The organism is Burkholderia sp. 22088, assembly GCF_052045915.1.
GTDB classification, from domain to species: domain Bacteria; phylum Pseudomonadota; class Gammaproteobacteria; order Burkholderiales; family Burkholderiaceae; genus Burkholderia; species Burkholderia cepacia.
In genome coordinates this window covers 393751-449981 of sequence record NZ_JBQEPY010000001.1, presented here as the reverse complement: position 1 = coordinate 449981, position 56231 = coordinate 393751, and the positions used below count along the sequence as shown (strand labels likewise).

Below are 56231 nucleotides of genomic sequence, written 5' to 3'. Positions count from 1 at the left end.
TACGTGCTGTTCGTCCAGCACCGGCTGCCGGAAAGCCCGCGCTGGCTGCTCGCGCAGGGTCGCACCGCCGATGCATACGCGGCATTGCGGCGCTTCGCGGAGGGCACCGGCGTGCGCGTGCCCGAGCAATTCGCGGAACCGGTCGAGCCGCAACGGCCGCTCGGGCTCGGCGAGCGTATCGCGCTGCTGCGGCGCGAACCGTACGGCGCGCGCTACCTGATGCTCGCGATCTTTCATCTGTTCCAGGGCTTCGGTTATTACGGCTTCGGCACGCTGGCCGGCACGGTCGTGAAGAGCCGCGGCTTCGACGTGACGGACAGTACGCTGTTCATCGCGCTGTCGTTCATCGGCTATCCGGTCGGCTCGCTGCTGTCGATTCCGCTGCTCAACTGGATCGAGCGCCGCACGCTCGTGATTGCGTCGATCCTGTCGATCGCGGCGTTCGGGCTGTGCTTCGCGTACTCGGGCCAAACCGTGCTGATCGTCGGCTTCGGGTTCCTGACGACCTGCGCGTCGAACGTGTTCAGCAACGCGTATCACGTGTACCAGGCGGAGATCTTTCCGGCGCACGTACGCTCGACGGCGATCGGCAGTACCTATGCGCTGTCGCGCATCGTCAGCGGTGCGCTGCCGTTCGTGTTGCTGCCGGTGCTCGGCGGTTACGGCGCGGGCGCGATGTTCGGCGTGATCTCGGTTGCGCTCGGCATGGTCGCCATCACGCTGCGCGTGCTCGGGCCGCTGACGACGCGGCGCAGCCAGGACGAGATCAATCCGGTTTGAGCGTGTGTCGATGCGGGGCGCGGGAACGCGCTCACGCATCGTTCCTGATGCTTCGCGGATGGCCGGGCTATCGGTCGCCCGGCGGCCCACGGCAGACGGTCGCATCTTCCGCGCACGGTCACGGTTACGGCCGCGGTCACGCAACGCCCGCGTGCGCCGACCGCTGGCGGGCGAAATCCGAAGCGGGATGCCCGGCGATCGACGGTTGCGCCCTTCACTGCGCGCCGTCGCGGCAAGGGCCCTGCGACGCCATGTCCGCGCGAGAAACGACGACCGTGAATTCGATCCCGGATTCAAAATCCAGTGTCATGGTCGAGAAGCGCGGATCGTCATCGAGATAGTGCTTGTACGGTCGAACGGCGTCCTCGGCCGTGTACATGTTATCGGCCAGAACGATCGACCCCGGGCGCAGCAAGCGCTCGATCTGCCTGAACAACTTCAGGTAGGCGTCGGCCCAGACGTCGATGAATACCATGTCGAAGTGCCCGTCCAGTTCGGCAACGGTCTCGAATACGTCGCCTTCCCGGATGTCGACATGGGCGTCCAGGCCCGCCGTGCCGACGTGATCGCGCAATCGGGCGCACTTGAGCGGGTCGCGTTCGGTCGCGACGACCACGCCACGGCCCAACGTGCGCAGTGCCTCGGCGAAATACAGCGTGGACACGCCGCACGAGCTGCCGAGTTCGAGGATGCGGGCCGGCCGTTGCGAGAGCACCATGTTGCGCAAGAACCCGCCCGTTTCCGGCGACACGGCCAACGATAGCCGGCTGCCTTCCGGGGATTCGAAGTCGTCGGTGAACAGCCCGAACGTTTCGAGAAACCGCCCCCGCAGACGGGGGGCGATCGCTTCGTATTCCTCTGCTAACGACAGAAGCTCCTCGTTCGATCCCAGGAACTGCGCGCGGGCGCGGGCGATGATTTCGGTCCGGCTCTCTTCGTGGAGCCGTCGCAGAAGAACGGCGGTGGGTGAAGCCATGTGCGTTCCTTGACGAGATTGATCACGTCGACGATGTATTCGGCGGCGCCTCTCCCGCCAGGGTTTCGGCGCGGTCGCTCGATATCGGCGACATGCGGAGGTTGTCATGCGATTCGGGCGAGCGTGATGGCGCGCTCGGGGCACGCGGTCACACACAGTCCGCATGACCGGCACGCATGCGCGTTCGGCGTGTAGGCGACTTCCATGCCGTGCACGCGCAGCTTCAGGCGATGCATCAGGCCGAGGCCGACGTAATCGGCCGGGTCGATGCGTCTGACCTCGAACACGTTTTCAGGGCAAACCGCGACGCAATCCCCTTTGCCTTCGCAACGCTTCAGATCGACGACCGGCGCGATCACGCCGGGTTGCTGTTTGCAGTCGCCCGTGGATTTTTCGCGCACGTTCACGCTCCCGATGGCCGGTCGTCGCCGGAGCGCCACGCGTTGCGGAAATGCTCGCGTTCCTCGGGCGTCATCGATTCCCACTTGCGCCAGTGGCGCCGGCCGCGCCAGCCGTGGTGTCCGCGGAATCCGCCGAACAGGATGCGGCTCAACACGAGCAGGCCCAGCGCCCGGGCGAAATCGATCGTACGGGCCCCGACGAACAGCGCCGGCATCACCCAGTTCCACAACATCATGACGACCCATCCGAGCACGCCTATGGCAATCAACGCGAGCACCGCCTTGCCCGCGCATCTGATTCGAAAATTCATTTGTCGACTCCTCTAGGGTCTGTTTACATATGGAACGCACATGCGTTGCCACGAGAACGGCCGCTCGCGAGGCGCGTGACGCCGCGAATACTGACGTATTCGCAAGGAGCGCAACGCGGCGAGCGGCCGTTCTCGTGGCAACCCCTAATTAAAAAATTCATTCCACGGGAATGCCCGAAATCGCCCGTATGGCGGCGTCGCTCGTCGCTTGTCCCCCAAGGGGACTTCCTGCGGGGCGTTTGGCTCGGCCAAACGGCGCTCCTCACTTCTTGCCCTACGCCCCGGAGGAAGTCCCCTTGGGGGACGAGCGATTTCGGGCATTCGCATGTGCGTTCCATATGTAAACAGACCCTAGATATTGTCCAGTTCGTCATGAATGAGCTGCAGTCGTGCACGCAGATGCAAGACCGCATAGCGTTTGCGCGCGAGCAGCGTATTGAGCGCAACGCCGCTTTGCGTGGCCATCTCCTTGAAGGAACGGCCCTCCAGTTCGTGCGCGATAAATACCTCGCGCTGATTCGCCGGCAGCTCGTCGAGCGCATCCTGCAAGGCTTCGAGCAGGAGCGTGCGCGCGTAGACTGCTTCGGGGCCGGCATCGTGCGCCGGCAGCACGAGATCCAGCCGGTACTCGCTGTCCGCGTCGTCGTCGGCCTCGGACAGATCCGTCAGCGGCTGCTCCTTCTTCTTGCGAAAGCGGTCGACGATACGGTTGCGCGCGGCGCGGAACAGCCACGCGCTCACCTGTTCGATGGGCGCCGGAAGCCGGTAAGCCTGGACGAATTCGTGAAACACGTCCTGAAGGATGTCCTCGGCATCGTCCGGGTCGCGAATCCGACGCCGGATGAAGCTCACCAGCCTCGTTCGTTCACGCATCACTATCGCGGTGATGTCGCGGTCTGGGTCGGTCATGTGCGTGAAGTGGGTGGCGATTCCATGCACCTGAAGACGTTTCAGGCGCGGGAATATTGTGTCGAGTGCGAAAAATGACTGCTCAACCCGGCGGCTTCAAGGGAGAGATCGGTTACACCGCCCATCCAGCGGGCAGCAATTGGGCCGGCCCGACGGTCATCGCCGACACGAGCGGGAACGGTGTAACGATAGTGCAAGGAACGAACCCGCGACGACAAGGCGAAGTGTGCGGGCGGCGGCACGGGCGTTGCTGGGGCCCGACAGGAAAGTACGTGCCGTGCTCGCGACTGTCGGCTGCATCCGGGTTGTACTACTCGCCGGCTGTTCGCGGTCGTCCGCCGGTCGGTCTGACGCGGCTGCTACGAATCGGCTTCCCGCAACGGCATCGGCTTCCCGCCGCGGCGAGCCGAACGCGCCCCGACGATCGCCCTTCCCCGAAGCCGCACCGCGACAATTCCCGCCAGCTCGCAGGCCGGCCTCAACGCGCCGACATGAAATCGAACAGCTTCGCGATATCGGTCGTCAGCACCGTTCCGGCCTTCACGCCGACCCAAAGCGTGCGCGTCGCCCACGCATCGTCGAGCCTCACGACTCCGAGCCGCGCCGCGCGCTCGCCGGTCACCGCGTCGCGCGGCAGGATGCCGATCCCGAGCCCCGCCTCGATCATCCGGCTCACGCCGTCGAAATTCGATACCTGGATCCGCAGCTTCAGCGAACGCTCGACCGCGAACGCGGCGTCGGTCATGCGCGCGAGCAGCGAACTGCCGTCGCTGAGCCCGACGTAGTCCTCGTCGAGCGTGTCCGCGAAGCGGAGGCTGTCGCGCGCGGCGAACCGGTGCGTGCGCGGCACGAGCAGCACGAGTTCGTCGCGGCGGTACAGCCGCCGTTCGATACCGGGGGCCGGCACGTTGTCGGCGAACACGCCGAGATCGGCCTTGCCGGACGCGAGCGCGTCGACGATCTCGTGGCTCAAACGCTCCTCGAGGCTGACCTTGATACCCGGATTGTCGGTGAGGAACGCCGCGAGATCGGCGGGCAGGAACTGGACGATCGCGGACGTGTTGGTCCACACATGGATGTGGCCACGCACGCCGGCGACGTAGTCGCTCATCTCGTGCGCCATCCGGTTGATCTGCTCGATCACCTTCGCCGCATGGTCGAGCAGCGCGCGGCCCGCGGGCGTCAGCTCGACACCGCGCGCATGCCGGACGAACAGCGCGCTGCCCGTCACGCTTTCGAGCTCGGCGATGCGCTTGCTGACCGCGGACAGCGTGAGCTGGCCGTGCTCGGCCGCTTTCGTCAGGCTGCCGTGCTCGGCGACGAGCGCGAACACGCGCAGCGATTGCAGATCGAAATGAAGCGGGTTCACCATGTCGTGGGTCCTGGGTAGGCCGGCCGGCGCTTGCGGTCAGCGCGGCGGCCTGACGCCGATCATACGCCCGGCCGACCCCGCGCGATACGGCGCAAAACGGCGCCTAGCGCGGCGCGATCGACTGCAACGCGGCGAGCATCGCACCGTCCGGCTTCGCGAGATCGTCGAGCACGTCGAAGTGCCGCATGCCGGGGAGCCCGACGTGGACGATCCGTTCGCCGGCCGCTTCGCACGCCGTCGCATAGTCGCGTGCCTGCCGGACGAGTTCGGGCAGCTCGGCATCGCCGACCGCAACGACCGTCGGTGCGCCGGGCCCGACATGGCGCAACGGGCTGTACGCGTCGACTTCGCGCGCGCTGAGCTGCAGCTTGTCGTTCAGGACGCACAGCGAGATCGGTTCGAGATCGACGAGCGGGCTGATCGCGAGTGCCGACACGACGGCCGGATGCGCGCGGTACACGGCCGTCAGGTGGCCGCCCGCCGAATGGCCGCTCAGGTGAATCGGCCGCCCGGCGGTACCGATTGCGTCGGGGTCGTTCGCCAGGTAGTCGAGCAGCGCGCCGATCTCGCCGACGATGTCGGTCATCGTCGCGACCGGCGCCAGCGTGTATTCGGCGAGTATCACGTCGAAACCGCGCGCGAGCGGCCCGCTCGCCGCGTACGCGAAATCCTCTTTCGCGCAGTGCTGCCAGTAGCCGCCATGAATGAACACGAACAGCGGCGCATCGGGCCGACCGCACGACAGCCAGTCGAATCGCTGCGCGGGCTGCGCACCGTAACGCAGGTCGCGCCGGCCGCGCGTCGTGTCGTAGAGCGCCGCGCTGCGCGCCTGCATCGACGCCAGCAGCGCAGGGAAATCGGGTACCACCTTCGTGTTCAGATAGGCGGCGTCGAGTGCCGCGCGGTCCATGCCGCGATAGAGGATCGTCATCGGAATCGTTTGGGTCGGGTTGCGGAAGCGCGGACGCAGGCGTCGCGTCCGGTGCGAAGGCGGCTTCTCAGTCGCCGAAGCACGCATTATCCGCAGCGCGGCATGGGCCGGCTATCCGGAATCGGCGAGCGCGGAAACCGGCTGTCCGTTTTCGGCGGCAGATCGACGCGGCATGCGTTCGCACCGGTACGATCCGGGCCGCATGCGCGATGGCACGAGATGCCCGCCGGCGCGCCCGGCGGTCGGCTCGAGTCAGATCAGTTCGGAGATCTCGATCAGGTTCAGGTCGGGATCGCGCACGTAGACCGACCGGATCTTCCGCGTCGCGCCCGTGCGTTCGACGGGCCCTTCGACGATCGGCCATTCGACGCGCTTCAGGTGCGCGATCACGTCGTCGAGCGGCACCGACGCGATGAAGCACAGGTCGAGCGCGCCGGGCACCGGCACATGCGCTTTCGGTTCGAACTCCGCGCCGCGCACGTGCAGGTTGATCTTCTGGTTGCCGAAGCGGAACGCGATCCGGCCGGCTCCGAAGGTTTCGAGCTGCATCTGCAGCACCTCGGTGTAGAAATGCGTCGTCCGGTCGGGATCGACGCAGGTCAGCACGAGATGGTCGAGGTGGTCAATCAGTGCCATGAGGTTCGCTCCGGTTGGTCGTTCACGAGAAAGCGCGTTGCGCGGGCATGTCGCCGGCGTCCGCGCGCGGTGGCGGATGAAGGTCCGAGCGGCGCCCGGCCTTCAGGATCTGGCTCGGCACGTCATGGCCGATCAGCGCGGGCAGCCGCGCCGACGCGGCCAGCACGGCCGCGAGATCGACGCCCGTATCGTAGCCGTCGAGTTCGAGCATGTGCACGAGTTCCTCGGTGCACGCGTTGCCGGTCGCGCCCGGCGCGTACGGGCAGCCGCCGAGGCCGCCGAGCGATGCGTCGAAGCGGTCGATCCCGGCGTCGAGTGCCGCGAGCGTGTTCGCGAGCGCCATCCCGCGTGTGTTGTGGAAGTGCAGCGTGAGCTGCAGCGCGCCGAAGCGCTCGCGTGCACGTGCCGACAGTTCGCGCACTTGCGACGGAAACGCCATGCCCGTCGTATCGCACAGCGTGAAGCCGTGCACGCCGAGATCCGCGAAGCGCTGCATCCATGCGAGCACGCCCTCGGCCGCGACGTCCCCTTCCATCGGGCAGCCCATCGCGGTCGACAGCGAGACGTTGATGGTGACACCCGTGCCGCGTACCGCGTCGATCACGTCGCGCAGCTGTGCGAACGATTGCTCGCGCGTCATCCGCAGGTTCGCGCGGTTGTGGCTTTCGCTCGTCGACATCACGAGGTTCACTTCGTCGACGCCGCACGACAGCGCGCGCTCGGCACCACGCACGTTCGGCACGAGCACCGTGTAGACGACACCCGGTGCGCGCGCGATGCCGTGCATCACGGCCTCGGCGTCGCGCAACGCGGGGATCGCCCTCGGCGACGTGAACGACGTGACCTCGATCTTCGCGTAGCCGCAGGCGCTCAGCGCATCGACGAGCGCGATCTTGTCGTCGGTGTCGACGAATGCCGCTTCGTTCTGGAAACCGTCGCGCGTCGCGACTTCGTGGATGTAGAGCCGTGTGCGTTGCCCGCTCATGTCGCCGTCTCCTGGTTCGGGTTCAGATCACGCCGCGCGTGCGCCAGTCGCCGCGTGTCGCCGCATCGATGCCGAGCGCTTCGAGTGCCGCGTCGGTGTCCGCGCCCAGCGCGGGCGCCGGGCGCTCGATGCGCCCGGGCGTCGCACCGAGCTTCGGCACGATGCCGGGCACGAGCACGGGCGTGCCGTCGGGCAGCGCGGCATCGACGAGCATGTCGCGCGCGCGGTAATGCGGATCGGCGGCGATGTCGGCCACGTCGTAGATGCGCCCGGACGGGATGCGTGCGTCGTTCAAGGCGGCCAGCACGGCGTCGAGATCGTGCCGTGCGCTCCACGCGCCGATCGCCGCGTCGATGCGTTCGACCTGCGCGACGCGCCCGTCGTTGTGCGCGAGCGCGGGATCGTTGCCGAGATCGGGCCGGCCGATCAGCTCCATCAGGCGCCGGAAGATGCTGTCGCCGTTCCCGGCGATCAGTGCGTACCGGCCGTCGCGACAGCGATACGCGTTGGTCGGTGCGATGCCGGGCAGGCTGCTGCCGGCCGCCTCGCGTACGGTACCGAACGCCGAGTATTCGGGCAGCAGGCTTTCCATCATGTTGAATACCGACTCGTACAGCGCGACATCGACGACCTGCCCCTTGCCGCCCTGCTGCTCGCGATGCCGCAGCGCGAGCAGCACGCCGATCACGCCGTGCAGCGCCGACAGCGAATCGCCGAGCGAGACGCCGACGCGCACCGGCGTGCGGCCCGGCTCGCCGGTCAGGTGCCGCAGGCCGCCCATCGCCTCGGCGATCACGCCGAAGCCGGGACGGTCGCGGTACGGGCCCGTCTGGCCGAAGCCCGACACGCGCAGCATCACGAGCCCCGGGTTGATCGCGGACAGCGCGTCCCAGCCGAGCCCCCAGCCTTCGAGCGTGCCGGGCCGGAAGTTCTCGATCAGCACGTCGGTTTCCGCGACGAGGCGGCGCACGACGTCCTGCCCTTCGGGCGTGCGCAGGTCGAGCGTCAGCGAGCGCTTGTTGCGCGACTGCGCGGCCCACCAGACCGACGTGCCGTCGTGCAGCAGCCGCCATTTGCGCAGCGGGTCGCCGAGCGCGGGCGGCTCGACCTTGAGCACGTCCGCACCGAATTCGGCGAGCATCCGGCCCGCGAACGGGCCGGCGATCAGTTGTCCGAGTTCCAGCACGCGGATGCCGTCGAGGGGGCGTGTCATGGTTGTCTCCGATGAAAGCGTGTTGTCGATGACGGCGATCATGACGGCGTTCCCGCCCGGCGAAAATCGATCGATGCTCAACCAGGCTTTCCGAAACGGAAAGGCGTGCGCCGCGTCCGTTCACATATGCGGTGCGCCAGCCTTTCCATCCGGGAAAGCGCACTCGCGCAACGGTCAAACGACGGCCCGCGCGCCGCCGGCAGAATCGAACCCGTTCCGCGCCCGCCCCGGGCGCCTGCCAGCGAGGCCCGCCATGTTTTCCGTTTCCTCTCCCGCGAAGATCGTGTTCCTCGACCGCGCGACGCTGTCGCCGCAAACCGTGCTGAAGCCGTTCCCGTTTCCGCACGCGTTGCGCACGTTCGAGCGGACGGCCGCGCACGAGGTCGCTTCACGCATCGGCGACGCGGACATCGTCGTGACCAACAAGGTGCGCCTCGACGCGGCGGCGCTTGCCGACGCGCGGCGCCTGCGGATGATCGCGATCGCCGCGACGGGCACCGACATCGTCGATCTCGACGCGTGTGCCGCGCACGGCATCGTCGTGAGCAACATTCGCGGGTATGCGGCCCGCACGGTGCCCGAGCACACGTTCGCGCTGATCTTCGCGCTGCGCCGCAGCCTCGTCGCGTACCGCGACGCGGTGCGCGCGGGGCGCTGGCTCGACAGCGGGCAGTTCTGCTTCTTCGATCATCCGATTCGCGACCTGGCCGGCTCGACGCTCGGGATCGTCGGCGACGGCGTGCTCGGGCGCGCGGTGGCCGGCATCGCGCGCGCGCTCGACATGCGGGTACGGTTCGCCGCGCACGGCGATGCGTCGGGGGACGACTACGCGCCGCTCGACACGCTGCTCCGGGACAGCGACGTGATCACGCTGCACTGTCCGCTCACGCCCGCGACGCGACACCTGATCGACGCGGCCGCGTTCGCGCGGATGGCGCGCCGGCCGCTGCTGATCAATACCGCGCGCGGCGGGCTCGTGGATGAAAACGCGCTCGTCGACGCATTGCAGTCGGGGCAGATCGCGGGCGCGGGGTTCGACGTGGTCACGCAGGAGCCGCTGCCGGCCGCGCATCCGTTCCACGCGATCCTGTCGCATCCGGCCTTCATCCTGACGCCGCACGTCGCGTGGGCGAGCGACGAGGCGATGCAGGCGCTCGCCGATCAGCTCGTCGACAATGTCGCCGCGTTCGTCGACGGCGCTCCGACGCATGTGGTGTGATGCGCAGCCGCGGAGATCGTTTCGACGGCCCTACGAGAAAAGCCCCGCTCGACTGCTCGAAGCGGGGCTTTGGATTGGGAGTTGCTTACGCCGGCGACCCGGCACGTAGCGGGTTTGTGCATCCACCCTGTCCTGCAGCGGGTTTCTGAATGCGTGACGAGCGCTACGTCAGGGAACTCGGGCCGCCGATGCGGCAGGGCCGGTCTGGCGCTGGTCGGGCCTCGCACTGGAACTCACCGGCTTTGGCTGCGGCGCACCACCCGGCGCGCTGATCCCGCCCCGAATGCGCGCGTTTCAGTAAGCGGACATCTCGACGCAAGGATCGACCTTGGACGGCGAGCAGATGACCGAATACTTGGCGCTCTCGCGCATCAGCGCTTCGCCTTCGTGCAGCGCGATCTTGATCTCGGGGTGACGCTCGTACGCGAGGAATGCCGAGCACACGACCGCGGACATCACGACGAGGGAAAACACAAATTTTTCAAGGGTTTGGAAACGTTCAGGCATGGTTCGACCTATCACTTAGGCCGTGATTATATCTCGAAATAAGGGTTTTCCCTATAAGTCGGCCCGCATACCGAGGATGCATTCGGTCGCGCGCGGACGCGATGCTCGCGCCCTTTTTCCCTGCCGTCCGCGCCTGAGTGTCGATCGAACAGGATGGGGCGACCGGTTGCGGGGTTCGCGCCGTACCGGCGCCGCCCCGCCGCTGCGCCAGCCCCGGTGCATCCGGCGATGCGCTCGCGGGCAATCGGTCGGTGGCGTGAAGTTGGCGGAAGGCGCGGCGCGGCGTTCGGGCGCGACAGGCCGCGTATTACCGGAGGAAAACGCCCCGCCCGTCGCCCTCGCAGGTCACCGCGTCACTGCGGCGCCGACGCGCCGCTTGCCGCATTGCCGGGCCATGCCTTGCCGATCTGGTCGACCAGCGATTTCGCGGTGCCCGTCACGATCGCCGCGTCGACGCCGGACGTCTGCCACGAGCCGTCGGCGGCCTTCACGAAGGTCAGGTTCGCGCGCGACGGCTTGTAGTCGGTATTGCGCCACGTGACCACGACGTCGCACGAGTAGGTGCGATCGCCGACCTTCTTGCAGTCGCCGTCGGGCTTCGCCGACACGACATCGGCCGAGACGGGCAGCGGCTGGCCGAACAGCGCGTTCAGCCCGCCGTGGTTTTCCGCCTCGAGCGCGCGGCGCACGGCGGCATCGACGTCGCCCGATCCGGGGCCGTCGTGGAGCAGGTTGCAGGCGGCCAGGAGGGTCGATGCACCGGCGAGTGTCAGCAGCGTCTGGAACTTCATGGATATCCGTTATCGGGGGAACGCCGCGTAGTCTGCAACGTCCGCGTATCGTGCGCGGTATCCATTTGTAACCAATTGCACGGGCGCGATCGCCCCTCCGCTTCTCCCTCGCCTACTGCCGCTCCTGCTTCACGCGGCTCACGAGCTGCGTCGGGCTCACGAACTGCAGCGCGATGACCACCCATACGAGCGTGATGGCCATGTAGATCATCGCCATCGCGTCGATCGACTGCGGCGCGCGCACGCCGGTCGAGAACACCGCGTAATACAGCGCGACGACGAGCGTCTGCGTGCTCGGCCCCGCGGTGAAGAAGGTCAGCTCGAACATCCCGATCGTGCGCACCAGCACGAGCAGCCCCGCCGCGAGCATGCCGGGCACGAGCAGCGGCAGCAGCACATGGCGGAAATAGCGCCACGTGTTCGCGCCGAAGATGCGCGCGGCGGCTTCGAGATTCGGATCGATCTGCTCGATGAACGGCGTCATCACGAGGATCACGAACGGCAGCGCCGGCACGAGGTTCGCGAGGATCACGCCGGGCAGCGTGCCCGCGAGCCCGACCTTGTACATCACGGTGGCCATCGGGATCCCGTACGTGACGGGCGGCACCATCAGCGGCAGCAGGAACACCAGCAGCGCGAAGCGCTTGCCGCGAAACTGCACGCGCGCGAGCGCATAGGCGGCCGGCACGCCGAGCGCGATCGACAGCAGCACGACCGCGCCGACGACCTCGACGGTCACCCACAGCACGCTCGCGAGCTGGAAGTCCGCCCACGCCTTCGCGTACCAGTGCAGCGTGAAGCCCTGCGGCAGCGGCGTGCCGAACCAGCGTGTCGCGATCGAGTTCACCGCGACGGTCGCGATCAGCAGCATCACGTTCAGCAGGAAGAACGCCATCAGCCCCCAGACGAGCGCGTGCCACGCACGGCCGGCGAGATGGCCTGCCATCTTCCGCGGTTTCCTCGCGTCGGCGGGCCGCACGTCGGGCGGGTCGGGTGCGTCGTGCTTCGGCGGCCACGCGCGGGCGGCATGATTGTCGGTCGCCATCAGCCCTTGCCCCCCGTCACCGCGCCGGTATAGAAGAAGCGGCGCGCGCCGAGCATCGACGCGACCACCAGCAGCTGCACGAAACCCATCACGATCGCGATCGCCGACGCGAGCGAATAGTCGTAGCTCTCGAACGCCGCTTCCGCCGCCGCGATCGAGATCACGCGCGTGGGCCCGGCCGGCGCGCCGAGCAGCACGGCCGACGGGAACACCGAGAACGCCTGCACGAACGACAGGCACGCGGCCATCGTGAGCCCCGGCACGAGCAGCGGCAGGTAGATCCGCCGGAACTGCTGCCACGGGTTCGCGCCGAGCGTCGCCGCCGCGCGCGCGAGTGTCGGGTCGATGCCGCTGATGTACGAGAGCATCAGCAGGAACGCGAACGGAAAGCCCGACACGATCAGCGACAGCAGCACGCCCCAGTAGTTGTGCGTGAGACGAACTTCGTCGGTGTACAGGTGCAGCCCCTGCAACGCCTGCGGGAACCAGCCGTTCGGCCCGAAATACGTGAGCATCCCGTCGGCGACGAGCACCGTGCCGAGCGTGACGGGAATCACGAGCAGCGTCGTGACGAACTTCTGGTAAGGCGAATTACGGCGCAGCGCGAACGCGACGGGCACCGCGACGCCGACGTTGAGCAGTGTCGCCGGCACCGCCAGCTTCAGCGTGACGAGCACCGTGGGCCACATCGCGGTGTCGGTGAAGAACTGCACGTAGTTCGCGAGCGCGCCGCCGCCGTTCATCGGCTGGAACGACAGCACGAGACCGTATGCGAACGGATAGATGAACAGCGCGACGATGAACGCGAGTGCGGGTGTGACGAGCCAGGCTTTCGCGTCGCGCGGTGTGCCGCCGGCCGGGAGCGTGCTCACGCGGCCTCCCGGTGGCGCGTTGCAGCGCACGCGATGCGGCGGCCGTTCATCGCGCGTCTCCCGCGTAGACGAGCGTGCGCGACGGCGCAACACATAGCCGCAAATGCTCGCCTTCCGAGAATTCGCCGGCCACGCGCGCCCAGATCGGGCCGAACGGCGTGGCCGCACGGATCAGCGAATCGCGGCCGCCGTATTCGACCGTTTCGACGGTCGCGTCGAACGCGTTGCCGGCGCCGTCTGCCGCGCGCTCGATATCGTCGGGGCGCAGCGCGACCGCGACGTCCTTCGCGTCGAAGCCGGCCATCGGCACGCCCGTGAGCCGCACGCCTGCGGCGCTGACGTTGACGTGGCCGCCTGCCATCCCGTCGAGCGTGAACGGCAGCACGTTGCGATAGCCCATGAAACGCGCGACGTGCAGGTTGTGCGGGCGCGTGTAGACGTCCTTCGGCGTCGCGACCTGCTGTACGACACCCTCCTTCATCACGACGATGCGGTCGGCCATCGACAGCGCCTCGTCCTGGTCGTGCGTCACGTAGATCGTCGCGCGTTCGAGCTGCGTGTGGATGCGGCGGATCTCGGCGCGCATCTCGATGCGCAGCTTCGTGTCGAGGTTCGACAGCGGTTCGTCCATCAGCACGAGCGGCGGCTCGATGACGATCGCGCGTGCGATCGCGACGCGCTGCTGCTGCCCGCCCGACAACTGCCCGGGCAGCTTGCCCTCGTGCCCGACGAGCTGCACGAGTTCGAGCGCCTGCTGCGCGCGCCGCCGCGTTTCCTGCTTCGGCACGCCGCGCATCTTGAGGCCGAAGCCGACGTTGTCGAGCACCGACAGGTGCGGAAACAGCGCGTAGTTCTGGAACACCATCCCGAAGCCGCGGCGCTCGGGCGGCAGCACGTCGATGCGCGTGTCGTCGAGCCAGATGCCGCCGCTCGTGAGCGGCTGCAGCCCGGCGATGCAGTTCAGTGCGGTCGACTTGCCGCAGCCCGACGGGCCGAGCAGCGCGATGAACTCGCCGCGCCGGATCTCGAGGTCGAGCCCGTTCAGCGCGGCGACCTGCGCACCTTCCGCATTGGTGAAGCTGCGGCTGACGCCATCGAGCCGCAGCCGTTGGAAACTCTGCTTCATTGCGCGAACTCCATCGACGCGGGCGCCGCGGCGCCCGCCGGCCCATGCGTCACTTCGACTTCTGCGAACCGATCTCGCGATCCCACTTCTGGAATGCGGCGACCATCGCCTGCGCGCTGAGCGGCTGCACGTGCGGGCGATCCGCCAGCAGCTTCGCGTATTCGGGGCGGCCGAACTTGCGGATCACTTCCTGGCTGTGCGCGGGCGCCATCTCGAGCGTCACGCCCTTCACCGCCGGGCCCGGATAGAAGTAACCGTCGTCGTAGGTCATCGCCTGCTGCGCCGGTTCGAGCAGGAAGTTCATCAGCTTGAACAGCACGTCGAGCTTGTCCTTCGGCACGCCCTTCGGGATCACCATGTAGTGCGCATCGTTGACCCACGTCATGTTGTCGAACGCCTGGACCCGGAACTCGGCCGGCACGATGCCGAGCGCACGCGGGTTGAGGTCCCAGCCGGTGACGGTCACGGTCATGTCGCGCGTGCCTTCGCCGAGCTCCTTCATCACCGCCGACGTGCCGCCCGGGTAGTACGGGACGCAGTCGTTGAGCTGCTTCAGGAACGCCCAGGTCTTGTCCCAGCCGTTGATCGGGTCCTGCGGGTTCTTGTCGCCGAGCACGTACGGCAGCCCCATCAGGAACGTGCGGCCGGGGCCCGAGTTCGCCGGGCGCGCGTAGATCAGCTTGTTCGGGTGCGCCTTGCACCACGCGAGCAACTGATCGGGTGTTTTCGGCGGGTCGCTGACCTTCGCCGGGTTGTATTCGAGCAGCGGGCCGGCCGGCATGTAGGTGACTTCGAGGCCGAAGCCCTGTGCGAGGTCCTGCATCTTGCGCGGGCCGGGTGCGTACCTGTCGAGCACGCCGGGGAATGCGCCCGCGTTGTCGGGCAGCACCTTCAGCCACAGGTTCTGCTCGATGCCGGCGGCCAGCGCGTCGGTGCCCGTCAGCACGAGGTCGATGTCGGCGCGCCCCGCCGCCTGCATCGCCTTGATCTTGCCCGGCAGCTGCGGCGCCGGCGCGTTCGTGAACGTGACGCTCGACACGAGGGTCGGGTTCTTGTCCCTGAAGGCTTCGATGGCCTTCTGCGTGAGTTGCAGGTTGCCCGCGACATCGACGATGTTCAGCGATACGGGGGCAGCAACGGCTGCCGAGGCCGACAGCGTGAAGCCCACGGCGAGTGCGATCCGGCGGACACGGCGAGCGATCGTGGTGGCGTTCATGTCTCCTCACTTCGGTCGGTGGATGGGACCTTTCTTTTCAGGAAATCATGACGGCGTTATACGATGTCGGTCAACAAAAAACCGATCGGCGTGGGGCGGGACTTTCCCTGACAAACACCTTCCGGTGAGTGCCAATTTGGTTACCGGGCAAGATGGGCCGGGGATCGCGGCTGGACGCCAAGTCGTCCTGCGACGTCATATCTCTGCGGGGGCAATCCCGGCGAAGTGGTTTCAACGGGCTCGGACTGGATCGGTGCCGTCGGCGTTCGGCAGGCCCGGCAAATCAGCGGTTCTTCAGCGCGATCAACACGTCCCGGTGTCCGGAAATGACTTTTCGCGCCGCGCGCAGCACGTCACCCTCCTCGGCTTCGGTCGAAGCCTTGGCCTCGTGGGTGGGACGGATGATCGTGCGGGGTTTCAACGCGACGCCGTACAGCACCTTTCGTTTGGGATCCGTGACGGCATTCCGCTAAAACAATGACAGCGATCGGCCGCTTGTCCGCCAATCGGATGGAGCGGTCGCGTCGCTGTCAGTCATGGCGCCCGATGAATGGACGAAAAAGGCCGCAAGGCCGGCAAACAATGCCCGAATATCAATTCCTCAAGCCTGAATCGCCTTCGCCCAACGCCCTCACCTCTTCGATCAACCGTTCCGCATCACGCCACTCGCCATATCCCGACGCCGGATTCAGGTGCCCCACCTCGCCGAGATCGACGAGCCTGCTGCCCCACCCTGCCGCCAGCGTTTCGACACGCTCGAAGCGCGCGAGCGGATCGTTGCGGCTCGCGGCGACGATGCTCGGAAACGGCAGCCGCCCGGTCGGTACCGGCGTCCAGCCGTTCGCGTCGATTGCGTCGGGCGCCGGATAACCGGCGGGCATCGGCGTATCGAGATCGGCCGGCGCCGCGAGCAGCGCGCCGTGGATCTTGCGCGTGGCCTGCCGCGCCCAGTGCACGGCAATCATCACCCCCGCGCTGTGCGCGACGAGGATCACGGGGCCGTCGATCGCGGCCAGCGCCGCATCGAGCGCCGCGACGCGTGCCGCGCGGCTCAGCTTGTCGGCTTCGAGCGGCGCGACGGATCGTGCGTTCGGCAGGCGCCGTTCGAGGTGCGTCTGCCAGTGGTCTTCGACGTGATCGCGCAAGCCGGGCACGATCAGGATGGTGGGTGCGGTCGTCAGGGTCATGCAGCCTCCGAAGCGTTCAGGAAAGTCTGGACGCGCGCCGTTCGCGTTCGACGCGCGCGAGGTCGGCCACATAGCTCGCGCGTCCGATCGCGAACAGCACGGCGGCCATGAGCGGCACGACGGGAATCCATTGGAGTGCGCCGACGAGGCCGGCGCGATCGGCGGCCCACCCCGTCAGCAGCGGGCCCGGCGCCATGCCGAGCAGGTTGTTGGCGAGCGTGAGCGTCGCGAACGCCGATGCGTGGATCGCGGCCGGCGTCAGGTTCGCGACCATCGCGCCCGACGCACCGGACGCGCCCGCGCCGACCAGCATCCCCGCGCAGATCAGCGCGAGCTGCAGCGGCCCGGGCGGCAGCCGGAACGCGACCGCGAGGCAGACGCCGGTCAGCACACAATATGCGATCGCGGTCAGCCACTTGCGCTTGCCGTCGGTTTTGCCGACGCGGTCGGTGACGATCCCGCAGCCGACCATCCCGATACCCGCGAGCAGCACGAAACCGGCGGCGAGCACGGCCGCGCGGTCGGGCGCCATCGCGTAGTAGCGGTTCAGGTAGCTCGGCAGCCATGCGAACAGCGCGCCCGGCACGAACAGGTGCAGCCCGCTGCCGAGATATGCGCAGATCACCGAACGCGACGCGAACAGCCCCGACATCAGCACGCGCACGCTGCCGCGCAGGTCGCGCGGCGTGTCGGTGTCGCGCCGGCAGGGTTCGGCGCCGTATTCAGTGCCGTATTCGGTGCCGTATTCAGAGCGATATGCGGCGAGCCGCCGCTCGGTCACAACGCAGCGATACGCGACGAGCAGCACGATGCCGAGCGCGGCCATCACGCCGAACGACCAGCGCCAGCCGAGATGCGCGCCGACGAGCCCGCCGAGCGCCATGCCGAACACGGAGCCGAATGCGCCGCCGGCCATGAACGCGCCGGTCAGCGTCGCGCGCAGCCGCGCCGGGAAGATGCTGAGGATCAGCGCGACGCCGACGCTGCCGTACGCGGCTTCACCGAGCCCGACGAGGCCGCGCGCGACGAGCATCTCCGTGTAATGGGTCGACAGCGCGCAGCCGAGCGTCGCGACGCTCCACAGCGCGGCCATCAGCACGATGCTGCGCACGCGCCCGAAGCGGTCGGCGAGCACCGACAGCGGAAACGTCAGCAGCCCGACCAGCAGCGCGACGACGCCGGAGAGCGAACCGAGCTGCGTGTCCGACAGCGCCCATGCTTGCTTGAGCAGCGGGAACACGGCGTTGAGCACCTGCCGCGACATGTAGTCCGACAGCAGCAGGCCGACGGTCAGCCCGAACACGAGCCACGCATAGGCGGGCGCGCGCCGGCCGGCGGCGGCGACGTCCTGGATCGACGGCTCGACATGATGGATCAGCATGCGTGTCTCCTCCGGCACCGGAGCGATCGTGCTCCGGCGCGGCTTGCGTGGCCCCGCTCCGTTGACCGGAGTCCGCCCCCGCATCACGCGCGGGGATGGGTGCCACGCCACAACGATCGGCGGGCCGCGGCCGCCATGGCCGCGGGCCCGGATGCGCGGATGCGCGGCGCGTCAGGCGGCCCGCAGCGGCACGTTCGGCTGGCCCGGCCGGCGGTTCGGCGCCATCCCGAGCTGAGCGAGGGTCTCGTCGATGCCGTCGTACTGCACGCCGATCCGGTAGATCGCCTTCGCCTCCTTGCCGGTCGCGATGTCGCGGCCGAGTTCGCGCGCGATCCGTGCGCACTGCTCGACCTGCTGCACCGACGTCATCCGGTTGCCCTTCTGGTCGATGATCGTGTCCTCGATCCCGCAGCGCGGATGCAGGCCCAGCGCCATCGCAACCGTGTTGATCGGCAGCACGTTCTTCATCAGGGATTCGAGCGTGATGCACGCGCCGTCCGGGCAGCGCCGCACGAATTCCATGAAGTTGTACGGATTCGGGCCGTCGAAGCCGCCGCCGATGCCGACCCACGTGACGTTCAGCGGGCCGCGATAGACGCCGCGGCGGATGATCCGTTCGAGCGTTTCCAGCGCATGCATGCCGGTGAGCTGGAAATGGGGCTGGATGCCGGCCGCCTGCAGGCGGCGCAGGTGCTCGTCGACCCAGCCGGGGCCGGCCGGCACGGTCATCTCGCGGTACGCGTCCCACAACGCGGCTTCGTTCAGCGACGTGCCGGCGATGTCCTTGCGGTTCATCAGCTCGGTGATGTTCATCTGCACGGTATTGATCGCGACCGTCACCTGGTCGGGCTTCGGCGTCAGCTCGGCGAGCATGTGGCGCGTGTCGTCGGACAGCCATTTCGCTTCCGCGCCGTCGCCGTCCGGCGCGAACGAGATCGAGCCGCCCACCTGCAGGATCATGTCGGGCACCGCCTCGCGCAGCCGGCCGAGCAGCTCGTTGAACTTCGACAGCCGCTTGCTGCCCTTGCCGTCGAGTTCGCGCACATGCAGGTGCAGCACCGTCGCGCCCGCGTTGTAGCAGTCGACGGCCTTCTGCACGTGCTCGTCCATCGTCACCGGAATGTCTTCCGGAAAGTCTGCGGGCATCCATTCGGGGCCGTACGGCGCGACCGTGATGACTACCTTGTCCTGGTTTTCCGGGTGCAGCGAATCGTCGAGAAATTGCATGTCGTCCTCCAGTGGAAATCGTTTTTGGTGCAGGCGTACGGGCGTGCGTATCCCGCCGCGCCGGGCGGCGGGCCCGGCGCGTCGTGTGCAGGTTGCGAATCGGTTAAGGTGCGAGCGCGCTCAGAACGGCACGTCGCCGACGATGCCCGCGCGCTCCATCCGGCGCACGCACGGCGGGTAGTCCATGACCGCGTAGTGCTGCGTGCTGCGGTTGTCCCAGATCGCGACGCTGTTCTTCTTCCAGCGCCAGCGCACCTGGTATTCGGGGATGTATGCCTGGCTGATCAGGTATTGCAGCAGCTGGCCGGCGCCGGGATTCGCGTCCTGCCCGACCCGCACGCGTGCGGGCGTGTGGTAGTTCGTGAAATGCGTGGTGAACGCGTTCACGTACAGCACCTTCTCGCCGGTTTCGGGGTGCGTGCGCACGACCGGATGCTCGGCGTCCGGGTACTGCGCCTTCAGCGCGAGGCGCTTGTCGATCGGCATCGCCGCACCGAAGCTCGCCTCGATGCTGTGGCGCGCGCGCAAGTCGTCGATCTGCTGCTTCACATGGTCCAGCAGGCGCTCGTAGGCGAGCACCATGTTCGCCCACATCGTGTCGCCGCCAACCGGCGGACCGTCGATGCAGCGCAGCACGCAGCCGAACGGCGGCGCCACGCGCCAGCTCGCATCGCTGTGCCACGCATTCTCGTAGCGGTCGTTCGGCTGGTCGGGCGACTTGTAGATCCGCACGAGCCCCGGGTGCTCCGGGTCGCTGCCGGCGACCGGATGATCCTCGAGTTCGCCGAAGCGCCGCGCGAACGCGACGTGCTCGGCGCGCGTGATGTCCTGGTCACGCAGGAACAGCACGCGATGCCGCAGCAGCTGCGCGCGGATCTCGGCGAACAGGCCGTCGTCGTGCACGGCGTCGGCGAGGCTCACGTCCAGCAGTTCCGCGCCGAGCGCGCAGGTCAGGGGTTCGACTCGCATGCGCGTCTCCTCAGACGATGAACACCGACGAACCGGTCGTCTTGCGCGATTCGAGATCGCGGTGTGCCTGCGCGGCATCCTGCAGCGCGTAGCGCTGGTTGATCCCGATCCTGATGCGGCCGGCCGCGACGTGCGCGAACAGTTCGCCGGCCAGGTCGTTCTTCTCGGCCGGATCGGCGATGTAGTCGGCCAGCGCCGGGCGCGTCAGGTACAGCGAGCCCTTCATCGCGAGGCGCTGCGGATCGAACGGCGGGATCGGGCCCGACGCGGTGCCGACGCACACCATCAGCCCGCGCCGCTTCAGCGAATCGAGCGAGCCTTCGAAGGTGTCCTTGCCGACGCTGTCGAACACGACGTCGACGCCCGCGCCGTCCGTCAGTTCGCGCACGCGTTTCGCGACGTCCTCGCGGCTGTAGTCGATCGTATGGTCGCAGCCGTGCGCGCGGGCGATCGCGGCCTTGTGCTCGCTCGAAACCGTGCCGATCACCGTGAGCCCGAGCAGCTTCGCCCATTGCGACACGATCAGCCCGACGCCGCCGGCGGCCGCGTGCAGCAGGATCGTGTCGCCCGGCGCGAACGCGTGGATACGGCGCAGCAGGTAGGCCGACGTCAGGCCGCGCATCGTCATCGCCGCGGCCGTTTCGCACGAAATGCCGGCCGGCAGCCGCACGAGCGGCGCGGCGGGGATCAGCCGCTCGGTGCTGTACGCGCCGAGCGTGTTCAGGAAGCCCGTGTAGGTCACGCGGTCGCCGACGGCGACGTTCGTCACGCCGGGGCCGACGGCGTCGACCACGCCGGCCGCCTCGACGCCGATCCCGGCCGGCAGCGGCACCGGATAAAGGCCGCTGCGGAAATACGTGTCGGCGAAATTCAGCCCGACGGCCTCGTGCCGCAGGCGCACCTGGCCGGCGCCCGGATCGCCGACGTCGACTGCTTCCCAGCGCAGCACGTCGGGGCCGCCGGTTTCGTGGAATCGCACTGCATGTGCCATCGTGTTCTCCGTATGTTGTCAGTCGGATGCGCGCCGCGCATCGTCGGGTTCGTTCATGTCCGGCGGCGCCGCGGCTGCGCCGTCCGCCGGCGGGTCGTCCAGTCCGGCCCAGTCCGCGTCGCCCAGGTAGCGTCGCGCGGCCGGGAAAATCACGCCTTCCATCCGCCCCATCTGCTCGAACGCGCCGTGTGCATAACGAGCGAGCGCCGCGTCGAACGCGGCCGACGGCAGCCCGTCCGCGGCGATCCGCTCGAGCGCATCGAGCGCTTGCGCATCGCGCTGCCGCTGGCGGTCGAGTTCGTCCAGTTCGGCCGCGACGCACTCCGCGCGCACGCGCAATGCCGCGAAGAGGTGCGCTTCGGCGGCCGTGCCGACACGGGCGCGCTGCAGCGCGGCAAGCGATGCCAGCGCACGCTGTGCGTCGGCCGCGTGCCGCTGCAGTACGTCCGCGTGTGCGGCGGACGCGATCAGGCCATGCTGCGCGTCGTTCGCTTGCCGCTGCCGTGCATCCGCGGCCGCGTCCACGCCGGACGCCATCAGCGCATGCAGCAACCCGCCGACCGCGCGATGCGCATCGAGGCAACGCGCCATCACGCGCGCCTCGGCCGGCGTTCGCCGCGACGTGCACACGAGCACCGGTACACCGCTCGTCGCGAGCAGGTGCTGCCGCTGCGCGCAGGCTGCCGCATCGGCATCGTGCGGCAGCGCCGCGACGCCGATCAGGTCGCAGCCGAGTTCGGCCGCCAGCGCGCCGGGTGCCGCGTCGCCGGCCCCCGGATGGCCGGCCCCCGGAAGGCCGGCCCCCGCGATCGCATGGGACAACCCCTGCGCCCGCGCGGCGGCTTCCACTTTCGCATCGTGTTCCGGCAGCCGCGTTCCGGATAAACGCGAGGCCGGCGCGGCGCCGGCCAGCAGGAACGTGACCCGGGCGCCGACCGCGCGCGCCAGTTCGAGCGCATGGCCGATCGCGTCGATGCCGCCGGGCGCGCCGTCGACCGTCACGAGCAGATGGCGGTACATCGTGCTGCTCCGTTTATCCGGCGAGCGACGCGTTGCGCCGTGTGCCGGTCGATGCGATGTTCATGGCCCTCTCCTCGTTGCGTTCGTCATGGATCGGAACCCATGCTATCGACGCGGTGCCGGCACGGCCCCACTCGTCGCGGGGGGGATTGACGCGCGAACGCGCTTCAGCCGATCCTTCCCCCCACACCCACCCCGGACGCTGGCCCGCACGGCACCGCCGGATTCCCACTGCTGCCCGATGGCCCACCCACCCGCTCGCGCCGACGCGCCTCCCACCGAACTGGTCCTGAAGACGACCGCGCCGCGCGTGCCGGCGCAGTTGCTGGCCCGCGCGCGGCTGAGCCTCGCGTCGCCCGCTTTCGACGGCCGGCCGGTCACACTCGTGCAGGCGCCGGCCGGTTACGGCAAGACGTCGCTGCTCGCGCAATGGCGCCGCGAGACCCTCGCGCTCGGCCGCGCGGTCGTATGGCTGTCGGCCGACGAGCGCGACGATGCGCCCCGGTTGCTGCAGGGCCTCGTGCAGGCGGTGCGGACCGGTTGCGCACGGCCCGGCTTCGGGCGCCTGATCCCGCCCGGCGCGGCCGACGCGGCGCGTGCGCTCGAGGGCGTGACCGCCTGGCTGGCCGAGGTCGCGCAACTGTCGATCGATGCGCTCCTGATCGTCGACGATGCGGAGCGGTTGCCGCCGGCCGGCCTCGAGGCGCTGACCTACGTGCTGCACAATGCGCCGCAAAACCTGCATGTCGTCGTCGCCGCGCGGCGCGGGCTCGACCACACGGCCGGCGACCTGCTCGCCGGCGGGCAATGCACGCTCGCGGGCCCCGACTGGCTGCGCTTCACGCTCGACGAGACGATCGCGCTGGTCGGCGCGCGCTTTGCGCAGCGGGTCGACGCCGACGCGTGCGCGCGGCTGTTCGAACGCGTCGACGGCTGGCCGCTCGGCCTGCAGCTCGCGATGGCCGCGATGGCGCGCTCGGCCGATCCGCGCCAGGCGGTCGACGCGCTCGCCGCCCGCGTGGACGGCACGCGCGACCGCCTCGTCGAGCTGCTGCTCGCGAACCTGTCGGCCGACGACACGGCGTTCCTGATCCGCACGAGCGTCGCCGATCGCCTGCATCCGTCGCTGTGCGCCGCGCTGCTCGACGACGCGGACGCGCCCGGCCGTCTCGCGCGGCTCGCCCGCGACACGCCGCTGTTCATCGCGTCGGACGATTCGGACTGGTGCCGGCTGCATCCGCTCGTGCGCGACACGCTGCGCGACCGCCTCGCCGCGGGCCCCGACGCCGAGCGCAGCGCGCTGCATGCGCGTGCGGCCGCCTGGCTCGACGCGCACGGGATGACCGAGGAAGCCGCGCGCCACGCGTATGCGGCCGGCCAGTTCGAGGTGGCGTATGCGCTCGCGCAGCGCTGCCTCGAGGATGCGATCAAGCAGGGCCGCATCAACGACGTGCTCGACTGGCTCGCGCTGCTGCCCGACGCGGAGCTCGACAAGCGCCCGACGCTGCGCATCGCGGTCGCGTGGGCACTGGCGCTCGGCGAACGCCACGTCGAGGCGCAGCGCCAGATCGCGGGCATCCTCGCCGACACCGGCACGCCCGCGGCGATGCGCTACGAATGCGCGCTGATCCTCAGCGCGGCCGCGTATTACGCCGACGAAATCGACCGTTTCGTCGAGCTGTTCGAACCGTGGGCCGACTTCACGCCGCCGGCGGCGACCTGGCTCGCGCAAATGCACGCGAACCGGCTGTCGGCGCGCGCGATCATCGTCGGCGAACCGGCGCAGGCGCGCCGCTTCCAGCACGCCGCACCGCGCGGCGAGACGGCGGCCGGGTTCGGCTACGTCGCGCGCTGGGGCGAGCTGATCACGGGCCTGAGCTACCTGCGCGAAGGCCAGGTCCGGCTGGCCGACGACACGCTGTCGCCGGCGCTGGCACGCGCGGAAGCCGATCTCGGGCGCCGCCATCCGCTGACCTGCATGCTCGCGGCGATGTGCGCGGCGCTCGCGTACGAGGCCGACCGCGTCGACCAGGCCGCCGCGTTGCTCGCGAACCGGCTCGACGTGCTCGAACATGCGGGCACGCCCGATACCGTGCTGCTCGGCTATCGCACCGCCGCGCGCATCGCGCTGCTGCGCGGCGTCGAGCACCGCGCGATCGACCTGCTCGAAGCGCTCGACGCGATGGGCGTCGCGCGCCGGCTGCCGCGCCTGTCCGTCGCGAGCCTCGCCGAACAGGTGCGCATTCACGCGGCGCGTTATCGCGAGGCGACCTGCCATGCGCTCGTCGAGCGGATCGATGCGATCGCGGCCGCCGAGTTTCCGTCGCACGGGCCGTTGTGGCGGCGCCCGGTCGTGCTGCTGCAGGCGAGCGCGCATGCGGGCGCGGCGCTGGCCGCGCGCCGCTGGGACGACGCGCGCGCGGCGCTCGACGAAGCGGCGGTGCTGGCCCGTGAAATGAGCATGGGCCAGGCGCGCATCGAGATCATGGCGCTCGGCGCGTTCGCGCGCGAACAGTCCGGGGGCGGCGGCCGCGCGCTGCTCGACGAGGCGATGAACCTCGCGGAGCTGTTCGGGCTCACGCGCACGCTCGCCGACGCGCATCCGGCCATCGCCGACTGGGCGCGCCGCGCCGGCGACGAAGCGGCCGCCGGCGCCGGCTCCGCGCGGCACGCGCTGCCGCCGCCGCGCATCGTGCCGCCCGCCCCGCGCGGCGCGGCCAGCCCGCGCGCGGTGCCGAGCGTCGTCTTGACGCCGAAGGAGCGCGCGATTCTCGAGCTGCTCGCGCGCAACCTGTCGAACAAGGAGATCGCGGTGGCGCTCGCCGTCGGCGAGGAAACCGTGAAGTGGCACCTGAAGAACCTGTTCGGCAAGCTCGACGCCAGCTCGCGCAAGCATGCGGTGCGCCGCGCGCTGGTGCTCGGCCTGCTCGAAAGCGCGCCGTAACGCCGGTTTCGCCGATCGGGCGGCGCTCCCGCCCCCACCTCCCGCGATTCTCCGCAACCCTGCCCCCCGCGTATGGGGGGGAGCGGCCGCCCGCCGTTGCGTAGTCTTTCCGCATGGCTCACGCGGGCGCCGCCTGTCGCGTCTTCCCGCCCGCCTCGTTGCTTCCCCGCTTCACCCGGACGGGCTCGACCCCGTCCGGTCCAATACGACCCTGGAGACTTCATGAAGACGAAACTGGCCGCGCTCGCGGCGCTTGCCGGCTGTTCGGCGCTCGCGCACGCGCAATCCTCCGTCACGCTCTACGGCGTGATCGACACGGGCCTGCTGTACCAGAGCACGTCGGCGGCGTCGTTCAGCCCCACCGCGCCGAATACGGGCAAGGTGTTCCGCATGAAGGACGGCGGCATCTACTCGAGCTTCTGGGGCATCAAGGGCAGCGAGGACATCGGCGGCGGCTACAAGGTCAACTTCAAGCTGCAGGGTTCGTTCGACAGCGGCACCGGCAAGCTGCAGCTGAGCGATACGCCGGGCGCCGTCGCGATCTTCAACCAGGTCGCGTCGCTCGGCGTGTCGGGCCCGTTCGGCACCTTCACGGCCGGCCGCCAGATCGTGCCGATGATCTACGCGATGGCCGACACCGACGTGCGCAACGCGCAGTTCTTCGGCAGCGTGCTGACCGCGTGGCTCGGCCTGAACACGGCGGCCGGCTGGCCCGGGACGAGCACCAACGGCGCGATCGGCGCGCTGTACGACAGCAATGCGCTCGTCTATCAGTCGCCGGTGTTCGCGGGCGCGTCGATCGCGCTCGAATACGCGCCGGGAGGCGTGGCCGGGCAGTTCCAGGGCGGCACGCGCGAATCGGTCGTGCTCAAGTATGCGAACTACGGGCTGAAGGCGTCGGCCGTCTACTACAACGGGCACGACACGAACCCGGCGCCGGGCGTCGCGCCGACCGGCGTCGACAACAACCGCTTCGTCTACGTCGGCGCGAAATACACGATCCGCGACTTCTCGGTGTCGGCGTCGTACGGCAACGGCCGGAATCCGTCGCATGCGGACAAGGTGAACCTGGACATGCTGTCGGCCGGCATCGGCTATCGCTTCACGCCTTTCCTTCAGGTGAGCTCGGCCGTGTATTACCTGAAGGATCGCAACGTCTCGGCGAACAAGTCGACGTCGGTCGTGCTCGCGGCCGACTACAGCCTGTCGAAGCGCACGACGGTCTATGCGCAGGTCGGCCACGTGAACAACCGCGGCACGATGGACCAGATGCTCGTGTACGGGCAGCCGGTCGCGCCGGGAGTCGGCACGACGGCCGCGATGGTCGGGCTGCGGCACAACTTTTGATGGCGGCCGGGCGTGCGGCGGACGTGTGGCGGCCATTGGTGACCCTTGGCGGCCGTCGCGCGCGGCCGTCGTCGGCATCGATCGCCGGGATCGGCTACAGTGGGCGTTTTCGGCGCGCGCCGTCCCGCCGCCGCGCCACCGGTCGTGGCGCGCGGCAGCAAGGACGGTGCGCAAGTCATTCACTTCGACGAGCGAACCTTCATGCCCGATCTGTCCGCCTTCCCGATCACGCAAAAGTGGCCGGCCCAGCATCCCGACCGTCTCCAGCTCTACTCGCTGCCGACGCCGAACGGCGTCAAGGTGTCGATCATGCTCGAGGAAACCGGCCTGCCGTACGAGCCGCACCTCGTGCGCTTCGACACGAACGACCAGTTCTCGCCCGCGTTCCTGTCGCTGAATCCGAACAACAAGATCCCGGCGATCATCGATCCGGACGGCCCCGACGGCAAGCCGCTGCCGCTGTTCGAATCGGGCGCGATCCTGATCTATCTCGCGGACAAGACGTGCCAGCTGATCCCGAAGGATCTCGCGGGCCGCTACGAGACGATCCAGTGGGTGATGTTCCAGATGGGCGGCATCGGGCCGATGTTCGGCCAGGTCGGCTTCTTCCACAAGTTCGCCGGCCGCGACTACGAGGACAAGCGCCCGCGCGACCGCTACGTCGACGAGTCGAAGCGCCTGCTCGGCGTGCTCGACGCGCATCTCGCGAACCGCCAGTGGGTGATGGGCGATACCTACACGATCGCCGACATCGCGATCTTCCCGTGGGTGCGAAATCTTGTTGGTTTCTATGAAGCGGGCGATCTGGTCGGCTTCAGTGAATTCCGCAACGTCAAGCGGGTGCTCGATGCGTTTGTTGCGCGTCCGGCCGTTGCGCGTGGGCTTAATATTCCGGCGCGAGGCTGAGCGGCTGGGTGGGTCGCGCGTTGTCCGGCCCGCGTAGCTGTGGACTTGAAACGCCCGCCGCATTGGGCGGCGGGCTTTCGGGGGCTTTGCGATTTTCCGGGGAATGCTGGGGAGACGGTCGGTGTTCGGTCAGAAGCAGCCGCTCAGTAGGTGAAGGAATACAAATTTCTTTGCGCTCAAGGGGAGCCAACCAACGATGCATAGAATGGAAGCTTCTCATTTCTATCTTGGCCGGATAACTGACACCTCCCGATTTTCAAGCTTTCTCGCAGAACACTACGGCGAGGATGAAAGTCGACCAGTTTCCGAGTTCTACGGCTCCCAAGGTGAGTTCTTCTGTGACCATGACTTCATGGAAACAGGGCTGCGACAGTCGGGTACTTCACTGGAAGAGTTCTTTGCACCTCACTCGTACTCGGACAAATGGTCGGAAGCGCTATGTGAAGCGGCGCGCGCCGCAAATTTGGGAGATGCGAACGCGCTGATTTTCATAAATTGCGAACAGATAAAATCGCCAAGGTCAGTGCAAGGCGAAGGATTCGAACTGGTCTACATCGGAATGTTCGAGTATCCAATTTGAGCTTCTCGAACTTGGTTTCGCCTGATGCGACGCCTACTGCTGGGCGACCGCTTTCGGCCAGTTTCGGTCACTCGACCTCGGCACATAGATCGCCGACAATCGTGGCGACTCATTCACTCAAGCTCCACATCGATGAAAGTATCCCGGGATTTCGGAATTGTTGTCCGGCGGGCCGCGCTTTCGGCCAAGAACGTCGACCTGTCAATGGTCATGACCGAATTCAATCTTGGTAGATACTTTGACGAATCTGACAATCTGGTATCGCTTGGTCCTTTTTTTGGAGGTGATGCAGCCGACGAATGCATGAGATCTCTGGAAAAGCTTGGCCTCACGTATATCGAAGACTTTTTTATCTTCGAGGGGTTTGTGCCAGACTGGTGCTCGTTCGAGGTATTCTGAACGCGGCCACAGCGAGATGCGCCGGGCTTCGGCCAGAAACGGACCTTCACACCCGCATCTAAATTGTTGATAATTGCCACCTGTACGGCCGAATGCAGGGCAACGGGGTTTCAATCTTTTAGACAAGGAGCAAGCATGTTGACGATGACTCGTGAGAATGTCGCGTGGTTTGAGTCGCAAGTGATTGTGACGGTTGCTCGTGATATCGAAGTCTCGGACTATGAGTTTTACATGCCTTTCGAACTTTACGACATGATTGAAGCCTGCAACCCGGCAGTTTTCAAGAATCTGGAGACCTTCCTCCAAGCATATCGCGAATGGTGGAAGTTCCAGGAAGAACACGAGGGTGAGCTTTCGGCCGGGGGCCTCTCTCCTAAAAATTTTGAGAAGAACATGGAACTGACGGATAGGCGGGATTCCACTCGAAAGACACTGATCGATTCTGTGAAGTCATAAGATGCAAATGATTACAGAAACGGAATTCGTGCTTAACCTTTGCCTTATTCAGGGTGACAAAAAATGATTAGGCGTTGGCTGTTCGCACTACTGGTATTGGCGAAGGTTGACAGTGTTTCGGCTGAGCCAAGCGCATATGCCTGTGTCGTCGAACAGTCTGCAGGTCTGCATTACGACAGTAAGACAACCACGTGGGCGCCCAAAGCGTTCAAGCCCGGTAAGGAATTTGTGTTGCGTCGATTAACTGAAGACGATTCGAAAATCGCCGAGTACCGTACTTTGCTCAACCGCGATCCGAAGGCAAACTGGGCCTTCTTTGACGGAAAAATGCTCTTGGCGACATGTGTCGAAAACGACTTCACATTTGGCAGCTATGTCGGCCCGGGTTAGCCGACGCTAACTTTGACAAGGATTCGCGCAGATTTGAACTTGTGTATCGGGGTGCGTATACAAGCCAAGGCTACTGGCAACAACTTAAGCGGGAAGACTCAAAGCAGTACGAGTCGCTTCTGGCTTCGGGGCGTGGCGGGGATGCCGAGCGTCCCGATGATCTGAGCATTCAAATTGGCAAGTGCAGCCCAGATCGCTAGCAGAATCGCGTCCAGCTGACCGCCCTCGCACTGCTTGCTCGACCCGCCACTTGGGCACTGCATTGGAAGGCAGCCTTCGGTGGAGCTAAATGTCTGAATCGGGTCGATCTGCGCCGATCATGCATCACCGAGCGGCGGCCGGCCGCGCTCGGCCAGAAGCAGCCATCCGCAGCATTCATTCGGCGCACTCCGAATGTTTCACCCAGAAAAATGATAATTTTGTATCCATGAATCATCTTTCATTGGGTGGAAGATTAAGTGGATAGACTGGAAGCAATGTCGATCGTGCTGCTCACGATCGAAAAAGGTAGCCTCACTGCGGCCGCGAAGGCTTTGAACATGCCGCTCCCGACCGTCAGCCGGAAGGTCACGGAACTCGAAGAGTACCTAGGCACGAAATTGCTGCATCGTTCAACGCGCAAGCTGACCTTGACCGATGCCGGCCAGGCTTACGTCGAGTCCGCCAAACGCATCTTGGAAGAGATCGAGGAAATCGAACGAGCTGCGGCCGGCGAGTACACCACTCCACGCGGAGAGCTGGTTCTCACCGCGCCGGTGCTGTTTGGCCATATGTACATCCTGCCCATTGTCACGGACTTCCTGGCTGCCTATCCCGAGATCAACGTCCGGTTGGTTCTCTCCGATCGGAACCTTCATCTCTATGATGACCACGTTGACATGGCCGTTCGCATCGGCACCTTGCCGGACAGCAACATGATTGCAACCCGTGTTGGCGCTATGGATACACTGGTGTGCGCTTCGCCGGACCTGCTAGCTGCGCACGGCAAACCCAAACACCCGACTGACCTGGAAAAGCTTCCGTGCGTTGTCTTCACTGGCCCTTCCACCGCAACGTGGTGGTTTCGGGATCCGGCAACCAAACGTGATTTCAATGTCAACATCATTCCGCGCCTGTCCGTCACCACCGCTGAGGCTGCCGTACAGGCAGCGCTCCGTCGCACCGGTTTGACGAGGGTCTACCGCTACCACTGCGATGCCGCGCTCCGCACCGGGGAGCTTGTCCACGTCCTTCCGAAGTTCGATGTCGAGTCGATTCCTGTCAGTCTCATCCACGGAGAGCGCGGGCTGTTGCCGCTCAAGATGAGGGTCTTCCTCGACTTCGCAACCGACCGGTTGCGCTCGGCGATGTCGGAGCTGGGTAAGGCCTGACAGGCGTTCGCTCTACCGAATGCGCCCCTTTCCCATTCCTCGATACTTTCGTTGAATGGAAGGTCGGTTCTCGAAAATAGCCAATTATTGTTTTGGGCGGAAGTCCCTACTATCTCTCCTACCGAAGCCGCAGTGGCTCGGATCAACGGAGAAATCTCATGGCCCGCCTTGCAATCCCCTCGAAAGAAGCTGCTCCCGCCAAAGCGCAACCGATCCTCGCGAACTACGAAAAAGTTCTCGGCGTGATCCCGAACTTCTTCGCCCTGATCTCGCAATCCCCCGATGCACTGAAGGCGATCGCCGACATGCACGGCGCGCTCGGCAAGAGTCTCGGTCACAAGACCCGGGAACGCATCCACGTGATGACCGCCGAAGTGAACGGCTGCAACTACTGCCTGTCGGCGCACACCTATCTCGGCGCCAAGCTGCAGGGGCTGACGCCGGAAGACATGGAACTCAACCGCGTCGGTCATTCGACCGATCCCAAGGCCGACGCCGCGCTGCAGTTCGCCTACAAGATCGCCACGTCGCGCGGTCACATCGAGGACGCTGATGTCGAAGCCGTGCGTGCTGCGGGTTACACCGACGAGCAGATCGTTGACATCGTCGCCGAGACCGCGTTCAGCTTCATCACCAACCTCTTCAACAACACGTTCAAGACCGACATCGACGCGACGTTCCCGCCGCTTCAGACCCGGGCCCGTGAGGCCGCCTGAAGCCCGGGAGGACTGGGCGCCGTATGAAGTGTCCGGCTGCCTGGTCTCGATGGCTGGTTGCTCCGTTCTGACCATGCGCAATTCTCCATGCGCGCGTGGTCGGTCGGAACACATCTATTGAAGCAATCACGTTGGATTGTCGCGCCTGACGGGCGCGGCGATTCGTGAAGGAACAGTCGATGTCCCGTTTGCACATCTCTACGCGAGACGATGCTCCAGTCGAGAGTAAGCCGATACTGGACGTTGTCTATCAGAAGCTGGGCGTCGTGCCGAATTTCTACCGTCTCATCGGCAGCAGCCCGGTCGCATTGGCAGCATTTGCGGCTTTTCAGGACGGCCTGTCCACCACGCTCGATTCCAGGAACCGTGAGCGCATTGCGTTGGCGGTTGCGCAAGTCAATGGATCGGACTACTGCCTGTCCGCGCATCGTTTTCTCGCCACCAACTTCGCAAAGCTATCCCCGGACGAAATTGAACTTAACCGCAGCGGTGGATCGAAGGATCCGAAGGCCGAAGCGGTCGTGAAATTCGCTGCGAGCGTAGCCAGACAGCGCGGTCATATCAGCGATACCGACATCGCCGCAGTGAGGCGTGCGGGCTACGACGACGCACGGATTGTCGAAATCGTTGCACTGGTCGCCGTGAATGTCTTCACCAACTACCTCAACGAAGTGGCCAGGACCCACATCGACTTTCCCGTTGTGGCCGACCCGGCACATCGACCGCATGCGGCAGAGGTCCGATGAATCATGGACCATCCGCGCTTCGTAGATCCGCGTATAGCGAAGGGACGAGCAAGATCCATTTCAGACGCGACGTCTCAGTTCACGTTTCTCAGGGTATTTGATGGCGCGATAAAGCGGGTATCAAAGCAATGGCGACCCGGGATGAGCGGCAGGAAGGCATTCCGCTACATGGAACGTGTGCTGAAGCCAGAACTCGACAAGCACCTGGTCACGTTTCCGCTGATACGCCTTGGCGAAATGACCCTGTACTGCGGATTGTTCGAGCAACGTGGCGCCGCTGGCGGGCTGGATTTCTTCTTCCTTGTCTGTTCGTCAGCGGCTCGGCCGGAAGACGGTCTCATGTACCGGATCGAGGTTAGCCAGCATGCGATGCAACGGATCATTCAGCGGACGGGCCGAACTGGCGAGGACGAGGTTCGCACACGCCTCTACACCGCCATGGCGAATATTTATTGGTTGCAGCCGTGGATCTACCGGGAGAAATGGTTGCAGTTGGGCCTCGCGTGCGAAGAAGGCGTATTTGTGGGTGAAGTGCGAGACGACTGCTACAGCATCAAGACGTTCATCCCGGCGATCGACAACGGCAGGCCGTCGCGATGGCGCGATTTACATGCCGACCTGTGGCCCCGGATCCAGCAGCGCGTTCCCCGCGACAAGACGTACGAAGCGGATCAAAGCTCGATCGGCGACTGGTATTTTTTCGCGGATGGGCTGACGCGGCGTCATCCCTTTCTGCTGAAGCCTTATTTACCGGGACACGATTATCTAGATGCAGCGTGGGCGAGTCGCCCGGTTGACTCTGGAAATATTTGAGGGGTAGCCGGAGCGTCACATGCCGCGCGCGGCAACGGACAGTTCGGTGCGTGCGATTCGCCTGCCGATACCCCATGTAGCCTCCGGAATCACCAGACGCCATCAGAAGGTGGCGATGAGACTTACTCCGGAGCGTGATCCTTGCCGTCCTTCGAAAGTTCGAGCAACGCGGCCATGGCCCGCTTATACGGCCCGAGATCGCTGTTTGCCGCCTGCAGGATGAGCGCCCCTTGCAGGCGAGCAACCCAGTCCTCCGCGAAATGCCGCGCCCGTGCCGGCGACATGCCGCTTTCACGCGCCAAAGCTTCGATGGCGTCGATCCAGTGCGAAAACGCCAGCAACAAACCCTGTTTCGCAACCGAGCCGATATTGGCCGTGGCGAGTTGACCGAGCACGCAGGGGGCGCGCCCACCGACGTACATCTGGTCCAGCGTGGCCACGATTTTGCGAATGCGGGCCTTTAGCGTGCCGGACGATCGCGCCGCGTTCAGGATTTCGCTGTCGATTACCGCTGTCGCGCGCTCCAACACGGCCTCGGCCATCTGCTCCTTTCCGTCGGGGAAGTGGTGATAGAGGCTCGACTTGCCGAGACCGGTTGCGCGCGACAGATCGGTGATCGACGCACCCTCGAAGCCGCGATCCCGGAACACCGTGAACAGCCGGTCAATGATTTCGTCCTTCGATGCCTGAGCAGTGGCCATAGATCTTTTCGCTTCCCCAAAAGTACTGATCGTTCGGTACAAGCGGAAGGGTAAGTTGCCTCGCTCGTTAAATCAACCCTTGACGTCCGCAATTTCCGGACGTACTGTACCGATCGTTCGGTACAGATAATTCAGGCCGACGCCTCTTTCCGTGATTCAGGAGATTTTCGATGTCCACACTCGTGACGTATCAAACCACCTCCGTCGCCGATCGTCGTACCGGCTCGGCCCTCAATCTGTTCTACCGGGAAGCCGGCCAGAAGGACGCGCCCGCGGTGCTGCTGCTGCACGGTTTCCCGACTTCGAGCCACCAGTATCGCGGGCTGATCGAGCGTCTCGCCGACAAGTACCGGGTGATCGCGCCGGATCTGCCCGGTTTCGGCTTCTCCGACGCCCCGGAAGCGAAGACGTTCGGCTACACCTTCGACCATCTCGCGGAAGTGATCGAGCGCTTTACCGACACGCTCGGCCTGACGCGCTATGCGCTGTACGTTTTCGATTACGGCGCGCCGGTGGGCTTCCGCCTGGCTGCGTCGCGCCCGGATCGCGTGTCCGCACTCGTCTCGCAGAATGGCAACGCGTACGAGGAAGGCCTGAGCGACGGCTGGAATCCGATGCGTGCTTACTGGCAGGACCCGTCCGATGCGAACCGTGAGCAACTGCGCGGTTTCCTGACGGCCGGCACCACGCAGTTCCAGTACCAGCATGGTGAGGCGGACACGTCGCATATTGCGCCGGAGAGCTACACGCTCGACCAGCACTTCCTCGACCGCGCGGGTAACGACGATATCCAGCTCGACCTGTTCGGCGACTACAAGGCGAACGTCGCAGCCTATCCGCGCTTCCACGAATACTTCCGCACGCATCGTCCGCCGACGCTGGCGGTGTGGGGCAAGCACGATCCGTTTTTCCTGCCTGCGGGAGCCGAGGCATTCAAGCGTGATATCCCCGATGCCGAGGTGCATTTCGTCGATGGCGGTCATTTCCCGCTCGAATCGCATCTGGACGAAGTGGCCGGCATCATTCGCGCGTTCTTCGCCCGCACGCTGGACGTTGCACAAGGTCAGGCGCTGTTTGGCGCACTGGACGACGTGTCTGCGTCGGCGGAGGCGCAGCCGCTGTTCGATGCGATGCGCGGCGTATTCGGTTTCGTGCCGAATCTCGGCCACGCGCTTGCGGTCGAACCGCCGGTGCTATCGGCTTACCTGCAGTGGCTTCATTCTCTCGGTACCACGACCCTCGATGCGGTGGCGCAGCAGGTCGCAATGGCGGCCGCGAGCCGCGTGAATGCCGCGGACTATGGCGTGGCCGTCCACGCGACGCTGGCCGGCAGGCTCGGTGCCCCCGCCGACGTGGTCGACGCGTTGCGTACCGGCGGCGCGCTTGCCGATCCGAAGCTCGAAGCGGTGCGCCAGTTCGCGACAGCGATCGCATCGAAGCGCACGCAGGTATCGGATAGCGACGTGAACGCGCTGAAGGCGGCAGGCTTCGACCGCCGCGCGGCGGTGGCGATTGCGATGGCCGTGGCCGGCAAGACGCTCGTCAACACGGTCGCGCACCTGTCGAAGATCGAGATCGATGCAGGTTTCCTTCCGGACGCCGTTGCCTGACCTGCTGCGCCGGGGCGTCAGTCAATGGCCGCCCCGTAAACAGCCTTGAGGATCGAGAGCATGTCGGGTAATCAGTTCAATCACGAAGTGAGCGATGTGGGTGCACCGCTGGAAATACCGGTCGGAAACGGTCGGCGCAACAATCCGATGTCGCTTGCCGTGGGGCTCGTTTGCCTGGTGCTGATTGGTGTGAGTCTGCGGCCGGGCATCGTTCGATCGGGCCATTGCTACCGTCGATCCCCGACGTGCTCATGGGGCTACTGGCATTGCCGGCGCCGTGGCTCGCCCGCCGTTTCGGGCGCGATCGCGTCATCCTGGCGGCGCTGTTCGTACTGTTCGCGGCGACCTTGGGCAGGGCATTCGCGGGTTCCGTCACTCAGATTCTCTTGCTGACGGATCAAACTGTCGCCCGAGTAACCAATGAATGCCCACTTTAAGGCGCGTTGATCGTCCGCTTCGGGTCGCCAAGCGACATCCACGAAAATTCACGAAGACCCTTGTCTTTGCCCGCGGCGTGCATGTGCATGACGCATTCCGCGGCGCTACTTGCCTTCCGGCTCTCCCGGCGCCCCGCTCCCCAGCCCCGCCAGCAGCTTCTCCAACAGTCGCGACAACTGCGCCTGCTCATCATCCGACAGCACGGCCAGCAACGCGCGCTGGTTGTCGATGTGCGCGACGACCGCTTCGTCGATCAGCGCGCGGCCGGTATCCGTCAGCGCGACGAGCGTGCCGCGCCCGTCGGCCGGGTTCGGCCGGCGCTCGACCCAGCCGGCTTTCTGCAGCCGGTCGATGCGCGCGGTCATTCCGCCCGACGACATCATCAGCGCGTCGTACAGTGCCGTCGGCGTCAGCGCGAACGGCGCACCGCCGCGCCGCAGCGTCGCGAGCACGTCGAATTCGCCCGGCTGCATCCCGTAGCGCGCGAACAGCGGATTGAGACGGTCGCGCGCGATCACGAGCGCCGCTTCCTGCAGCCGCCCCATCACCACCATCGACGACGCGTCGAGATCCGGACGCTCGTTACGCCATTGCGCGAGCGCATGCGCGGCTCGATCCACCTGATCCATTAACCCTCCTCGGCCTGCCAGTTATCTTGACGTCGAGATAAATCGGCGTTTATCTTGATGCCGAGATACTTTACATGAAAATCGCGCGGCGCCCTTCCGGGGCCGCGCACCGATTTCGAGGGCCTTGCGATGAATCGCTTCACTTCCCCCGGATGGCGGCTCGCCGCCATCGTGCTCGTCGGGCTGAACCTGCGGCCGGCGCTCGCCGCGGTCGGCCCGCTGCTCGACATGATCCAGCGCGCGACCGGCATCGGCGACGGCGCGGCCAGCCTGCTGACGACGATCCCGATCCTGCTGATGGGGCTCGGCGCGCTGAGTGCGCGGCGCCTGCAGCGCGTGACCGGCATCGCGGGCGGCGTGTGGCTCGGCGTCGCGCTGATCGGGCTGGCCTGCGTGTCGCGCATCGGCGCGCAGCACGCGTGGCTGCTGCTCGCGAGCGCCTGCTGCGCGGGTGTCGGGATCGCGATGGTGCAGGCGCTGCTGCCCGGCTTCGTGAAGGCCCATTTCGCGACGCGGATCGGCGGTGCGATGGGCGTCTATTCGACGTCGATCATGGGCGGCGCCGTGCTCGCGAGCGTCGTCGCGCCGTTCGCCGCGGCCCGCTGGGGCTGGCTCGCCGCGCTCGCGGGCTGGGCGCTGCCGGCCGCGGTGGCCGCGCTGGCGTGGCCGCTGGCCAGCCGCGGCGGCAACACGCTCGCCGCCGGGCCGGCGTCGGCAACGCATGCGCGGCCGTCGCGCTCGCCGCGCGCGTGGCGGCTCGCGCTGTTCTTCGGCATCGCGACCGGCGCGTACACGCTCGTGCTCGCGTGGCTGCCGCCCTACTACATGCGGCTCGGCTGGTCGCCGACGGCGGCCGGCAGCCTGCTCGGCGGCGTGACGCTCGCGGAGGTCGTCGCAGGCCTGACGATCTCCGCGACGATCGACCGCCTGCCCGATCGCCGGCCTGCGCTGCATGCGGCGATCGCGTCGCTGTTCGTCGGCTTGCTGGTGATGCTGGCCGCGCCCGAAGCGCTCGCGTTGCCCGCCGCGCTGCTGATGGGCGCGGGGATCGGCGCGCTGTTTCCGCTGTCGCTGATCGTCACGGTCGATCATGCGGCGACGCCGGCCGATGCCGCGTCGCTGACGGGGTTCGTGCAGGGCATCGGCTACCTGATCGCCGGGCTGTTTCCGTTCGCGGCCGGCATCGTGCGCCAGCATCTCGCGGACCTGACGCCCGCATGGGTCGCGATGGCCTGCCTGTGTGTCGCGCTGTTCGCACTGGCCGCGGGGTTTGCACCGCGGCTCGCGCGGCGTGTTGCGCGTGCCTAGCGCGGGACGGGGAACACGGCCGTTGCCGTTCGGCTGCGGCCGCCGCTCAGCAATGTCCTTGTGATCGACTGCGGCGCGACTGCACGCGCGACACCGAACGCACATCGTCGACATGGCCCGGAAGCAACGTTCGCGGCGCGCGCGGCAACGCATCGTACTGGAGCGTGGTTGTGCTCAACCCGCCCCCCCGTCGTCGGCATCGCCGCGTCGATCCTGATCCTCGGCGAATCGGCCGCGCCGATCTACTTCGTCAGCGGTGCGATCACGATCGGCGCGGCGCGCTGCACGCATCTGCGCGAACGCCGTGCCCGTGAGTAATCAACCCGCACTCGCGTACAACGTCGAATCCGCAAACCCTTCGGCGTCGAGCACGCGCCCGATCAGGATCAGCGCGGTGCGCTCGATCTGCGTGCCCCGCACCTTGCCGACGATGTCGGCGAGCGTGCCGGTCACGCGTTCTTCGTCCGGCCAGCTCGCACGATAGATCACCGCGACGGGGCAATCGGCGCCGTAATGCGGCAGCACTTCGTCGACGATGCGGGCGAGATGGCGCACGCCGAGATGGATCGCGAGCGTCGCGCGGTGCGCGGCGAGCGAGCCGAGCGCTTCGCCTTCCGGCATCGTCGTCTTGCCCGCGAAGCGCGTGAGGATCACCGTCTGTGCGACGCCGGGCAGCGTCAGCTCGACGCCGAGCGTCGCCGCGCATGCGGCCGTGGCCGTCACGCCGGGCACGATTTCGTACGGTATCCCGAGTGTCTTGAGACGGCGGATCTGTTCGCCGATCGCGCCGTACAGCGACGGGTCGCCCGAATGCACGCGCGCGACGTCCTGCCCTTTCGCGTGCGCGGCGGCGAGCAGCGCGACGATGGCATCGAGGTCGAACTCGGCCGTGTTGACGACCTGCTCCGCGCGATGGCCGTCGAGCACGGCGGCCGGCACCAGCGAACCCGCATACAGGATCACCGGGCACGTGCGCACGAGGCGCTGGCCCTTCACCGTGATCAGTTCCGGGTCGCCGGGGCCCGCGCCGATGAAATACACCGTCATCGAAAAATCTCCGTCAATTCATGGGATGACCGGCCGCGCGGCGTCATGCGCGCGCGGCCGGATCGAGCGCGTCGATGAGCGCCGCGGCCGAGTCGAACGCGCGGTCGGCGTCGGGCAGCGGCGGCCGGCGCAGCATCACGACCGGCAGCCTGCGTTCGCGCGCGACGTCGAGCTTGGCTTCGGTGGCCGCGCCACCGCTGTTCTTGCTGACGACGACGTCGATGCCCGCCAGCGCGAACAGCGCGCGCTCGCCGTCCAGTGTGAACGGCCCGCGTGCGGCGACGACCTGCGCACGCGCGTTGCCGGGATGCGGGTCGAGGCAGCGCACGAGCCAGAACTGGTGCGGCGGGATCGCGTCGAGATGTGCGAGCGGTTCGCGGCCGAGCGTGAACAGCGGCCGCCGGAACGGCGCGAGCGCGGCTTCGATGCCGGCCCAGTCGTCGACCATGCGCCAGTCGTCGCCGGGTTGCGGCGACCACGGCGCGCGGCGCAGCGCCCACAGCGGCACGCCCGCTTCACGCGCCGCGGCGGCGGCATTCGCGCTGATTTGCGCGGCATACGGATGCGTCGCGTCGATCACGAGGCCGATGCCGGCGTCGCGCAGATAAGCGGCCAGCCCGGCAGCGCCGCCGAAACCGCCGACCCGCACGTCGCAGCGCAAGTCGTCGGGTGTCTTGCCGAGGCCGGCGAGACTATAGACATGATGCGCGCCGAGCGAGCGCGCGATCTTCAGTGCGTCGCCGGTGCCGCCGAGCAGCAGGATGCGGGCGCTCATCGCGCTGTCCCGACGAAGCGGCCCTGCCGGTCGATCGCGAACATCTCGACCGCAACCGACGGCGGCACGATGTCGCGCGCGACGCGCAGCGCATGCGCACAGACGAGATCGCCGAGCGGCACACCGTCGGCGTGCGCGAGCTTCAGCGCTTCCTGGCTCGTGTTCGCGGCGCGCATCGCCGCCTGGAGCGCGTCGCTGGCGCCGGCCTCGGCCGCCCACTGCGCGAGCAGCGGCAGGTCGATGCTCGAATGGCGGCTGTGCAGGTCGAGATGGCCGGCCGCGAGTTTGCTGAGCTTGCCGAAGCCGCCGCACATCGACAGCCGCGCGACCGGCGCGCGCCGCAGGTGCTTGAGCACCGCGCCCGCGAAATCGCCCATCTCGATCAGCGCCATGTCGGGCAGGTGGTAGTGCGCGCGCATCGCATCCTCGCTTGCGTTGCCCGTGCACGCGGCGATATGCGTGATGCCGTTCGCCCGCGCGACGTCGATGCCCTGATGGATCGACGCGATATAGGCCGAGCACGAGAACGGCCGCACGATGCCGGTCGTGCCGAGGATCGACAACCCACCGACGATGCCGAGGCGCGGGTTCATCGTTTTCTGCGCGAGCGCCTCGCCGCCCTCGACGCCGATCGTCACGTCGAAGCCGCCCGCATACCCATGCTCGGCCGCCAGCGCTTCCAGGTGCGTCGTCATCATCCGGCGCGGCACCGGGTTGATCGCCGGTTCGCCGACCGGCAGCGTCAGCCCCGCGCGCGTGATCGTGCCGACGCCCGGCCCCGCATGAAAACGCACGCCGGGCGCCGCCGCGAGCGCGACACGCGCGAAGATCAGCGCGCCGTGCGTGACGTCCGGATCGTCGCCGGCATCCTTGATCGTGCCGGCTTCCGCGCCGTCGGCCGTCGTCCGGCAGAACTCGAGCCGCAGCATCACGCGCTGCCCCTTCGGCAGCACGATCTCGACCGCGTCGTCCGCATGCCCCGCGAGCAGCAGCCGTGCGGCGGCGAGCGACGTCGCGGTCGCGCAACTGCCGGTCGTGTAGCCGAAGCGTAGCGGCGCGGGCTGTTCGGGGGTTTCGTCGCGCATCACGCGTCCGTTGTATGCGTCGTGGCCGGCGAAGCCGCCGTGTCGGCCATGTCGACCGTGTCCGGCTTGCGCACGTCGTACAGCGTAACCGGCAGCGGCTGGCGCCAGGTGTCGAAGCGGCCGAGCGGCTCGGCATGCGCGAGCGACACGCGCGTGAGCGTGCCGCCATGCGTCTCGCGCCATGCGGCGAGCGCCAGCTCGCCCTGCAGCGTGACCGCGTTCGCGACCAGCCGGCCGCCGGGCTTCAGCGATGCCCAGCACGCGTCGAGCACGCCGGCCGCGGTCGCCCCGCCGCCGATGAAGATCGCGTCGGGCGCGGCGAGCCCCGCGAGCGCCTCGGGTGCGCGGCCCGCGACGAGTTGCAGGCCCGGCACGCCGAGCGCGTCGCGGTTGTGCTCGATGAAGCGCTGCCGCTCCGCATGCGCTTCGATCGCGATCGCCTGGCATGACGGATGCGCGCGCATCCATTCGATGCCGATCGAGCCGCTGCCGGCGCCGACGTCCCACAGCAGCTCGCCGGGCACGGGCGCGAGGCGGCCGAGCGTCATCGCACGCAGGTCGCGCTTGGTGAGCTGGCCGTCGTGGCGGTACGCATCGTCGGGCAGGCCGGGCGTGAGCGCGCGGCGCGGCGCGTCGGGGCCGGCCCGGCAGTCGAGCGCGACCAGATTGAGCGCGGCCGTTTCGTCGACGCGCCAGTCCTGCGCGAGCCCGTCGAGACGCCGCTCGAGCGGGCCGCCCAGATGTTCGAACACGCTGATGCGCGTCGGCCCGAAGCCGCGTGCGACGAGTTCGGCGGCGACGGCGGCCGGCGTCCGGCCGTCGGCGCTCAGCACGAACAGGCGGCGGCCCGGCAGCAGGTGGCGCGCGAGCGCCGCAAGCGGACGGCCGACGAGCGAAACCGCGCCGACATCCTGCAGTGCCCAGCCGAGGCGTGCGGCCGCCAGCGACAGCGACGACGGCGCGGGCAGCACGCGCCATTCGTCAGGGGACAGCGAGCGCGCGAGCGTGGCGCCGACGCCGAACAGCATCGGGTCGCCGCTGGCGAGCACGCAGACGGGCGACGTGCGCCGTGCAAGCACGCCCGCAAGGTCGAACGGTGACGGCCACGCTTCGCGCGCGGCCGGCAGCCGTGCGGGCAGCATGTCGAGATGCCGCTTCGCGCCGACGACGAGCGTCGCGTCGAGCAGCGCGCGGCGCGCGGCGCGGCCGAGCCCCGCGTAACCGTCGTCGCCGATGCCCACTACCGTCAGCCACGCCGTCATGCACCCTTCCCCATCGTTCGATTCCATCCCGTTTGTTGCGATGCGCGGCTGCCGGAGCGCCGCGCGTTGATCCGTTGCTGATCCCGATCCGCTTTCGCGCCACGCACGCCCTTCGGTGCGATGCAGCGGCGACGTCACCCGAGCGGCACGCCGACGACAAACGTCAGCAAGGCCAGAACCATGCCGCCGATCGACGCGATCAGCAGCCAGCCGAGCAGCAGCCACATGAGCGGCCGCGCCCCGCTTTTCCTGTACAGGAGCGTGCCGCCCGCGACGATCGGCACGCCGAGGCCGGCGAGCCCGACATTCTTCGGCCACTCGGCCGACGGTGCAAGCGGGATCAGCACGCACGCGAGCAGGACCCATGCGGGGATGGCCAGCAGGCCCAGTGCGACGCCCATGCCGAACAGTTCCGTCCTGCCGAGTTTCATGGCGGATGCCGGCGGTCGCCGATCTGATGTCGAGGCGCCAATCCTACCATTTGCGAGACAGCGCAAAACCGTCTGCGGCCATGCTGCGACGCGGTTGCGCGACGTACCGCCGATGCCGGATCGTCGCGAAAATCGGGTATCCTACGGCCGTTCGTTCGCCGGTGCCCTTCGGGGCCGAAGAGGGAACACAGGGCGCCCCACGCGCCGCTGTGGCTGCCCCCGCAACTGTAGACAGCGAGCCGATCTCCCCCTCATGCCACTGGTTTCACCGGGAAGGCCGGGAGCCGGCGCCGACCTGTCAGCCAGGAGACCTGCCGGCCAGAAAGTGCGTGCGTGCCAGTCGGCGTCGGGCGGGGTGTACCGACGCGTTGGCCGCGGCGCGACACTGCCCCGGTACCCCGTGAGTTCCGCCCCCGATTCGATTCCTGCGTCGCCCGTCGTGCGCCCGTCGGCTTGCCCGGGGCTCGTGCGCGTGGTCGCGGCCGCCGACGGCGGGCTGTGCCGGATCAAGCTGCCCGGCGGCCGCCTCGATGCGCATCAGGCGCGTGCGATCGCCGCCGCCGCGCGTGCCTGCGGTTCCGGTGCGATCGACGCGACCAATCGCGCGAATCTCCAGCTGCGCGGCATTCGCGACGGCGCGGCCGACGCGCTGATACGCGCGTTGCTCGACGCGGGCCTCGGCCCGTCCGTCGACGCCACCGCGGATGCCGTCGCCGATACCGCCGCGCTCGCCGCGAGCGACGACGTCCGCAACCTGATGCTCAGCCCGCTCGCCGGCGACGACCCCGCCGCCCTCGTCGACAGCCGCGCGCTCGCCGCGCCGCTCCTCGACATGCTGGCGCGCGAGCCGCGCCGTGGCGAGCTGTCGCCGAAATTCTCGATCCAGCTCGACGGCGGCGAATCGGTTGCGGCGCTCGATCATCCGCACGACATCTGGCTCGCCGCATGGCGTCGCGGCGACGGTGCGGTGCGCATCGCGGCCGGGCTGGCCGGCTGCCCGCCGGTCGCGCACGACGACCGACCGGCCTCGGTCGATGTCGCGCCCGATCAAGGTGTCGCGCTGGTCCGCGCGCTGCTGCTCGCGTTCCTCGATCTCGCGCCGGCGGACGTCACGCGGATGCGTGCCCTGCTCGCGACCTGCGGCGAACGCGCGCTGCTCGAACGCGCGCAGCACTATGTGCCGTTCGCGCTTGCGGCCGATCCGGCGCTCGCCGGCTGGCGCCGCGCGCGCACCGATCCGGCGCTGCGTTTCGGCGTACATCCGTCGCGCGATGTCGCGCGCTGCCACGTCGGCGCGCAATTCCCGCTCGGCCGGCTCGACGCCACGCAACTGGAACGGCTCGCCGCGCTGGCCGAAACCGACGGCGACGGCACGCTGTCGATGACGCCCTGGCAAGGCGTGTTCATGCATCGCGTCCCGCGTGAACGCGCGCCGGCCACGCTCGATGCGCTGGCGTCGCTCGGCCTCGTCCGCGCGTCGTCCGACCCGCTGGCGTCGCTCGTCGCGTGCACCGGCAGCGCGGGCTGCGCGAAAGCGCGCGCCGACACGAAACACGACGCGCTCGCGCTCGCCGCGCGCATCGGCCATGCGGTCGACGTGCACCTGACCGGCTGCGAGCGCCATTGCGCGCTGCCGCATCCCGCGACGCACACGCTCGTCGCGGTTGCGCCCGCGCACTACGACCTTTACCGGCGCGATGCGGCCGCGGGCCTCGGCGCCCCGCTCGCGCGCCATCTGACGATTGACCAGGCCGCGGCCCGACTGACGGGCGCGCGGCACAGCCAGGACACCACCGATGCTTGACTACATTCGCGACGGGCAGGAAATCTACCGCCAGTCGTTCGCGACGATCCGCGCCGAGGCCGACCTGTCGCAGGTTCCGCCCGACCTCGAGAAACTCGCGGTGCGCGTGATCCATGCGTGCGGGATGGTCGACGTCGTCTACGACCTGCGCTTCTCGGCCGGTGCCGGCGCGGCGGGCCGCACGGCGCTCGCGGCCGGCGCGCCGATCCTGTGCGACGCGCGCATGGTCGCCGAAGGCATCACGCGCGCGCGGCTGCCGGCCGCCAACCGCGTGATCTGCACGCTCGGCGAGCCGGAAGTGCCCGATCTCGCGCGGGATCTCGGCAACACGCGTTCGGCCGCCGCGCTCGAACTGTGGCGTCCGCAGCTCGCCGGCAGCGTCGTCGTGATCGGCAATGCGCCGACCGCGCTGTTCCACCTGCTCGACATGATCGACGCCGGCGCGCCGCGCCCCGCCCTGATCCTCGGTTTCCCGGTCGGCTTCATCGGTGCGGCCGAATCGAAGGCGCTGCTCGATGCCGACAGCCGCGGCGTCCCGTACGTCACGCTGCTCGGCCGCCGCGGCGGCAGCGCGATGGCCGCTGCGGCGGTCAACGCACTCGCGACGGAGGTCGAATGACGACCGCGCGCGGACGCCTGTTCGGGGTCGGCGTCGGCCCCGGCGATCCCGAACTGATGACGATCAAGGCGCTGCGCGTGCTGCAGGCCGCGCCCGTGGTCGCGTATTTCGTCGCGAAGGGCAAGAAAGGCAATGCATACGGCATCGTCGAGGCGCACCTGCGGGACGGGCAGACGCAACTGCCGCTCGTCTATCCGGTGACGACCGAGGCACTGCCGCCGCCGCTCTGCTACGAGACGGTGATCGCCGACTTCTACGACACGGCCGCCGGGGTCGTCGGTGCGCACCTCGATGCGGGGCGCGACGTCGCGGTGATCTGCGAAGGCGACCCGTTCTTCTACGGCTCGTACATGTACCTGCACGACCGCCTCGCGCCGCGCTACGACACCGAGGTGATCCCCGGCGTATGCGCGATGCTCGGTGGCACCGCCGTGCTCGGCCAGCCGCTCGTCTATCGCAACCAGAGCCTGTCGGTGCTGTCGGGCGTGCTGCCCGAGCACGAGTTGCGCACGCGGCTCGCGCAGGCCGATGCGGCCGTCGTGATGAAGCTCGGCCGCAATTTCGACAAGGTGCGGCGCGTGCTTGACGAGCTGGGGCTCGCGAAGCGCGCACTGTATGTCGAGCGCGCGACGATGGCAAGCCAGCGCATCGTGCCGCTCGATGAAGTCGATCCGATGGCGTCGCCGTATTTCTCGCTGCTCGTCGTGCCGGGGGAAAAATGGCAAGGATGACGACCCCGCCCGCGATCGTGATCCTCGGCGCGGGTGCGCTCGATACCGCGCGGCGCATCCAGGCGCGTTATCCGGGGGCGCGCGTGCACGGCCTCGCATCGCGCGTCGCCGCCGACGTGCCGTTCGACGATCTCGGCGCGCACTTGCGCGAACTCTATGCACGCGGCCTGCCGATCGTCGCGCTGTGCGCGGCCGGCATCGTGATCCGCTGCATCGCTCCGGCGCTTGCCGACAAGGGCGTCGAACCGCCCGTGCTCGCGGTGGCGGAAGACGGTTCGGCGGTCGTGCCGCTGCTCGGCGGGCTGACGGGCGTCAACGTGATGGCGCGCGAAATCGCTGCCTGCGTCGGCGTCGCGCCGGCGATCACGACGAGCGGCGAACTGCGCTTCGGCGCGTGCGTGCTCAATCCGCCGGAAGGCTATGCACTCGCCGATCTCGCCCAGGGCAAGCGCTTCGTGTCCGATCTGCTCGCGGGTGCGTCGACGCGCATCGACGGCGCGGCGCCGTGGCTCGACGATGTCGCGTTGCCGCGCGACGACGCCGCGGCGCATGCGATCCGCGTGACGCCCGAAGCCTGGCGCGGCACGCGTGACGAGCTCGTGATTCATCCGCGCAGCGTGGTGGTGGGCGTCGATGCGCACGCTATTCGCGCGGACGGCGCGCTCGCGGCGCGCATCGCGGCGTCCCTCGACGCGCAGGGGCTCGCCCGGCTGGCGCTCGCGGCCATCGTGGCGCCCGCAGCGGCGATCGGCGATGCCGCGCTGGAGGATGCGGCGCACACGCTCGACGTGCCGCTTCGTTTCGTCGATGCAGACGGCGACGGTGACGGCGGCGCACCGGCCGACGCGGCCGCGCTGCTCGGCAGCGCATTGCGTGTCGCGCACACGCTGCGGGCCACGACGAACGGCATCGCATGCGCGGTCGCGTCGCATCCGGTCGATCCCGCCACGCTCGGCCGTGCGCGCGGCCGCCTGACGGTGCTCGGGCTCGGCCCGGGCGCCGCCGCGTGGCTCACGCCGGCCGCGCGCGCCGCGCTCGCGGACGCGACCGACATCCTCGGCTACACCACCTACGTGAACATGGCCGGCCCGTTCCGCGACGACCAGCGCGTGCACGGCACCGACAATCGCGAGGAGATGCAGCGCGCGCGCCATGCGTTCGAACTCGCGGCCGAGGGCCGGCGCGTCGCGGTCGTGTCGTCCGGCGACCCGGGCGTGTTCGCGATGGCCGCGGCCGTGCTCGAGGCGCTCGACGAAGCGCGCGACCCGCACTGGGCCGCGGTCGACCTGCGCGTGGAGCCCGGCATCTCGGCGTCGCTCGCGACGGCCGCCCAGGCCGGCGCGCCGCTCGGCCACGATTTCTGCGCGATCTCGCTGTCGGACAACCTGAAGCCGTGGGACGTGATCGAGACGCGCCTGCGGCATGCGGCGCAAGCCGATCTGGTGATGGCGTTCTACAACCCGATCTCGCGCGCGCGGCCGTGGCAGCTCGATCGCGCGCTCGATGTCGTGCGCGCGCATCGCACGGCCGATACGGTGGTCGTGCTGGGCCGCGACATCGGCCGGCCGGGCGCGACGCTCGCGACGACGACGCTCGGTGCATTGCGCAGCGACCAGGTCGACATGCGCACGATGGTGATCGTCGGCTCGTCGACGACGCGCCGCTTCGCGATCGGCGAGGGTCGCGAGTGGGTCTATACGCCGCGCTGGTATCGCTGAACCCGGTCAGCGCGCCGGCCTGACGCCGTGCGCGCCGGCATACGCCGTGCCGCCCGCCCCCCAGAACCGGTACACGAGCACGCCGACGACGGCCTGCGCAGCGACCACGAACGCGACGCAGCCTGCCCATCCCCACCGGTGCCAGCCGGGCACCGGCAGGATCGAGCCGAGGCTGCCGCCGAAGTAATAGCAGGACAGGTAGATGCCGATCGCCGTCGAGCGCGCGCTCGACGCCGCCTGCGAAATGAACGTGTTGGCCGACGCCTGTTCGACGAACACGGCGGTCGAGCCGAGCGCGAGACCGGCCAGGATCACCGGCACGTGGTCGGACAGCGTGAGCAGCGCTCCGCCGATCGCGAGCGCGGCCGCGGTGAGCCCCGGTGCGCGCGGGCCGCGGTGCCGCGCGAGGCGCCCTGCCAGCGGCGTCACGACCACCGCCACCAGGAACACCGCATAGATCGCGCCGATCCCGACCGTGCCGAAGCCGAACGGCGCGCGGGCCAGGCGCAGGCCGACGAACGTGAACGTCGCGACCTGCGACGCGAGCACGCACGCGCCGATCGCGAACGACGCGAGCAGCGGGCCGCGCGTGACGATGCGCCAGGCCGGCCCCGCACCGGCCTCCGTGTCGGGTTCGACACGCCGCGCGATCGCACCGGACGCCGGCAGGCTCGCGTAGATCGTGACGCCCGTGACGAGACACAGCGCCGCGACGACGTCGAGCGCATGCCGCCAGCCCCACATCGACGTCATCAGGTTGGTCGCGAAGCGCCCGGCGAAACCGCCGAGCGTCGTGCCGGCGACGAACAGCGCGCTGATCTCGGCCGACACGCCGCGATCGAAGCGCTCGGCGATATACGCGATCGACAGCGCGAAGACGAACGGCATGACCAGGCCGGCGGCAAAGCGCGCGCCGAGAAACGACGCGAAACCTGCCGCATGCGCGGACCACACGACCGGCAGCGCGACGGCCATCGCCGCCAGCGAGATCGCGATGCGCCGCTCGATGCGCGCGGCCAGCACGCCGACGAACGGCGCGATAATGGCGACGGCCGTCGTGGTGGCGCTCACGCCCTGCCCCGCGCGCTCCGCGCTGACGCCGAAGGTGGCCGCGAGTTCGTGCAGGATGCCCTGCGTCGAATACAGATTGAGAAACGCGGCGAAGCCGCAGAGAAAGAACGCGATGCGCGTGGTCCTGTCGTTCATCGGAGCTGCCTGGTCGTCGATGCCGACAGTCTGACGAGCGCGCCGTGCGCACGCCAATACCGTTTTCATCGCGATTGATACCGGAACGACAACAATGCTCGACCTGCGCCGCCTCCGCTATTTCGTGGTCGTCGCCGACGAACTGCACTTCGGCCGCGCGGCATTGCGCCTGCGCGTCGCGCAGCCGCCGCTCACGCGCCATATCGCCGCGCTGGAAAGCGAGCTCGGCGTGCGGCTGTTCGAGCGTTCGACGCGCGCGGTGCGGCTGACGCCGGCAGGCGCCGCGTTTCTCGAACAGGCGCGCAACGTCGTCAGCGCGGCCACCGAGGCCGAGGCGAGCGCGCGCAAGCTCGCGCAAGGCATCGCCGGACGAATCGTGATCGGCTATGCGAGCGCCATTCCGATGTCCGACACGTTCCCGGACGTCATCCGCGCCGCGAGCCGCACGATGCCCGACGTCGAATTCGCGTTCCGCGAGGCGGCGACCGCCAGCCAGCACCGGCAGATCGCGGACGGCACGATGGACATCGGTTTCGGCTGGGCATGGGGCGACGCGCCTGGCGTGCCGGTGGCGTCGCTCGTCGTGTCGCGTGAACCGCTCGTGGCCGCCGTGCCGGCCGCGAATCCGCTCGCCGGCCGCGCGAGCGTCGACGTCGCGGCGCTGTCGAGCGAAACCTTCGTGACTTTTCCGCCGGGTTACGGCTCGGCATTGGCCGCGGCACTGGACGACCTGTGCGCACAGTCCGGATTCGCGCCGCGCATCGGCGCGACCGCGGCACAGATCACGACGCTCGTGTCGCTGGTGGCCGCCGAACGCGGCATCGCGATCGTGCCGGGCTTCACGGCGACGCTGCAGCGTCCGGGTGTCGTGTACGTGCCGCTCGCCGGCGCGCGCGCGGTCGAGCAGATCGTGTCGTGGGGCGAGCCGTTTGCGTCGGCGTGCGTCGAACGCTTCGTCGCACTCGCGCGCTCGCTTGTGCAGCCCGCATCGGCTTGATGCGAGTCAAGCGATCCGGACCGACCTTCCCCGTGGTTTCGGTGTTCCGGCCGCGCGCCACCCTCTTCCGTACCGATCACGTTCGCCGGAACGGTTGATCGCCCTCACCGAATGCCGCGGGTATCGCCGGAATGACGCGCGCCGCACTGCCGCCGCGACGCGCGTCCCGAATGCCGGCGCGCTCGCCTGCGAAATCGATGAGGGCTGCTCGATACCTCACTGCACCACGATGGTGTAAACCGCTCGCGCGTCAGCCAGTCCTCCGTCATTCGTGGCCGTGACGGTAAACGTGTACCGCCCGGTCTTCCTCGGCGTACCAATAATCCCGCCCGTATCCTGATTGAACTGGAGGCCTGGGGGCAAACCCCCGTTGGTCACCGTGAAGCGGACGGTCGCAGGCGTATTCGTCGTGATTTTCGCTCCGTAGAGCGCGCCTTGAGTGGCGACCGGCAGGACGGCGGGGCCCAGTTGCGGTGTGGGTGCCGATACGGTCTGCGGAGCGCCGATCGGGACGCCGTCGGCATTCACCTGCTGCAACGACCAGCGTTGCCCGGGGGTGACGGCGCTCAGGGTCCACGAGGTCGTCTGGTCGCGAAGCGCGGCCCTCTGCTTTTCGGTGAACGCGCCGAGATTCCTGGCGGTTTCCCACTGCTTGATCTTGTCGAGGATATCCGGCGTCGACTCTGCCGAGAGCAGGAATGCCACCGTGCTCTGGAAGCCAATGCCGGCGTTGAGCGCCGCGCCGCGTGCGAGCCTGGTTTCGATCATGGTCAACGAGACGCCCGTGATATCGAACCATCCAAGCATGCCCGGCAGGTAGTTGGCCTGGTAGAAGGCGTTGTCGCGGTACAGCTGATCCACGTCCGGGTTGGACCAGCTCGCGCGGGTCAGCGTGTCCCATGCGTTCGAGGTCATCCGGCTCGTCTCGCTGATGTATCCGTCGTGCCCGGTCTGGGCGGCGTAGGTGCCGTTGATCAACCGGGCAATGCCGAAGCTGCCCCAGCCGGTATCGCTGGCGGATTCCACCCCGTCGAAGGAGTGGGACCGGATGCCGACGTTGTTCCTGATGGCGCCCAGCCGGGTGGCGATCTCGTCGATGATGCCGAGGCCGCCGATGGCCCCGCCGTACGAATTCACGATCACCCTCGCAACGGGCGTGCCACGCGCGGCTTCGGCCGGGACGGAGCCCCACTGGCCTCGGGTCAGTCCACTGACTTGCCATTCGGTGACGCCCCTTTGGACCGCGTTGAACGAGATGAACTCGTTGCCGATACGCAGCATCTGCTCGTTGATCCCGTCCCGCACCGGCGCGAATCCGCTCAAGTAGAGCATCGTGCTCGTCATGCTCAACTGCCGGGACAAGGCGGCTTGACCGCCCAAGGCCAGACGAGGATCCGCAGGCGGCGAAACGTAGGGATCGATGGAGGTGGGCTGGCCGACGCTGATGAAGTCCGACATGGTATGGACGCCGACGCGGACGCCGTACTCCTTTGCCGCTTCCACCAGCTTTTCGGCTCCGCTGTCGCTGTCGCCGAAGGTGAAGTCGAACTGATAATGCCCGGTGTATTTCCAGGGGCCGCGAAAATTCCGTGGCGAGTAGATGTAGTTGATTCCCGCGCTGCTGGCGAATCGGGCTGCCTTGCCGACATTGCCGGTGTCGAGATCGTCCAGCACGAAAGACGACTGGCCGCTGGCCTGCGCCACTTTCTGCCACTGGCCGTTCTGGGTCGGATACGGGAGGTTTTCACCCGAGGCAACGAACGACAACAGGGTCGTCACGAGCTCCGGTGCGCTGCCGTACAGCGCAATCTTCGATCCGATGACCGAGCCTGCGCTGTCGAGCGGGCCGAGCGGGATCGGATAGCCATTGGGATTGAGCCGGTCGCGCCGGCGCGTATAGTCGAACGTGAAGGCGCGCAGCACGGCCCCCCATGACGTCTTCGCCGCCGCGCACCACGGCTCCAGCGCCGCCACGTCCACGTTGTAAGGATTGGGGATGACGTCGCTTTCCCAGCCGTATTGCGGATATTCCTTGGGCCACGCGCCTTCGGTGCGGTCGTTGAGCGGCTTGAGGCCGATCGCGAATTCGTTGTCTCGCACCACGCCCGCGGCTTCGCCGACGGTCTGGTTGATCGCGACAGGCAACGGCCCCCACAGCAGCGTCTGAACGTCGGAAGCGGGATCGGTCGACACGCGGGTGACTTCAAAGGTGGCGTAGCCGTTTTTCTGCAGGACGCGGACGTCGACCTCGAATGCGAGGCCGGCATCATTCACGAAGGACAGCGTGTTGTCGGCGGACGACCATCGGACGCCGGCGGGCTTCGCCAGTACGCCGTTGATCACGAGCCTGACGAGCGGGACGGATTTCCCGGGCGAAATGTAGTTGCGGCCGCTGCGCGAATCGATGAGTTCGACGACAGCGCCGGTGGAGTCCAGGCCGAGCGTCAAGTAGCCGGCCGGAATGTGTAGAGTGCTTGTCATGTTTCGACTTTCCTGACGAAAATGGCGGGGCCGCGAGCGGCGCAGATGCACCCGTGCCCCCGTCCCTTGGCGTGCCGCGAGCCAATGTTGGAATTCCGAATCGATCGACCCGACGGACAGATGGCGACGGTCGGCGGATACCCCGGACATTGGGCGTAGCGGGTCTGCCCGACCGATTCGAGCGCTCCCGCGTGCCGTCGATGCCGGCCTCTTTCATTGGAAGGCCAGCGTGCCGGCTTTCGAGCGCGATCCTTTGCGGCGCCAGGATCGCGGGATCTGCGTCGTGAGCCCTGGGTCCTGGGTCCAGCAACGCACCGTCACCGCCTCGACCGCCCTCGCCTGCGCAAACAACCTGCGCGGAGCATGCGGCGCAACGAGCGACGCCGATGGCGGCCAGCCGCAGTGAATGGCTGCGGCTGGCCGGCCGCCGGAACTGCCTCGTCAAACTTCCGGCGGTGAAACCGGCGCAGTTGGAAAGAGGCAGCGGCCGCGTGATTCCGGTTCGGGTTTTACTGGCTCGGCACTTCGGCGATATACGAAACGTAGAGGTTTTGCCCCCAGTCGCTGCCCGAGTAGTTGGGGAACACCCTGTCTTCGCGGGTGATGTTGACGTTGAATCCGGTCGTCGTGACCTTGGTCACCGTCACCGAGAACGTGTCCGGATAACTGGATGCGTCGTTGGGGTCCTGGAGGGCCGTCACGACCACGATGGGAGCGGTCGAAAACGTGCCCGGAAACGTGATTTGGGCATTGAAAGGCGGGTTGATCCAGGAATCCTGATTGCCGCCTTGAACGCTTCCGACTGCCTGCTTTGCTACGATTCTTTCCAGCATGTTGAGCTCCTGATGGTTGGAACGACGTGACGTCGTGAGTGAGTGAGCCTCGCGCGAAAGCACTTCGCTCGAAGACAACGTTATGCCGCGCATGCGTCGAAAGCGATTACACGTGATTACATGCTTGAGGCGGCCATCAAGGGGCGTCGAAAGCGTCGATTTCATGTCGAAATCGACGGCAATTTTGTCCCGCTCCACGCCCGATGCATGACGGAACGATGTCGAATCGGCAAGATCGTTACGTATCGGGAATCAAATAACAAAAAGAACAACTAAGCATTCACTATTCGACGCGAATCCTCCAAGATGGGCACGCCGCCGGCCGGGCATGCCCGGTCGCCCGACCGGCGGCGATACGCGGGCCAGCGTATCCCTCTTCCACTTGGAGAACACAATGCACAACAATGTGTTGCCGCGTTTCATCCCGCGCGCGCTTGCCGCGGGTTGCCTGCTCGCCGTGGCGAGCGTGTCCCAGGGCGCCGGCGTCTATGCGCCCTATGTCGACGTGACGCTCTATCCGACGCCGCTCGTCGACCAGATCGGCGTCCGGCAAGGCATCCAGCAGTTCACGCTCGCGTTCGTGGTCGCGGGCAACGGGTGTACGCCGTCGTGGGGCGGCGTGCAGCCGATCGGCAACGGCGCGAGCGGCGGCCTGCTGACCGCGCTGTCGACGTCGATCGCGAGTTATCGCGCGAAAGGCGGCGAAGTCGCCGTGTCGTTCGGCGGCGCGAACGGCACGCCGCTGATGCAGGCATGCTCGACGGTTCCCGCGCTGGCGGGCGCGTACCAGACCGTGATCGACACGTACGGCCTCACGCACATCGACTTCGACATCGAGGGCGCGTCGCAGCTGGACACGGCCGCGGTCGCGCGCAACTTCCAGGCCGTCGCCCAGCTGCAGGCGAGTTATGCGGCGAAAGGCAAGCCGCTGCACGTCACGCTGACGCTGCCGACGATGCCGACCGGGCTCACGCAGGACGGCCTGAACGTCGTCAACGCGGCGATCTCGAACAAGGCCGTGTTCGATGCGGTGAACGTGATGGCGATGGACTACGGCCCCGCGAACATCGATATGGGGGCGGCCGCGATCAGCGCCGCGCAGGCGCTGTACGCGCAACTCGATACGGCCTTCAAGTCGGCCGGCCAGCCGAAGACCCATGCCCAGCTCTGGCAGATGGTCGGCGTCACGCCGATGATCGGCGTGAACGACGTGCAGGGCGAAACCTTCACGCTCGCGAATGCGCAGAGCGTGCTGAACGCGGCGGTCGCCAACGGCTACGGCTTCTTCGGCAACTGGTCGGTCGGCCGCGACCAGGCGTGCCCGTCCGGCGGCACCTATGCGTCGCCGACCTGTTCGGGCGTCGCGCAGCAGCCGTACGCGTTCGCGACGATCTTCAAGCAGCTCGACGGCAAGTGGGGCGCGGGCGTCACGCAGGATCCGAACTACGGCGGCGGCTCGGACGGCGGCACGCCGCAACCGGGCGCGCCCTGGGCGGCCGGCCAGGTCTATACGGCCGGCGCGACCGTCACCTACCAGGGCACGACGTATCAGGCGCAATGGTGGACGCAGGGCGACGTGCCCGGCCAGGCCGCCGTGTGGAAACCGGTCGGCGGCGGCACGGCCACGTGGTCGGCGACCACCGCGTATTCAGGCGGCACCTGCGTGATGTACCAGGGCGCGAAATACTGCGCGAAATGGTGGACGCAAGGCGACAACCCGAGTGCGGGCGGTGTGTGGGTGAAATCGTGATGCCGCGGATCGGCCGTCGCTAGGCCCGCACGCGCATCGGGGGCCGTTCACGGCGATCGCGGCCCGGTCGCCGGCGGACGGCCCGCTTCGCTTGCCGGCCCTCCTCCGGTGCGCCCGCCGTCAGCCGCGCGCGTGCTCGGCGAGCAGCCTGGCCTTCGCGTCGACGAGCAGCGCCGCATGCGTATCGCGATGCTGGCGGATCCGCTCGGACGGCCCGACCACCGACAACCCGTACCAGTCGCCGTCGAGCGTCAGCGCGACCGCGATCGCCGACAGCTCGGGCGCGCTCTCGCCGAAGTTCTCGGCCCAGCCGAGTTCGCGAAACCGGGCGGTTTGCGCGACGAGCGCGGGCAGGTCCGTCACCGTCGCGTCGGTGAAGCGCTCGAACGGCAACTGCGCGCCGAGCGCCTGCTGCGCGTCGCCGGCCAGTTCCGCGAAAATCGCCTTGCCGATCGAGTTCGCATGCAGCGGGCGCAGTTCGCCCGGCTCGCGCGTATAACGGATCGCCTGCTCCGATTCGACGACGTCGAGGTAGGTGACCGACACGCCCTGGATCTTGCCGAGCACGGCCGTCTCGCGGCTCGCGTCGCGCAGCGCGACGAGATGCGGATGGACGATGTCGACGACGGGGTCGGTCGCGTCGATCGCCGCGGCGATCGTCTGCAGGCGGCGCGTCGGGTAGTAGCCGCCGCGCCTGCGCACTTCGTACAGGTAACCGCGGCTCACGAGCGTGCGCGCCATCGCGAGGCAGCTCGACGCCGGCACATTGAGCAGGCGCGCGAGTTCGGTGAGCGGCAGCGGCCGCCGTTCGGCGGCGAACAGCTCGAACAGGTCGAGCGTGCGGGCAACGAGTTTGACGTCCATGACGAGCGCTTGAATCGGAACGGGAAACCGCGCACCGGGCCGGCCGCCGGGTCGGTACGGTCAGTACGACTTCGGCAGCCCGAGCACCTTCTCCGCGATGTAGCACAGGATCAGTTGCGGACTCACGGGCGCGAGCCTCGGAATCATACACTCGCGCAGGTAGCGTTCGACATGGTATTCCTTCGCGTAGCCCATCCCGCCGTGCGTCGCGACCGCCGTCTGGCACGCCTGGAACGCGGCTTCCGCGCCGAGGTATTTCGCGGCGTTCGCTTCCGCGCCGCACGGCTGCCCCGCGTCGTAGCGCGTCGCGGCCTTCATCACCATCAGCCACGCGGCCTCGAGCTGCATCCACGCCTGCGCGAGCGGATGCTGGATCGACTGGTTCTGCCCGATCGGCCGGCCGAACACGACGCGCTCGCACGCATACTGCGTCGCGCGGCGCAGCGCGGCCTGCCCGAGCCCGATCGCCTCCGCCGCGATCAGGATGCGCTCCGGATTCAGCCCGTGCAGCAGATAGCGGAAGCCGTCGCCTTCGTTGCCGATCAGGTCGCCTTCCGGCACGCGCAGGTTGTCGATGAACAGCATGTTCGAATCGACCGCCTTGCGGCCCATCTTCTCGATCTCGCGCACCTCGACGCGCGACCGGTCGAGATCGGTGTAGAACAGGCTCAGCCCGTCGGTCGGCTTCGCGACCCGGTCGAGCGGCGTCGTGCGCGCGATGATCAGCATCTTGTTCGCCACCTGCGCGGTCGAGATCCAGATCTTGCGCCCGCTCAGCACGTAGTGGTCGCCGTCGCGGCGGGCCTGCGTGCTCAAGTGCGTGGTGTCGAGGCCCGCATCGGGTTCCGTCACCGCGAAGCACGCCTTGTCGCGCCCCGCGATCAGCGGCGGCAGGAAACGCGCCTTCTGTGCGTCGTTGCCGAACACCTGCACCGGGTTCAGCCCGAAGATGTTCATGTGGACGGCCGACGCGCCCGACAGGCCGGCACCCGATGCGCTGATCGTGCGCATCATCAGCGCGGCCTCGGTCATCCCGAGCCCGGCCCCGCCGTGTGCCGGGTCCATCGCGATGCCGAGCCAGCCAGCCTCGGCAAGCGCCGCGTGAAAGTCGGCGGGAAATCCGCCCGCGCGATCGCGTTCGAGCCAGTAGTCGTCGCCGAAGCGCGCACAGATTTTCTCGATCGCGCTTTCGATTGCGCGCTGGTCGTCG

Annotated in this window: 56 protein-coding genes and 1 riboswitch (2 of these 57 only partly in view); of the genes, 22 read left to right on the top strand and 34 right to left on the bottom strand. The window is 67.8% G+C overall.

What is annotated here, in order from left to right; translation table 11 throughout:
* A protein-coding gene (locus ACTJLD_RS02200; protein ID WP_440657870.1) for an MFS transporter crosses the window boundary here: on the top strand, positions 1-780 show its 3' portion. 681 nt of this gene lie to the left of the window's left edge; only the last 780 of its 1461 coding nucleotides appear in the window; the start codon falls outside the window, past its left edge; the stop codon is at positions 778-780.
* Between the two features lie 214 nt (positions 781-994).
* Here ACTJLD_RS02200 and ACTJLD_RS02195 read toward each other — a convergent pair whose 3' ends face one another.
* The 9 genes from ACTJLD_RS02195 to ACTJLD_RS02155 all read right to left on the bottom strand — a co-directional run bounded on the left by ACTJLD_RS02195 (position 995) and on the right by ACTJLD_RS02155 (position 8514).
* Positions 995-1756 (bottom strand): O-methyltransferase, encoded by a 762-nt coding sequence (locus tag ACTJLD_RS02195; RefSeq protein ID WP_059700292.1) that lies wholly within the window; start codon positions 1754-1756, stop codon positions 995-997.
* Positions 1757-1860: 104 nt separating this feature from the next.
* Complete coding sequence (locus ACTJLD_RS02190; RefSeq protein ID WP_059700385.1) at positions 1861-2157, bottom strand: 4Fe-4S dicluster domain-containing protein; 297 nt, start codon at positions 2155-2157, stop codon at positions 1861-1863.
* A 2-nt stretch (positions 2158-2159) separates the two neighbouring features.
* Entirely contained in the window at positions 2160-2468 is a 309-nt protein-coding gene (locus tag ACTJLD_RS02185) for a hypothetical protein (RefSeq protein ID WP_027787384.1), read from the bottom strand.
* A gap of 351 nt (positions 2469-2819) precedes the next feature.
* Positions 2820-3377 (bottom strand): RNA polymerase sigma factor, encoded by a 558-nt coding sequence (locus ACTJLD_RS02180; protein WP_027787385.1) that lies wholly within the window; start codon positions 3375-3377, stop codon positions 2820-2822.
* Positions 3378-3855: 478 nt separating this feature from the next.
* Positions 3856-4749, bottom strand: coding sequence for a LysR family transcriptional regulator (locus ACTJLD_RS02175; RefSeq protein ID WP_440657868.1), 894 nt, complete (start codon positions 4747-4749; stop codon positions 3856-3858).
* A gap of 103 nt (positions 4750-4852) precedes the next feature.
* Entirely contained in the window at positions 4853-5680 is an 828-nt protein-coding gene (locus ACTJLD_RS02170; RefSeq protein WP_060205497.1) for an alpha/beta hydrolase, read from the bottom strand.
* Positions 5681-5932: 252 nt separating this feature from the next.
* Positions 5933-6316, bottom strand: coding sequence for a VOC family protein (locus tag ACTJLD_RS02165; RefSeq protein ID WP_027787387.1), 384 nt, complete (start codon positions 6314-6316; stop codon positions 5933-5935).
* Between the two features lie 22 nt (positions 6317-6338).
* Entirely contained in the window at positions 6339-7301 is a 963-nt protein-coding gene (locus ACTJLD_RS02160; protein ID WP_440657867.1) for a hydroxymethylglutaryl-CoA lyase, read from the bottom strand.
* A gap of 22 nt (positions 7302-7323) precedes the next feature.
* Positions 7324-8514, bottom strand: a complete 1191-nt coding sequence (locus ACTJLD_RS02155) for a CaiB/BaiF CoA transferase family protein (protein WP_440657866.1) — start codon at positions 8512-8514, stop codon at positions 7324-7326.
* Positions 8515-8767: 253 nt separating this feature from the next.
* Here ACTJLD_RS02155 and ACTJLD_RS02150 point away from each other — a divergent pair, with 253 nt between their 5' ends.
* Positions 8768-9733, top strand: coding sequence for a D-2-hydroxyacid dehydrogenase (locus ACTJLD_RS02150; RefSeq protein ID WP_440657865.1), 966 nt, complete (start codon positions 8768-8770; stop codon positions 9731-9733).
* Between the two features lie 294 nt (positions 9734-10027).
* On the opposite strand, the gene ACTJLD_RS02145 is transcribed toward ACTJLD_RS02150, so the two are convergent.
* From ACTJLD_RS02145 to ACTJLD_RS02085, 13 genes are all read right to left on the bottom strand, one after another.
* Positions 10028-10240 carry a hypothetical protein gene (locus tag ACTJLD_RS02145; protein WP_006497261.1) on the bottom strand — a complete coding sequence of 71 codons (213 nt, stop codon included), beginning with the start codon at positions 10238-10240 and terminating at the stop codon, positions 10028-10030.
* A gap of 353 nt (positions 10241-10593) precedes the next feature.
* Positions 10594-11031, bottom strand: a complete 438-nt coding sequence (locus ACTJLD_RS02140; RefSeq protein ID WP_021159623.1) for a hypothetical protein — start codon at positions 11029-11031, stop codon at positions 10594-10596.
* Positions 11032-11143: 112 nt separating this feature from the next.
* Positions 11144-12076: an ABC transporter permease gene (locus ACTJLD_RS02135; protein ID WP_060205503.1), complete on the bottom strand. Its 933-nt coding sequence runs from the start codon at positions 12074-12076 to the stop codon at positions 11144-11146.
* On the bottom strand, positions 12076-12948 hold the full coding sequence (locus tag ACTJLD_RS02130) for an ABC transporter permease (protein WP_059682835.1): 873 nt from the start codon (positions 12946-12948) through the stop codon (positions 12076-12078). The genes ACTJLD_RS02135 and ACTJLD_RS02130 overlap by 1 nt, the downstream gene beginning before the upstream one ends.
* A 46-nt stretch (positions 12949-12994) precedes the next feature.
* Positions 12995-14074: an ABC transporter ATP-binding protein gene (locus tag ACTJLD_RS02125; protein WP_440657863.1), complete on the bottom strand. Its 1080-nt coding sequence runs from the start codon at positions 14072-14074 to the stop codon at positions 12995-12997.
* A 49-nt stretch (positions 14075-14123) separates the two neighbouring features.
* Positions 14124-15290, bottom strand: coding sequence for an extracellular solute-binding protein (locus tag ACTJLD_RS02120; protein WP_042975123.1), 1167 nt, complete (start codon positions 15288-15290; stop codon positions 14124-14126).
* A 283-nt stretch (positions 15291-15573) separates the two neighbouring features.
* Positions 15574-15729, bottom strand: coding sequence for a hypothetical protein (locus tag ACTJLD_RS02115; protein WP_321878644.1), 156 nt, complete (start codon positions 15727-15729; stop codon positions 15574-15576).
* Between the two features lie 154 nt (positions 15730-15883).
* On the bottom strand, positions 15884-16477 hold the full coding sequence (locus ACTJLD_RS02110) for an RBBP9/YdeN family alpha/beta hydrolase (RefSeq protein WP_440657861.1): 594 nt from the start codon (positions 16475-16477) through the stop codon (positions 15884-15886).
* Positions 16478-16493: 16 nt separating this feature from the next.
* Positions 16494-17858 carry an MFS transporter gene (locus ACTJLD_RS02105; protein ID WP_175863864.1) on the bottom strand — a complete coding sequence of 455 codons (1365 nt, stop codon included), beginning with the start codon at positions 17856-17858 and terminating at the stop codon, positions 16494-16496.
* 171 nt (positions 17859-18029) lie between these two features.
* Positions 18030-19085 (bottom strand): 3-keto-5-aminohexanoate cleavage protein, encoded by a 1056-nt coding sequence (locus ACTJLD_RS02100; protein WP_440657860.1) that lies wholly within the window; start codon positions 19083-19085, stop codon positions 18030-18032.
* Positions 19086-19205: 120 nt separating this feature from the next.
* Positions 19206-20054, bottom strand: coding sequence for a TauD/TfdA dioxygenase family protein (locus ACTJLD_RS02095; RefSeq protein WP_440657859.1), 849 nt, complete (start codon positions 20052-20054; stop codon positions 19206-19208).
* Positions 20055-20064: 10 nt separating this feature from the next.
* Complete coding sequence (locus tag ACTJLD_RS02090) at positions 20065-21045, bottom strand: quinone oxidoreductase family protein (RefSeq protein WP_059700275.1); 981 nt, start codon at positions 21043-21045, stop codon at positions 20065-20067.
* Positions 21046-21063: 18 nt separating this feature from the next.
* Entirely contained in the window at positions 21064-22065 is a 1002-nt protein-coding gene (locus ACTJLD_RS02085; protein WP_440657856.1) for a universal stress protein, read from the bottom strand.
* Positions 22066-22306: 241 nt separating this feature from the next.
* Here ACTJLD_RS02085 and ACTJLD_RS02080 point away from each other — a divergent pair, with 241 nt between their 5' ends.
* The 11 genes from ACTJLD_RS02080 (at position 22307) to ACTJLD_RS02030 (ending at position 32732) form a co-directional block, all read left to right on the top strand.
* Positions 22307-25009: a LuxR C-terminal-related transcriptional regulator gene (locus tag ACTJLD_RS02080; protein WP_440657854.1), complete on the top strand. Its 2703-nt coding sequence runs from the start codon at positions 22307-22309 to the stop codon at positions 25007-25009.
* A 222-nt stretch (positions 25010-25231) separates the two neighbouring features.
* Positions 25232-26356 carry a porin gene (locus ACTJLD_RS02075; RefSeq protein WP_440657853.1) on the top strand — a complete coding sequence of 375 codons (1125 nt, stop codon included), beginning with the start codon at positions 25232-25234 and terminating at the stop codon, positions 26354-26356.
* A gap of 201 nt (positions 26357-26557) precedes the next feature.
* The gene (locus tag ACTJLD_RS02070; RefSeq protein ID WP_440657851.1) at positions 26558-27262 is read left to right on the top strand and encodes a glutathione binding-like protein; all 705 of its coding nucleotides are present in this window, start codon (positions 26558-26560) and stop codon (positions 27260-27262) included.
* Positions 27263-27467: 205 nt separating this feature from the next.
* On the top strand, positions 27468-27842 hold the full coding sequence (locus ACTJLD_RS02065) for an immunity 22 family protein (RefSeq protein WP_175755829.1): 375 nt from the start codon (positions 27468-27470) through the stop codon (positions 27840-27842).
* 132 nt (positions 27843-27974) lie between these two features.
* The gene (locus ACTJLD_RS02060) at positions 27975-28241 is read left to right on the top strand and encodes a hypothetical protein (RefSeq protein WP_060180831.1); all 267 of its coding nucleotides are present in this window, start codon (positions 27975-27977) and stop codon (positions 28239-28241) included.
* Between the two features lie 135 nt (positions 28242-28376).
* Positions 28377-28697: a hypothetical protein gene (locus tag ACTJLD_RS02055; protein WP_060172243.1), complete on the top strand. Its 321-nt coding sequence runs from the start codon at positions 28377-28379 to the stop codon at positions 28695-28697.
* 63 nt (positions 28698-28760) lie between these two features.
* Positions 28761-29087, top strand: coding sequence for a hypothetical protein (locus ACTJLD_RS02050; RefSeq protein WP_155637886.1), 327 nt, complete (start codon positions 28761-28763; stop codon positions 29085-29087).
* A 458-nt stretch (positions 29088-29545) separates the two neighbouring features.
* Complete coding sequence (locus ACTJLD_RS02045; protein ID WP_059700264.1) at positions 29546-30457, top strand: LysR family transcriptional regulator; 912 nt, start codon at positions 29546-29548, stop codon at positions 30455-30457.
* A 158-nt stretch (positions 30458-30615) separates the two neighbouring features.
* Complete coding sequence (locus tag ACTJLD_RS02040) at positions 30616-31173, top strand: carboxymuconolactone decarboxylase family protein (RefSeq protein ID WP_440657848.1); 558 nt, start codon at positions 30616-30618, stop codon at positions 31171-31173.
* 179 nt (positions 31174-31352) lie between these two features.
* Positions 31353-31919 (top strand): carboxymuconolactone decarboxylase family protein, encoded by a 567-nt coding sequence (locus ACTJLD_RS02035; RefSeq protein WP_440657846.1) that lies wholly within the window; start codon positions 31353-31355, stop codon positions 31917-31919.
* A 141-nt stretch (positions 31920-32060) separates the two neighbouring features.
* Positions 32061-32732 carry a hypothetical protein gene (locus ACTJLD_RS02030; RefSeq protein ID WP_440657845.1) on the top strand — a complete coding sequence of 224 codons (672 nt, stop codon included), beginning with the start codon at positions 32061-32063 and terminating at the stop codon, positions 32730-32732.
* A 122-nt stretch (positions 32733-32854) separates the two neighbouring features.
* On the opposite strand, the gene ACTJLD_RS02025 is transcribed toward ACTJLD_RS02030, so the two are convergent.
* A complete protein-coding gene (locus tag ACTJLD_RS02025) occupies positions 32855-33433 on the bottom strand; it encodes a TetR/AcrR family transcriptional regulator (protein WP_059858382.1) in 579 nt (192 codons plus the stop codon).
* Positions 33434-33603: 170 nt separating this feature from the next.
* Here ACTJLD_RS02025 and ACTJLD_RS02020 point away from each other — a divergent pair, with 170 nt between their 5' ends.
* On the top strand, positions 33604-35043 hold the full coding sequence (locus ACTJLD_RS02020; protein WP_175863856.1) for an alpha/beta fold hydrolase: 1440 nt from the start codon (positions 33604-33606) through the stop codon (positions 35041-35043).
* A 542-nt stretch (positions 35044-35585) separates the two neighbouring features.
* On the opposite strand, the gene ACTJLD_RS02015 is transcribed toward ACTJLD_RS02020, so the two are convergent.
* On the bottom strand, positions 35586-36101 hold the full coding sequence (locus tag ACTJLD_RS02015; protein ID WP_060084983.1) for a MarR family winged helix-turn-helix transcriptional regulator: 516 nt from the start codon (positions 36099-36101) through the stop codon (positions 35586-35588).
* A 138-nt stretch (positions 36102-36239) separates the two neighbouring features.
* Between ACTJLD_RS02015 and ACTJLD_RS02010 the strand changes: the two genes are divergently transcribed.
* Positions 36240-37418: an MFS transporter gene (locus ACTJLD_RS02010; protein WP_060084876.1), complete on the top strand. Its 1179-nt coding sequence runs from the start codon at positions 36240-36242 to the stop codon at positions 37416-37418.
* 168 nt (positions 37419-37586) lie between these two features.
* Complete coding sequence (locus ACTJLD_RS02005) at positions 37587-37736, top strand: hypothetical protein (RefSeq protein ID WP_440657842.1); 150 nt, start codon at positions 37587-37589, stop codon at positions 37734-37736.
* Here the strand turns inward: ACTJLD_RS02005 and cobM are convergent, their stop codons facing one another.
* The 5 genes from cobM to ACTJLD_RS01980 all read right to left on the bottom strand — a co-directional run bounded on the left by cobM (position 37737) and on the right by ACTJLD_RS01980 (position 42018).
* On the bottom strand, positions 37737-38465 hold the full coding sequence (gene cobM / locus ACTJLD_RS02000; protein WP_124671884.1) for a precorrin-4 C(11)-methyltransferase: 729 nt from the start codon (positions 38463-38465) through the stop codon (positions 37737-37739). It lies immediately after the preceding gene.
* 43 nt (positions 38466-38508) lie between these two features.
* Positions 38509-39240: a cobalt-precorrin-6A reductase gene (locus ACTJLD_RS01995; RefSeq protein WP_440657841.1), complete on the bottom strand. Its 732-nt coding sequence runs from the start codon at positions 39238-39240 to the stop codon at positions 38509-38511.
* Positions 39237-40325: a cobalt-precorrin-5B (C(1))-methyltransferase gene (locus tag ACTJLD_RS01990; protein WP_440657840.1), complete on the bottom strand. Its 1089-nt coding sequence runs from the start codon at positions 40323-40325 to the stop codon at positions 39237-39239. Before ACTJLD_RS01990 ends, ACTJLD_RS01995 begins: the two co-directional genes overlap by 4 nt.
* Positions 40325-41587 (bottom strand): precorrin-6y C5,15-methyltransferase (decarboxylating) subunit CbiE, encoded by a 1263-nt coding sequence (gene cbiE, locus ACTJLD_RS01985; protein ID WP_440657839.1) that lies wholly within the window; start codon positions 41585-41587, stop codon positions 40325-40327. The genes ACTJLD_RS01990 and cbiE overlap by 1 nt, the downstream gene beginning before the upstream one ends.
* 134 nt (positions 41588-41721) lie before the next feature.
* Positions 41722-42018: a hypothetical protein gene (locus tag ACTJLD_RS01980; RefSeq protein ID WP_059700241.1), complete on the bottom strand. Its 297-nt coding sequence runs from the start codon at positions 42016-42018 to the stop codon at positions 41722-41724.
* Between the two features lie 142 nt (positions 42019-42160).
* Positions 42161-42351: riboswitch (cobalamin riboswitch) on the top strand.
* Positions 42352-42457: 106 nt separating this feature from the next.
* Between ACTJLD_RS01980 and cobG the strand changes: the two genes are divergently transcribed.
* Genes cobG through cobJ form a run of 4 tightly spaced genes read left to right on the top strand, consistent with a single transcriptional unit; the run spans position 42458 to position 46890 of the window.
* A complete protein-coding gene (cobG, locus tag ACTJLD_RS01975; protein WP_440657953.1) occupies positions 42458-43822 on the top strand; it encodes a precorrin-3B synthase in 1365 nt (454 codons plus the stop codon).
* A complete protein-coding gene (locus ACTJLD_RS01970; protein WP_136470542.1) occupies positions 43815-44441 on the top strand; it encodes a precorrin-8X methylmutase in 627 nt (208 codons plus the stop codon). The genes cobG and ACTJLD_RS01970 overlap by 8 nt, the downstream gene beginning before the upstream one ends.
* Positions 44438-45172 (top strand): precorrin-2 C(20)-methyltransferase, encoded by a 735-nt coding sequence (locus ACTJLD_RS01965; protein WP_027787411.1) that lies wholly within the window; start codon positions 44438-44440, stop codon positions 45170-45172. The genes ACTJLD_RS01970 and ACTJLD_RS01965 overlap by 4 nt, the downstream gene beginning before the upstream one ends.
* On the top strand, positions 45169-46890 hold the full coding sequence (gene cobJ, locus ACTJLD_RS01960) for a precorrin-3B C(17)-methyltransferase (RefSeq protein ID WP_321839714.1): 1722 nt from the start codon (positions 45169-45171) through the stop codon (positions 46888-46890). Before ACTJLD_RS01965 ends, cobJ begins: the two co-directional genes overlap by 4 nt.
* A gap of 6 nt (positions 46891-46896) precedes the next feature.
* On the opposite strand, the gene ACTJLD_RS01955 is transcribed toward cobJ, so the two are convergent.
* Complete coding sequence (locus tag ACTJLD_RS01955; RefSeq protein WP_321839716.1) at positions 46897-48096, bottom strand: MFS transporter; 1200 nt, start codon at positions 48094-48096, stop codon at positions 46897-46899.
* A gap of 94 nt (positions 48097-48190) precedes the next feature.
* On the opposite strand from ACTJLD_RS01955, the gene ACTJLD_RS01950 reads away from it, so the two are divergent.
* Complete coding sequence (locus tag ACTJLD_RS01950; RefSeq protein ID WP_440657835.1) at positions 48191-49093, top strand: LysR substrate-binding domain-containing protein; 903 nt, start codon at positions 48191-48193, stop codon at positions 49091-49093.
* Between the two features lie 216 nt (positions 49094-49309).
* On the opposite strand, the gene ACTJLD_RS01945 is transcribed toward ACTJLD_RS01950, so the two are convergent.
* The gene (locus tag ACTJLD_RS01945; RefSeq protein WP_334004463.1) at positions 49310-51574 is read right to left on the bottom strand and encodes an Ig domain-containing protein; all 2265 of its coding nucleotides are present in this window, start codon (positions 51572-51574) and stop codon (positions 49310-49312) included.
* Between the two features lie 509 nt (positions 51575-52083).
* The gene (locus ACTJLD_RS01940; protein WP_440657833.1) at positions 52084-52572 is read right to left on the bottom strand and encodes an H-type lectin domain-containing protein; all 489 of its coding nucleotides are present in this window, start codon (positions 52570-52572) and stop codon (positions 52084-52086) included.
* 229 nt (positions 52573-52801) lie between these two features.
* Between ACTJLD_RS01940 and ACTJLD_RS01935 the strand changes: the two genes are divergently transcribed.
* Entirely contained in the window at positions 52802-54157 is a 1356-nt protein-coding gene (locus ACTJLD_RS01935; RefSeq protein WP_060205523.1) for a chitinase, read from the top strand.
* A gap of 120 nt (positions 54158-54277) precedes the next feature.
* Here the strand turns inward: ACTJLD_RS01935 and ACTJLD_RS01930 are convergent, their stop codons facing one another.
* Positions 54278-55021, bottom strand: coding sequence for an IclR family transcriptional regulator (locus ACTJLD_RS01930; RefSeq protein ID WP_124544980.1), 744 nt, complete (start codon positions 55019-55021; stop codon positions 54278-54280).
* A 60-nt stretch (positions 55022-55081) separates the two neighbouring features.
* Positions 55082-56231 carry the 3' portion of an acyl-CoA dehydrogenase family protein gene (locus tag ACTJLD_RS01925; protein ID WP_021160073.1) on the bottom strand. 17 nt of this gene lie beyond the right edge of the window, so 1150 of the gene's 1167 nt are visible here — the last part of the coding sequence; its start codon lies off the right edge, out of view; the stop codon is at positions 55082-55084.

Bases quoted from the DNA above. Each gene is read 5' to 3' on its own strand.
- ACTJLD_RS02195 (WP_059700292.1), bottom strand. From the start codon at position 1,756: ATGGCTTCACCCACCGCCGTTCTTCTGCGACGGCTCCACGAAGAGAGC.
- ACTJLD_RS02185 (WP_027787384.1), bottom strand. From the start codon at position 2,468: ATGAATTTTCGAATCAGATGCGCGGGCAAGGCGGTGCTCGCGTTGATT.
- ACTJLD_RS02180 (WP_027787385.1), bottom strand. From the start codon at position 3,377: ATGACCGACCCAGACCGCGACATCACCGCGATAGTGATGCGTGAACGA.
- ACTJLD_RS02175 (WP_440657868.1), bottom strand. From the start codon at position 4,749: ATGGTGAACCCGCTTCATTTCGATCTGCAATCGCTGCGCGTGTTCGCG.
- ACTJLD_RS02170 (WP_060205497.1), bottom strand. From the start codon at position 5,680: ATGACGATCCTCTATCGCGGCATGGACCGCGCGGCACTCGACGCCGCC.
- ACTJLD_RS02165 (WP_027787387.1), bottom strand. From the start codon at position 6,316: ATGGCACTGATTGACCACCTCGACCATCTCGTGCTGACCTGCGTCGAT.
- ACTJLD_RS02160 (WP_440657867.1), bottom strand. From the start codon at position 7,301: ATGAGCGGGCAACGCACACGGCTCTACATCCACGAAGTCGCGACGCGC.
- ACTJLD_RS02155 (WP_440657866.1), bottom strand. From the start codon at position 8,514: ATGACACGCCCCCTCGACGGCATCCGCGTGCTGGAACTCGGACAACTG.
- ACTJLD_RS02150 (WP_440657865.1), top strand. From the start codon at position 8,768: ATGTTTTCCGTTTCCTCTCCCGCGAAGATCGTGTTCCTCGACCGCGCG.
- ACTJLD_RS02145 (WP_006497261.1), bottom strand. From the start codon at position 10,240: ATGCCTGAACGTTTCCAAACCCTTGAAAAATTTGTGTTTTCCCTCGTC.
- ACTJLD_RS02140 (WP_021159623.1), bottom strand. From the start codon at position 11,031: ATGAAGTTCCAGACGCTGCTGACACTCGCCGGTGCATCGACCCTCCTG.
- ACTJLD_RS02135 (WP_060205503.1), bottom strand. From the start codon at position 12,076: ATGGCGACCGACAATCATGCCGCCCGCGCGTGGCCGCCGAAGCACGAC.
- ACTJLD_RS02125 (WP_440657863.1), bottom strand. From the start codon at position 14,074: ATGAAGCAGAGTTTCCAACGGCTGCGGCTCGATGGCGTCAGCCGCAGC.
- ACTJLD_RS02120 (WP_042975123.1), bottom strand. From the start codon at position 15,290: ATGAACGCCACCACGATCGCTCGCCGTGTCCGCCGGATCGCACTCGCC.
- ACTJLD_RS02110 (WP_440657861.1), bottom strand. From the start codon at position 16,477: ATGACCCTGACGACCGCACCCACCATCCTGATCGTGCCCGGCTTGCGC.
- ACTJLD_RS02105 (WP_175863864.1), bottom strand. From the start codon at position 17,858: ATGCTGATCCATCATGTCGAGCCGTCGATCCAGGACGTCGCCGCCGCC.
- ACTJLD_RS02100 (WP_440657860.1), bottom strand. From the start codon at position 19,085: ATGCAATTTCTCGACGATTCGCTGCACCCGGAAAACCAGGACAAGGTA.
- ACTJLD_RS02095 (WP_440657859.1), bottom strand. From the start codon at position 20,054: ATGCGAGTCGAACCCCTGACCTGCGCGCTCGGCGCGGAACTGCTGGAC.
- ACTJLD_RS02090 (WP_059700275.1), bottom strand. From the start codon at position 21,045: ATGGCACATGCAGTGCGATTCCACGAAACCGGCGGCCCCGACGTGCTG.
- ACTJLD_RS02085 (WP_440657856.1), bottom strand. From the start codon at position 22,065: ATGTACCGCCATCTGCTCGTGACGGTCGACGGCGCGCCCGGCGGCATC.
- ACTJLD_RS02080 (WP_440657854.1), top strand. From the start codon at position 22,307: ATGGCCCACCCACCCGCTCGCGCCGACGCGCCTCCCACCGAACTGGTC.
- ACTJLD_RS02075 (WP_440657853.1), top strand. From the start codon at position 25,232: ATGAAGACGAAACTGGCCGCGCTCGCGGCGCTTGCCGGCTGTTCGGCG.
- ACTJLD_RS02070 (WP_440657851.1), top strand. From the start codon at position 26,558: ATGCCCGATCTGTCCGCCTTCCCGATCACGCAAAAGTGGCCGGCCCAG.
- ACTJLD_RS02065 (WP_175755829.1), top strand. From the start codon at position 27,468: ATGGAAGCTTCTCATTTCTATCTTGGCCGGATAACTGACACCTCCCGA.
- ACTJLD_RS02060 (WP_060180831.1), top strand. From the start codon at position 27,975: ATGAAAGTATCCCGGGATTTCGGAATTGTTGTCCGGCGGGCCGCGCTT.
- ACTJLD_RS02055 (WP_060172243.1), top strand. From the start codon at position 28,377: ATGTTGACGATGACTCGTGAGAATGTCGCGTGGTTTGAGTCGCAAGTG.
- ACTJLD_RS02050 (WP_155637886.1), top strand. From the start codon at position 28,761: ATGATTAGGCGTTGGCTGTTCGCACTACTGGTATTGGCGAAGGTTGAC.
- ACTJLD_RS02040 (WP_440657848.1), top strand. From the start codon at position 30,616: ATGGCCCGCCTTGCAATCCCCTCGAAAGAAGCTGCTCCCGCCAAAGCG.
- ACTJLD_RS02035 (WP_440657846.1), top strand. From the start codon at position 31,353: ATGTCCCGTTTGCACATCTCTACGCGAGACGATGCTCCAGTCGAGAGT.
- ACTJLD_RS02030 (WP_440657845.1), top strand. From the start codon at position 32,061: ATGAGCGGCAGGAAGGCATTCCGCTACATGGAACGTGTGCTGAAGCCA.
- ACTJLD_RS02025 (WP_059858382.1), bottom strand. From the start codon at position 33,433: ATGGCCACTGCTCAGGCATCGAAGGACGAAATCATTGACCGGCTGTTC.
- ACTJLD_RS02020 (WP_175863856.1), top strand. From the start codon at position 33,604: ATGTCCACACTCGTGACGTATCAAACCACCTCCGTCGCCGATCGTCGT.
- ACTJLD_RS02010 (WP_060084876.1), top strand. From the start codon at position 36,240: ATGAATCGCTTCACTTCCCCCGGATGGCGGCTCGCCGCCATCGTGCTC.
- cobM (WP_124671884.1), bottom strand. From the start codon at position 38,465: ATGACGGTGTATTTCATCGGCGCGGGCCCCGGCGACCCGGAACTGATC.
- ACTJLD_RS01995 (WP_440657841.1), bottom strand. From the start codon at position 39,240: ATGAGCGCCCGCATCCTGCTGCTCGGCGGCACCGGCGACGCACTGAAG.
- ACTJLD_RS01990 (WP_440657840.1), bottom strand. From the start codon at position 40,325: ATGCGCGACGAAACCCCCGAACAGCCCGCGCCGCTACGCTTCGGCTAC.
- cbiE (WP_440657839.1), bottom strand. From the start codon at position 41,587: ATGACGGCGTGGCTGACGGTAGTGGGCATCGGCGACGACGGTTACGCG.
- ACTJLD_RS01980 (WP_059700241.1), bottom strand. From the start codon at position 42,018: ATGAAACTCGGCAGGACGGAACTGTTCGGCATGGGCGTCGCACTGGGC.
- ACTJLD_RS01970 (WP_136470542.1), top strand. From the start codon at position 43,815: ATGCTTGACTACATTCGCGACGGGCAGGAAATCTACCGCCAGTCGTTC.
- ACTJLD_RS01965 (WP_027787411.1), top strand. From the start codon at position 44,438: ATGACGACCGCGCGCGGACGCCTGTTCGGGGTCGGCGTCGGCCCCGGC.
- cobJ (WP_321839714.1), top strand. From the start codon at position 45,169: ATGACGACCCCGCCCGCGATCGTGATCCTCGGCGCGGGTGCGCTCGAT.
- ACTJLD_RS01955 (WP_321839716.1), bottom strand. From the start codon at position 48,096: ATGAACGACAGGACCACGCGCATCGCGTTCTTTCTCTGCGGCTTCGCC.
- ACTJLD_RS01950 (WP_440657835.1), top strand. From the start codon at position 48,191: ATGCTCGACCTGCGCCGCCTCCGCTATTTCGTGGTCGTCGCCGACGAA.
- ACTJLD_RS01945 (WP_334004463.1), bottom strand. From the start codon at position 51,574: ATGACAAGCACTCTACACATTCCGGCCGGCTACTTGACGCTCGGCCTG.
- ACTJLD_RS01940 (WP_440657833.1), bottom strand. From the start codon at position 52,572: ATGAAATCGACGCTTTCGACGCCCCTTGATGGCCGCCTCAAGCATGTA.
- ACTJLD_RS01935 (WP_060205523.1), top strand. From the start codon at position 52,802: ATGCACAACAATGTGTTGCCGCGTTTCATCCCGCGCGCGCTTGCCGCG.
- ACTJLD_RS01930 (WP_124544980.1), bottom strand. From the start codon at position 55,021: ATGGACGTCAAACTCGTTGCCCGCACGCTCGACCTGTTCGAGCTGTTC.